This is a genomic window from Amorphus suaedae, assembly GCF_053629675.1.
This window is the reverse complement of record NZ_JBRJIT010000001.1, coordinates 2497693-2554896: the sequence shown is the minus strand read 5'-3', so window position 1 is coordinate 2554896 and position 57204 is coordinate 2497693. Positions and strand designations below refer to the sequence as shown.

The 57204-nt window shown below is 67.9% G+C and carries 51 protein-coding genes (2 of these 51 cut by a window edge); 26 read left to right on the top strand and 25 right to left on the bottom strand.

The annotated features are described in order from the left end of the window. The 3 genes in view from glgX to treY are tightly spaced (at most 17 nt apart) and all read left to right on the top strand, a layout consistent with a single transcriptional unit that may run on beyond the window. A protein-coding gene (gene glgX, locus AB7M35_RS11435; RefSeq protein WP_453959854.1) for a glycogen debranching protein GlgX crosses the window boundary here: on the top strand, window positions 1-73 show its 3' portion. It extends 2015 nt beyond the left edge of the window; the window shows 73 of its 2088 coding nt (coding positions 2016-2088); its start codon lies off the left edge, out of view; it ends in the stop codon at window positions 71-73. Window positions 74-90: 17 nt separating this feature from the next. Next, on the top strand, window positions 91-1911 hold the full coding sequence (treZ, locus tag AB7M35_RS11430) for a malto-oligosyltrehalose trehalohydrolase (RefSeq protein ID WP_453960709.1): 1821 nt from the start codon (window positions 91-93) through the stop codon (window positions 1909-1911). Window positions 1912-1919: 8 nt separating this feature from the next. Further along, window positions 1920-4592: a malto-oligosyltrehalose synthase gene (treY, locus tag AB7M35_RS11425; RefSeq protein ID WP_453959851.1), complete on the top strand. Its 2673-nt coding sequence runs from the start codon at window positions 1920-1922 to the stop codon at window positions 4590-4592. Window positions 4593-4599: 7 nt separating this feature from the next. Here the strand turns inward: treY and AB7M35_RS11420 are convergent, their stop codons facing one another. The 5 genes from AB7M35_RS11420 to AB7M35_RS11400 all read right to left on the bottom strand — a co-directional run bounded on the left by AB7M35_RS11420 (window position 4600) and on the right by AB7M35_RS11400 (window position 9160). Further along, entirely contained in the window at window positions 4600-5298 is a 699-nt protein-coding gene (locus AB7M35_RS11420; protein WP_453959849.1) for an ABC transporter ATP-binding protein, read from the bottom strand. Further along, window positions 5291-6037, bottom strand: a complete 747-nt coding sequence (locus AB7M35_RS11415) for an ABC transporter ATP-binding protein (RefSeq protein ID WP_453959846.1) — start codon at window positions 6035-6037, stop codon at window positions 5291-5293. The genes AB7M35_RS11420 and AB7M35_RS11415 overlap by 8 nt, the downstream gene beginning before the upstream one ends. Continuing rightward, complete coding sequence (locus tag AB7M35_RS11410; RefSeq protein WP_453959843.1) at window positions 6030-7031, bottom strand: branched-chain amino acid ABC transporter permease; 1002 nt, start codon at window positions 7029-7031, stop codon at window positions 6030-6032. Before AB7M35_RS11410 ends, AB7M35_RS11415 begins: the two co-directional genes overlap by 8 nt. 10 nt (window positions 7032-7041) lie before the next feature. Then, window positions 7042-7914: a branched-chain amino acid ABC transporter permease gene (locus AB7M35_RS11405; protein ID WP_453959840.1), complete on the bottom strand. Its 873-nt coding sequence runs from the start codon at window positions 7912-7914 to the stop codon at window positions 7042-7044. 85 nt (window positions 7915-7999) lie between these two features. After that, the gene (locus tag AB7M35_RS11400; protein ID WP_453959837.1) at window positions 8000-9160 is read right to left on the bottom strand and encodes an ABC transporter substrate-binding protein; all 1161 of its coding nucleotides are present in this window, start codon (window positions 9158-9160) and stop codon (window positions 8000-8002) included. A 411-nt stretch (window positions 9161-9571) separates the two neighbouring features. Between AB7M35_RS11400 and AB7M35_RS11395 the strand changes: the two genes are divergently transcribed. The 11 genes from AB7M35_RS11395 (at window position 9572) to AB7M35_RS11345 (ending at window position 21739) form a co-directional block, all read left to right on the top strand. Next, on the top strand, window positions 9572-10039 hold the full coding sequence (locus tag AB7M35_RS11395) for a 4-hydroxylaminobenzoate lyase (protein WP_453959835.1): 468 nt from the start codon (window positions 9572-9574) through the stop codon (window positions 10037-10039). Window positions 10040-10173: 134 nt separating this feature from the next. Then, a complete protein-coding gene (locus AB7M35_RS11390; RefSeq protein ID WP_453960707.1) occupies window positions 10174-11715 on the top strand; it encodes a benzoate-CoA ligase family protein in 1542 nt (513 codons plus the stop codon). A gap of 2 nt (window positions 11716-11717) precedes the next feature. Further along, the gene (locus tag AB7M35_RS11385; RefSeq protein WP_453959834.1) at window positions 11718-12536 is read left to right on the top strand and encodes an alpha/beta fold hydrolase; all 819 of its coding nucleotides are present in this window, start codon (window positions 11718-11720) and stop codon (window positions 12534-12536) included. Further along, window positions 12533-14101, top strand: coding sequence for a 3,4-dehydroadipyl-CoA semialdehyde dehydrogenase (locus tag AB7M35_RS11380; RefSeq protein ID WP_453959833.1), 1569 nt, complete (start codon window positions 12533-12535; stop codon window positions 14099-14101). The genes AB7M35_RS11385 and AB7M35_RS11380 overlap by 4 nt, the downstream gene beginning before the upstream one ends. Before the next feature lie 14 nt (window positions 14102-14115). Next, on the top strand, window positions 14116-14649 hold the full coding sequence (locus AB7M35_RS11375) for a DUF309 domain-containing protein (RefSeq protein ID WP_453959832.1): 534 nt from the start codon (window positions 14116-14118) through the stop codon (window positions 14647-14649). 139 nt (window positions 14650-14788) lie between these two features. Then, window positions 14789-16450 carry a 2,3-epoxybenzoyl-CoA dihydrolase gene (gene boxC, locus AB7M35_RS11370; RefSeq protein ID WP_453959831.1) on the top strand — a complete coding sequence of 554 codons (1662 nt, stop codon included), beginning with the start codon at window positions 14789-14791 and terminating at the stop codon, window positions 16448-16450. A gap of 129 nt (window positions 16451-16579) precedes the next feature. After that, window positions 16580-18031, top strand: a complete 1452-nt coding sequence (boxB, locus tag AB7M35_RS11365; RefSeq protein WP_453959829.1) for a benzoyl-CoA 2,3-epoxidase subunit BoxB — start codon at window positions 16580-16582, stop codon at window positions 18029-18031. Window positions 18032-18119: 88 nt separating this feature from the next. Continuing rightward, window positions 18120-19343: a benzoyl-CoA 2,3-epoxidase subunit BoxA gene (gene boxA, locus AB7M35_RS11360; protein WP_453959828.1), complete on the top strand. Its 1224-nt coding sequence runs from the start codon at window positions 18120-18122 to the stop codon at window positions 19341-19343. Next, window positions 19327-19800, top strand: a complete 474-nt coding sequence (locus AB7M35_RS11355; protein ID WP_453959827.1) for an acyl-CoA thioesterase — start codon at window positions 19327-19329, stop codon at window positions 19798-19800. Before boxA ends, AB7M35_RS11355 begins: the two co-directional genes overlap by 17 nt. Before the next feature lie 111 nt (window positions 19801-19911). Further along, window positions 19912-20895, top strand: coding sequence for a helix-turn-helix transcriptional regulator (locus AB7M35_RS11350; protein ID WP_453959826.1), 984 nt, complete (start codon window positions 19912-19914; stop codon window positions 20893-20895). Window positions 20896-21004: 109 nt separating this feature from the next. Beyond that, complete coding sequence (locus AB7M35_RS11345; protein WP_453959825.1) at window positions 21005-21739, top strand: pYEATS domain-containing protein; 735 nt, start codon at window positions 21005-21007, stop codon at window positions 21737-21739. 9 nt (window positions 21740-21748) lie between these two features. Here the strand turns inward: AB7M35_RS11345 and AB7M35_RS11340 are convergent, their stop codons facing one another. The 6 genes from AB7M35_RS11340 to AB7M35_RS11315 form a co-directional block, all read right to left on the bottom strand. After that, on the bottom strand, window positions 21749-22951 hold the full coding sequence (locus AB7M35_RS11340; protein WP_453959823.1) for a thiolase family protein: 1203 nt from the start codon (window positions 22949-22951) through the stop codon (window positions 21749-21751). Window positions 22952-22996: 45 nt separating this feature from the next. Beyond that, a complete protein-coding gene (locus AB7M35_RS11335) occupies window positions 22997-23710 on the bottom strand; it encodes an ABC transporter ATP-binding protein (protein ID WP_453959822.1) in 714 nt (237 codons plus the stop codon). Then, window positions 23707-25470, bottom strand: a complete 1764-nt coding sequence (locus tag AB7M35_RS11330; protein ID WP_453959820.1) for a branched-chain amino acid ABC transporter ATP-binding protein/permease — start codon at window positions 25468-25470, stop codon at window positions 23707-23709. The genes AB7M35_RS11335 and AB7M35_RS11330 overlap by 4 nt, the downstream gene beginning before the upstream one ends. Window positions 25471-25474: 4 nt before the next feature. Further along, complete coding sequence (locus tag AB7M35_RS11325; RefSeq protein WP_453959818.1) at window positions 25475-26515, bottom strand: branched-chain amino acid ABC transporter permease; 1041 nt, start codon at window positions 26513-26515, stop codon at window positions 25475-25477. A gap of 130 nt (window positions 26516-26645) precedes the next feature. After that, window positions 26646-28496, bottom strand: a complete 1851-nt coding sequence (locus AB7M35_RS11320) for a feruloyl-CoA synthase (RefSeq protein WP_453959817.1) — start codon at window positions 28494-28496, stop codon at window positions 26646-26648. Window positions 28497-28695: 199 nt separating this feature from the next. Further along, window positions 28696-29835: an ABC transporter substrate-binding protein gene (locus AB7M35_RS11315; protein WP_453959814.1), complete on the bottom strand. Its 1140-nt coding sequence runs from the start codon at window positions 29833-29835 to the stop codon at window positions 28696-28698. Between the two features lie 208 nt (window positions 29836-30043). Here AB7M35_RS11315 and AB7M35_RS11310 point away from each other — a divergent pair, with 208 nt between their 5' ends. Continuing rightward, window positions 30044-30649: a TetR/AcrR family transcriptional regulator gene (locus tag AB7M35_RS11310; protein ID WP_453959813.1), complete on the top strand. Its 606-nt coding sequence runs from the start codon at window positions 30044-30046 to the stop codon at window positions 30647-30649. Window positions 30650-30824: 175 nt separating this feature from the next. After that, window positions 30825-32069, top strand: coding sequence for an MFS transporter (locus AB7M35_RS11305; protein WP_453959811.1), 1245 nt, complete (start codon window positions 30825-30827; stop codon window positions 32067-32069). Between the two features lie 85 nt (window positions 32070-32154). On the opposite strand, the gene fghA is transcribed toward AB7M35_RS11305, so the two are convergent. From fghA to AB7M35_RS11280, 5 genes are all read right to left on the bottom strand, one after another. After that, complete coding sequence (gene fghA, locus AB7M35_RS11300; protein WP_453959809.1) at window positions 32155-33000, bottom strand: S-formylglutathione hydrolase; 846 nt, start codon at window positions 32998-33000, stop codon at window positions 32155-32157. A gap of 133 nt (window positions 33001-33133) precedes the next feature. Next, entirely contained in the window at window positions 33134-34288 is a 1155-nt protein-coding gene (locus AB7M35_RS11295) for an S-(hydroxymethyl)glutathione dehydrogenase/class III alcohol dehydrogenase (RefSeq protein ID WP_453959807.1), read from the bottom strand. Window positions 34289-34371: 83 nt separating this feature from the next. After that, window positions 34372-36078, bottom strand: a complete 1707-nt coding sequence (locus AB7M35_RS11290; RefSeq protein WP_453959805.1) for an acyl-CoA dehydrogenase family protein — start codon at window positions 36076-36078, stop codon at window positions 34372-34374. A 13-nt stretch (window positions 36079-36091) separates the two neighbouring features. Continuing rightward, the gene (locus AB7M35_RS11285) at window positions 36092-36853 is read right to left on the bottom strand and encodes an SDR family NAD(P)-dependent oxidoreductase (protein ID WP_453959802.1); all 762 of its coding nucleotides are present in this window, start codon (window positions 36851-36853) and stop codon (window positions 36092-36094) included. Next, window positions 36850-38709: a feruloyl-CoA synthase gene (locus AB7M35_RS11280; protein ID WP_453959800.1), complete on the bottom strand. Its 1860-nt coding sequence runs from the start codon at window positions 38707-38709 to the stop codon at window positions 36850-36852. The genes AB7M35_RS11285 and AB7M35_RS11280 overlap by 4 nt, the downstream gene beginning before the upstream one ends. Window positions 38710-38850: 141 nt before the next feature. Between AB7M35_RS11280 and AB7M35_RS11275 the strand changes: the two genes are divergently transcribed. The 7 genes from AB7M35_RS11275 (at window position 38851) to AB7M35_RS11245 (ending at window position 45276) form a co-directional block, all read left to right on the top strand. Then, window positions 38851-39654, top strand: coding sequence for a crotonase/enoyl-CoA hydratase family protein (locus AB7M35_RS11275; protein ID WP_453959797.1), 804 nt, complete (start codon window positions 38851-38853; stop codon window positions 39652-39654). Further along, window positions 39651-40139 carry a MarR family winged helix-turn-helix transcriptional regulator gene (locus AB7M35_RS11270; RefSeq protein WP_453959794.1) on the top strand — a complete coding sequence of 163 codons (489 nt, stop codon included), beginning with the start codon at window positions 39651-39653 and terminating at the stop codon, window positions 40137-40139. Before AB7M35_RS11275 ends, AB7M35_RS11270 begins: the two co-directional genes overlap by 4 nt. Then, entirely contained in the window at window positions 40139-41014 is an 876-nt protein-coding gene (locus AB7M35_RS11265; protein ID WP_453959792.1) for an amidohydrolase family protein, read from the top strand. Before AB7M35_RS11270 ends, AB7M35_RS11265 begins: the two co-directional genes overlap by 1 nt. Window positions 41015-41152: 138 nt before the next feature. Continuing rightward, on the top strand, window positions 41153-42274 hold the full coding sequence (locus tag AB7M35_RS11260) for a C4-dicarboxylate TRAP transporter substrate-binding protein (RefSeq protein ID WP_453959790.1): 1122 nt from the start codon (window positions 41153-41155) through the stop codon (window positions 42272-42274). 154 nt (window positions 42275-42428) lie between these two features. Then, window positions 42429-42950: a TRAP transporter small permease gene (locus AB7M35_RS11255; protein WP_453959787.1), complete on the top strand. Its 522-nt coding sequence runs from the start codon at window positions 42429-42431 to the stop codon at window positions 42948-42950. Beyond that, window positions 42947-44251, top strand: coding sequence for a TRAP transporter large permease (locus AB7M35_RS11250; protein WP_453959784.1), 1305 nt, complete (start codon window positions 42947-42949; stop codon window positions 44249-44251). Before AB7M35_RS11255 ends, AB7M35_RS11250 begins: the two co-directional genes overlap by 4 nt. A 440-nt stretch (window positions 44252-44691) precedes the next feature. Beyond that, window positions 44692-45276: an invasion associated locus B family protein gene (locus tag AB7M35_RS11245; RefSeq protein WP_453959781.1), complete on the top strand. Its 585-nt coding sequence runs from the start codon at window positions 44692-44694 to the stop codon at window positions 45274-45276. Between the two features lie 12 nt (window positions 45277-45288). Here the strand turns inward: AB7M35_RS11245 and ampH are convergent, their stop codons facing one another. The 5 genes from ampH to dctP form a co-directional block, all read right to left on the bottom strand. Then, entirely contained in the window at window positions 45289-46419 is a 1131-nt protein-coding gene (gene ampH, locus AB7M35_RS11240; protein WP_453959780.1) for a D-alanyl-D-alanine-carboxypeptidase/endopeptidase AmpH, read from the bottom strand. Window positions 46420-46562: 143 nt separating this feature from the next. Continuing rightward, window positions 46563-47303, bottom strand: coding sequence for an SDR family NAD(P)-dependent oxidoreductase (locus tag AB7M35_RS11235; RefSeq protein WP_453959777.1), 741 nt, complete (start codon window positions 47301-47303; stop codon window positions 46563-46565). Window positions 47304-47346: 43 nt separating this feature from the next. Further along, window positions 47347-48645, bottom strand: coding sequence for a TRAP transporter large permease (locus AB7M35_RS11230; protein ID WP_453960705.1), 1299 nt, complete (start codon window positions 48643-48645; stop codon window positions 47347-47349). Between the two features lie 12 nt (window positions 48646-48657). Next, a complete protein-coding gene (locus AB7M35_RS11225) occupies window positions 48658-49191 on the bottom strand; it encodes a TRAP transporter small permease (RefSeq protein WP_453959776.1) in 534 nt (177 codons plus the stop codon). Between the two features lie 20 nt (window positions 49192-49211). Next, window positions 49212-50198: a TRAP transporter substrate-binding protein DctP gene (dctP, locus tag AB7M35_RS11220; RefSeq protein WP_453959775.1), complete on the bottom strand. Its 987-nt coding sequence runs from the start codon at window positions 50196-50198 to the stop codon at window positions 49212-49214. Window positions 50199-50503: 305 nt separating this feature from the next. Here dctP and AB7M35_RS11215 point away from each other — a divergent pair, with 305 nt between their 5' ends. From AB7M35_RS11215 to AB7M35_RS11205, 3 genes are read left to right on the top strand one after another with little or no spacing between them, the layout of a single operon-like run. Next, window positions 50504-51010 carry a 4-hydroxylaminobenzoate lyase gene (locus AB7M35_RS11215; RefSeq protein WP_453959774.1) on the top strand — a complete coding sequence of 169 codons (507 nt, stop codon included), beginning with the start codon at window positions 50504-50506 and terminating at the stop codon, window positions 51008-51010. Beyond that, window positions 51000-51593 (top strand): NADPH-dependent FMN reductase, encoded by a 594-nt coding sequence (locus AB7M35_RS11210; protein ID WP_453959773.1) that lies wholly within the window; start codon window positions 51000-51002, stop codon window positions 51591-51593. The genes AB7M35_RS11215 and AB7M35_RS11210 overlap by 11 nt, the downstream gene beginning before the upstream one ends. Window positions 51594-51604: 11 nt before the next feature. Next, the gene (locus AB7M35_RS11205; protein WP_453959771.1) at window positions 51605-52252 is read left to right on the top strand and encodes a flavin reductase family protein; all 648 of its coding nucleotides are present in this window, start codon (window positions 51605-51607) and stop codon (window positions 52250-52252) included. Between the two features lie 38 nt (window positions 52253-52290). On the opposite strand, the gene AB7M35_RS11200 is transcribed toward AB7M35_RS11205, so the two are convergent. The 4 genes from AB7M35_RS11200 to AB7M35_RS11185 all read right to left on the bottom strand — a co-directional run. Beyond that, complete coding sequence (locus tag AB7M35_RS11200) at window positions 52291-53262, bottom strand: helix-turn-helix transcriptional regulator (protein WP_453959770.1); 972 nt, start codon at window positions 53260-53262, stop codon at window positions 52291-52293. A gap of 369 nt (window positions 53263-53631) precedes the next feature. Further along, entirely contained in the window at window positions 53632-55332 is a 1701-nt protein-coding gene (gene ilvD / locus AB7M35_RS11195; protein ID WP_453959769.1) for a dihydroxy-acid dehydratase, read from the bottom strand. A 308-nt stretch (window positions 55333-55640) separates the two neighbouring features. Continuing rightward, the gene (locus tag AB7M35_RS11190) at window positions 55641-56807 is read right to left on the bottom strand and encodes a PQQ-dependent sugar dehydrogenase (protein WP_453959767.1); all 1167 of its coding nucleotides are present in this window, start codon (window positions 56805-56807) and stop codon (window positions 55641-55643) included. Window positions 56808-57012: 205 nt separating this feature from the next. Beyond that, window positions 57013-57204 carry the 3' portion of a hypothetical protein gene (locus tag AB7M35_RS11185; RefSeq protein WP_453959766.1) on the bottom strand. 159 nt of this gene lie beyond the right edge of the window, so the window shows 192 of its 351 coding nt (coding positions 160-351); its start codon lies beyond the right edge, outside the window; the stop codon is at window positions 57013-57015.

The window sequence follows — 57204 nt, the reverse complement described above, 5'->3', positions numbered from 1 at the left end:
GAAGTCCGTGATTGAGGGAGGCGAAATCGACGCGCCGCCGCGCGCCCTCGTGTTGCTTGAGAGTAGATCGTGACGTCACACACGCCAAACCTGCATTCCAGACAGTTCAGCCGTACCTGGGGCGCCGAGTTCGTCGCCCCGGGTACGGTGCGTTTCCGGCTATGGGCACCGAACGAGCAATCGGTGAGCCTGCGTCTCGGCGAAGCCGACTACCCGATGGACCGGGGAGAGGATGGCTGGTTCGAGGTCACCCGCTCGGACGTCGCGGCCGGCGCGGAGTATATCTATGTTCTCGGTGACGGAAGCGTCGTTCCGGACCCCGCGTCGCGGGCCCAGGCCGACGATGTCCATGGACCTTCCGTCGTTTTCGATCCGACGGGCTACCGCTGGCGCCATCCCGATTGGGCCGGAAGGCCGTGGGAAGAGGCGGTAATCTCGGAAATCCACATCGGCACGTTCACCGAGGCGGGGACGTTCCTGGCCGCGATCGAGCGGCTGCCGCATCTCGCTGAGACGGGGATCACGGCGGTCGAGATCATGCCGGTGGCCCAGTTCGCCGGCAATCGGGGCTGGGGCTATGACGGCGTCCTCCTCTATGCCCCTCACAACGCCTATGGCTCGCCGGATGACCTGAAGGCGTTCGTCGATGCGGCCCATGGGCTCGGTCTGATGGTCTTCCTGGATGTCGTCTTCAATCACTTCGGCCCCGACGGGAACCACCTCCACGCCTACGCAGCGGACTTCTTCCATCCGGAGCGGCACACGCCGTGGGGTGCCGCGATCGCCTATGAGAAGCCGCCTGTGCGGCGGTTTTTCGTGGAAAACGCGCTCTACTGGCTGACCGAGTTCCATCTGGACGGCCTGCGGCTCGACGCCGTCGATCACGTGATCGACGAGGAGTCGGAAACCGAGATCCTGATCGAGATCGCTCAGGAAGTGCGCGCGCAGGTCACCGATCGGCCGGTCCATCTGGCGACCGAGGACAACCGGAACATCACCTCGCTGCACGAGCGGGACGAGCAGGGCCAGGTCGTGCTGCACACGGCCGAGTGGAACGACGATCTGCACAACGTGGCCCACGCCATCGCCACCGGCGAAAGCGAGGGTTACTACATCGACTTTGCCGAGGATCACTGGGGCAAGTACGCCCGCGCGCTGGCGGAAGGCTATGCCTACCAGGGCGAGGAATCGCGCTTCGCTGGAGGCGTGCCCCGCGGCGAGCCGAGTGCTCACCTGCCGCCCACCGCCTTCGTCGACTTCATCCAGAATCACGACCAGATCGGCAACCGCGCCTTCGGTGAGCGGCTGATCGACCTCGCCGAGCACGAAATCGTCCAGGCACAGACGGCGATCCTGCTGCTGTCGCCTCATGTGCCGCTGCTGTTCATGGGAGAGGAGTACGGCGAGACGCGGCCGTTCTGCTTCTTCACCGACTTCCACGGCGAACTGGCAGACGCGGTCCGCGAGGGCAGGCGCAGGGAATTCATCCATTTCGCCGCCTTCCACGGCTCTGCCAACGAACTCTGGCACATCCCGGACCCCAACGCCGAAAGCACCTTTGCCGCCTCCAAGCTCGATTGGGGGAAGCTCGAGACGGAGTCGGGGCAGACGTGGAACGCCTTCGTGCGCGACCTTCTCGCGGTCCGCCACAGCCGCGTCGTCCCGCTCCTGAAGGGCGCGGGCGGCAACGCCGGCCGGATCCTGCTCGCCGATGACGGCGCCATCGCCGTCGACTGGACGCTGGCCGGCGGCCGGCTGGAACTGCGCGCCAACCTGTCGCCGGAGGTGCGCACCCTGCCGCCGGTCACCGGCGAGGTGATCTACCGGTTCGCCCCGGAAGGCGAGGCGCCCGGGGAGCATGATCTTGCCTGCCACAGCGTCGTCGCGGCGGTCGCGCCCGAGCACGGATGAACCTTCCCATGTCGACCCGTCGTGTGCCCCTCGTCGCGACCTACCGGCTGCAGATGCGCGACGGCATGACCTTCGACGCGGCGCTGTCGATCGCGCCGTACCTGAAGCGGCTCGGCATCAGCCACCTCTATCTCTCGCCGGTGTTCACCGCCGTCGACGGATCCACCCACGGCTACGACGTCACCGATTTCAACGAGATCGATCCGGCGATCGGCGGACGCGCGGGCCTGGAGCGCCTGGGCACCGCACTCGGGGCCGAGGGCCTGGGCCTGATCCTCGACATCGTGCCCAACCACATGGCGGCCTCGCTGGAAAATCCCTGGTGGCGCGACGTGGTCGAGTGGGGCGTGGAAAGCCGCTATGCCGGCCACTTTGATATCGACTGGTCGGAGCGGCTGACGCTGCCGATCCTCGGCAAGGACTTCGCCGGCATCGTCGCCGACGGCGATCTCCGCCTCGTTGCGGATCGCGAGACCGGCCAGCTCGTGCTCGCCTACTTCGACAACCTTCTGCCGCTCGCTCCCGAGACCTACCGGCTTCTCGCCGACGCGTCGGACGATCATCTGATCCGGGACATCGCCGCCCTCGGATCCTCGGCGCGGGCGGACGCGCCCGACGCGTTCCATGCCGCCATGGCCGACATGCTGAACTCGGCCGGCGACCGCGATGCGCTCGAAACCGAGCTCGCACGCCTGTCGAACGACGGGCGCTTGCTCGCGGCGCTTCACGATGCGCAGCCCTGGCATCTGATCTTCTGGCAGGATGCGCGCCGCCATCTCTCCTACCGCCGCTTCTTCGAGGTGACCGGCCTCGTCGGTGTCCGGGTGGAGGATCCGGCTGTCTTCGAGGATGCCCATCGATTGATCCTCGAACTCGTCGCCGATGGCACCGTCGACGGCCTGCGCGTTGATCACGTCGACGGTCTCGCCGATCCCACGGCCTACCTCGCGCAGTTGCGCGAAGCGGTCGGGCCCGACGTGCCGATCCACGTCGAGAAGATCCTCGAGGGCCACGAATCCCTGCCACAGGCCTGGCCGATCGAGGGAACGACGGGCTACGAGTTCATCACCGCGATCGGTGGCCTGATGACCGATGAGACGCGGCTTGGCGAGCTTGACGAGGCCTACCGCCACTGCCTCGGCGAGCCGACCGACCTGGCGGCGGAGCGGCGCGATGCGAAACTCCGCATGGCGACCCATAATTTTGCCGGCGAACTTTCCGGCCTCGTCGCCTCACTCGTGAGCTTGGCCGCGACCCCATCCGGCGGAAAGACCGTGTCGGCGGAGGACCTGCAGGCGGCATTGACCGAGGTGATCGTCGCGTTCCCCGTCTACCGCACTTATGCGGACTCGGACGGTATTGCGGCCCGAGACCGGGAGCTGGTGGAGTCGGTGCTGGCCCAGGCCATCGCCGATGCGCCGGCGCTCAATCCGGCGGCGGTCGCGATCGTGCGGTCGGCACTTACCGGGGACGTCGATCCGGCGCTGGCGGAGCGCGCGGCGCGCTTCCGCATCCGGTTCCAGCAGCTGACCGGCCCGGTGATGGCGAAGGCCATCGAAGACACGCTGTTCTACCGCTTCAACCGCCTGATCGCGATCAACGAGGTCGGCGGCGATCCCGACGACATCGCGCTCGATCCGGCGGCGTTCCACGCCGCCATGGCACGCCGTGTCGCCGAGCAGCCGAGTGGCCTCCTGGCCACCGCGACGCACGATACCAAGCGCGGCGAGGACGCCCGCGCGCGGCTCTACGCCATCAGCGAGGCGCCGGAAACCTGGTCTGCCGCGGTCGCCTGGTGGCGGGAGCTGAACATGGGTCGCGTCGACATGCGCACCGGCCATCCCGTGCCGGGTCCGGCGACCCAATGGCTGCTGTTCCAGTCGCTTGCCGGCGTCTGGCCGGCCAATCTCGGACCCGACGATCCCGATGGCCTGGCCGAGCTTCGCGACCGCTTCCAGGGCTATGTGGAGAAGGCGCTGCGCGAGGCGAAGCGGCGCACCAGCTGGATCGACATCGACGCGGACTACGAAGCGGGTGTCCGGGCCTACGCCGAAGCGCTGTTCGAGGCAGAGAACGGCGAGTTCCTCGACGATTTCCTGCGGATGCTGGTCCCCTTCATCCGCGCGGGCAGCCTGACGAGCTGGGCCCAGACGGTGATCAAGATGGCTGCCCCCGGCGTGCCGGACATTTACCAGGGCTCGGAGGACATCGATCTGTCCCTGGTCGATCCCGACAACCGGCGACCAATCAATTTCGATCACCTCGCGCGCCAGCTCGAGGCGGCGTTGCCGGCCTGGCCGGGCGTGGGCTTCCCCGTGCTCGGTCTCGTCAAGCAACGGATCATCCAGGCAGGGCTGGCGCTGCGCGCACGTCAGCCGGATGCGGTGACGACCGGATCCTACGTGGCGCTGGACGCCGCCGGGCCCGCCGCCCGCCATGTGGTTGGCTTCGCGCGGGCAGAGGGCCGGGTCGTCGCCGTGGTGCCGCGGCTTGCCTATGCGCTGATCGAGGGTGGAGAAGACCCCCGGTCGGCCGAGGTCTGGGGCGACACGACGGTCAGCCTGCCCGCAACGGCCGCGGGCTACCGCGACGTGCTCACCGGCGCCGAAATCGCCGGCGGAACCGTCCGCATCGCCGACCTGTTCGCCGACTGGCCGTTCGCGCTGCTCGAGGCGCGATAGCGGCCGGTCAGACGCCCAGCCATTTCTGCTGGGTCTCCGCATCGTGACGGATGTCGCCCGACGATCCGCGCCAGACGGCCTTGCCGCGCCCGACGATGACGACTTCGTCGGCAAGGCTCGTGGCGAACCCGAAGTTCTGCTCCACCAGCATCATCGTCAGGCCCGCGTCCTTCAGGGCCGCGAGCTTGTCGTGGATCTGCCGGACGATGATGGGCGCGAGCCCCTCGGTGGGCTCGTCGAGGATCAGCAGGCGGGGGTTCATCAGCAGCGCCCGGCCGATCGCCAGCATCTGCTGCTCGCCGCCGGACAGCTGGTTGCCGCCATTGCCGAGCCGCTCGCCCAGCCGCGGGAAGAAGTCGATCACCCGGTCCAGTGTCCATTCCGCACCGTCGGGCGCGTTGCGGGCGGCGAGCATCAGGTTCTCGCGCACCGTGAGTGACGGGAAGATGTCACGCGTCTCGGGGACGTAGGCGACGCCCTGCCGGGCGATCTCATAGGACTTGGCGCGGGCGATCGAGGCGCCTTCGAAGCGGATATCGCCGCTGGTGACGGGCAACAGGCCCATCACCGCCTTGAGCGTCGTCGTCTTGCCGGCGCCGTTGCGCCCCAGGATGGCCAGCATGCGGCCGGCATGGGCTTCCAGGCTCAGCCCGTGGATGACGCGGGTCTCGCCGTAACCGGTTTCGAGGTTGGTGACCTCAAGCATGAGCGTCCCACTCCCCGAGATAGATTTCACGCACCATCGGGCTCGCGCGCGTTTCCTCCGGCGTTCCCTCGAAGACGACCTCGCCGTAGTTGAGGACGGTGATCCGGTCGGCGACGTCGAAGGCCAGGTCCATGTCGTGCTCGATGATGAGGACGGTGAGGTCGCGCGGCAGCGTGTGCAGAAGCCGGTGAAAGGCCTGGATCATGCCGGGGCCGACCCCGGACGTCGGCTCGTCCATCAAGAGCACGCTCGGCCGCGTCGACAGCGCGATCCCCACCTCGAGCTGCCGTCGCACGCCATAGGAGACGGCATCCACCGGCATGTCGAGGACCTCGGTCAGTCCAACGGAATCGGCGGCAGCGCGCACATCCTCGACGATCTCCGGATCCCGCAGCGTGTCGCGCATGATCCAGCCGGCAGCGCCGCGGGCGGTCGCCACGGCAAGCGCGAGGTTCTCGCGCACGGTCAGCGAGCCGAACAGGTTGTTCTTCTGGTAGCTGCGGGCGAGCCCCATCCGGGCGCGGGCGGCGATCGACAGGCCGGTGATGTCGCGACCGTTCATGACGATCTCGCCGGAACTTGGCTTCAGCTCGCCGGCCAGCAGGTTGAACAGCGTGGTCTTGCCGGCGCCGTTGGGCCCGAGGACGACCCGCCGTTCGCCCTTTTCCAGCTTGAACGAGACATCCTTGGTGACCACCAGGGATCCGAAGGACTTGTTGAGTGCGCGCGCCTCAAGCATGGGTCTCGCTCTCCTGTCCGATGGCCGGTGCGGCAGGCGGCGGTGTTTTCGTCCGCCGCCGCCGGACCATGTACTCGATCTGGCCGTACAGGCCGCGGCCGCCTGCGACGATGGTGAGGATCAGCACCGCACCGGCCACGATGTGCCAGTAGGGGGTGGCCGAGGATATCTCGTGCTTCAGGAAGACCCAGACGACGGCGCCGACGACGGGCCCGACCAGGGTGCCGATGCCGCCGAAGATCACCACCATCAGCACCGTGCCGGAGACCATCCAGGCCATCAGCTCCGGCGAGACGAACATGGTCTGCTGGGCAGCGATCGCGCCGCCCAGGCCGGCCAATGCGCCGGAGATGGCGAATGCCGTGGCCTTGTAGCGCCACACGGTCAGTCCGACGGCGCGCATCCGCGCCTCGTTGACGTGGATGCCGACGAGGGTGCGACCGAAGCCGGAGCGCAGCACGAGCGCGGCGATCACGTAGACGAGCGCCGCCGCCGCGATGGCGAACAGGGCGAACTGGAGCGAGTCGTTGAAATCCAGCCCGAGTGCCGAGGCGTCCATGCGCGGCACGCCGGACAGGCCGTCGTCGCCGCCCAGTGCCTTGTTCTCGAAGGCCAGCACGTAGGCCATCTGGCCGAAGGCGAGCGTCGCCATGATGAAGAAGATGCCGTGGGTGCGCGACGTCACCGCCCCGACCAGGAACGAGAAAACGCCGGAGACCACCACCGCTGCGCCAAGCGCGACGAACGGGTTCACCTCGAACAGCACCGTCAGCGCGGCGTAGGTGTAGGCGCCGACACCGAAGATGGCGCCGTGGCAGAGCGAGATCATGCCGCCGTAGCCGGCGACCATGTCCAGGCTGATGGCGAGGATGGCCAGGGTCGCCGCCTCGACCACGAGTTCCTTGCCGAAGTAGCCGGTGGTCAGCGTGTAGACGATGGCGGCGGCGAAGATGGCGACGATGACAAGGGTCTTCAGAAGGGTCTGTCGGAACATCTGCGCTGCCTCAGGCCCGTGCGGGGAACAGGCCGGTCGGTCGGAAGACCAGGACCACCGCAAGAAGGATATAGATGAGCAGCGACGCGATCCCGGGGATCAGCACGGTGCCGAACGTCTGCGCGAAGCCGACCAGGAACGAGCCGGCGACCGCGCCCCGCAGGCTGCCCATTCCGCCGACCACGACGACGATGAGCGTTGAGATGAGGATCTCGGTGCCCATGTCCGGATGGGCGGAAAAGACCGGTGCGGCCACCGCCCCCGCCAGCCCGGCCAGCGCGCAGCCCGCGCAGAAGACGAGGAAGAAGATCCGTTCGACGTTGACGCCGAGGCAGGCGGCCATCTGGTCGTTGTCGACGCCGGCGCGGATCATCGCGCCGAGCTGGGTGCGCGACAGCACGATGGCGAGCGCGCCCATGACGATGGCACCGAGCGCGATGATGAACAGCCGGTAGGTGGGATAGACCACGCCGAACAGCTCCGAGCGCCCGGTGAACAGGGTCGGCTCGGCCGTCCCCAGCGCGATGTCGCCCCAGGTCAGGCGGAAGATGTCGACGAACACGAAGATCAGGCCCAGCGTGACCAGAACCTGGTTCATCGGCCCGGCGCGCCGCATGCGCTTCATCAGGCCGAGATAGAGAAGGATGCCGGTCAGCGCGACGACGATGGGCGCGGCGGCGAAGCCGGCCCAGTACGATCCGGTCATCGTGGCGCCGGTGATGCCGATGTAGGCGCCGAGCGCATAGAGCGCGCCGTGGGCGAGGTTGATGAAGTGCAGCAGGCCGAAGATGACCGTCAGCCCGACCGACAACAGAAACAGGAGCATCGACAGCTGAAGTCCGTTCAGCGTCTGAACCGCCCAATACGACCAGTCGATGCTCATCAGCCCGTCCCGTCCAACAGGGGAAATGAAAAGGCCGGGCGGATCGGTTCTCGAAACGCCCGGCCCGGAAGGTTACGTCCGCAGCCTACAGCTTGCAGCCGTTCACCGGATCCTGAACGTTCGCGACGGTGTCGAGAAGCTTCTGGGTGAGCTTTCCGTCCGTGCCGTCGACGGTGTCGTAGACGTAGACGTTCTGGATGATGTTGTTGGTCTCCGGGTCGATCTTCACCGGGCCACGCGGGCTGGTGTAGCTGACGGTCGGCAGCGCCTTGGCGATGGCTTCCTTGTCGGTCGCGCCCGACTTGATGGCCTCGACCAGCGAGCGGCCGGCGTCGTAACCCTGCACGGTGTACTCCGACGGCAGGCGGCCGTACTTCTTCTCAACCGCTTCGACGAACTTCTTGTTCTCGGGCGTGTCCAGGGTCGGGATGTAGTGGAGCGAACCGATGACGCCGACGGCGGCCGGTCCCTCGGCATCAACGTACAGCGGCGAGGTCACGAAGCCCGAGCCGTGCAGCGTCGCGGTCTTGTTGAGGCCGAACGCGTCGTACTGCTTGACGAAGTTGATCGCCTCGCCACCGGCGTAGAACACGTAGACCGCGTCCGGGTTGGTCGCCTGGGCCGCGCTCAGGAACGGTCCGAAGTCCTGGGTGGTCCGGAACGGGGTGTATTCCTGGCCGACGATCTCGCCACCGGCCGCCTTGAAGGCGTCGGCGAAGGCGGTGATCTGCTGATGACCCGCGGCATAGTCCGGGGCGAGCGTGTAGACCTTGCGAACGCCCTGGTCGTACATCCACTGGCCCATCGGCCGGTTGACCTGGCTGTTGGAGAACGACACGCGGACGATGTAGGGGCTGCAGTCCTCGCCGGTGGCTTCGTCGTTGCCGGCGTTGGAGACGATCAGCGGGGTCTTGCTCTGGTCGACGAAGTCGCGGATCGCGCCGAGAACGCCGGAGGAGACCGGGCCCATCAGCACGTCGACCTTGTCCTCGAGCACCATCTTGCGGGTCTTCGACAGGCCCACCGGCGGCTTCACCTCGGTGTCCTCGCGGACGACGGTGATGTCGCCGTCCATACCGGCTTCCTCGATCGCCAGCATGAAGCCTTCGTCGATGTCCTTGCCGAGTGCGGCGTAGACGCCGCTGTAGGGCAGCAGGAAGCCGACCTTGACCTCTTTCGCCGACGCCGGAACGGCGGCGAAAGCGAAGGACGCGCACACGAGTGCGCCAGTCACTGTTTTGAACATTCTTGTCCCTCCCAAAACCGACACGCGGAATTGGCCCAGCCACGGTGGGCCGGTGTCGGTCGTTTCCTCGTACCCGAAAGCCAGGTCGTTCCCATCGGGACGCGCCTGCTCGAAAGCCGTACGGTGATCGCCCCTGTTGTTGGTTTTTGGGACGCTTCGACCGAACGGGACCACCCTATCCGAGCGACTTTTGCGGCGCAAGCAATATAATGCACATTCTGGAGTCCGTCTGACTGCCTGCGCTAACGGATTGGAGCCGTAAAGCAAATCCGCTTCTTGGCGGCGGGGCGGGATATAATGCTACCTCGCGGGTTGCAGTTCGTGGGAGGCGTATGCATAATAATGCAGAAACGCGAAACGCTCCAAAGGCCGCCCGGACGTGCGGCGGGGGCGGCAAACCGGGAGGACGCCATGAGCGAACAGGCATTTCGGGATCTCGTCTCGAAGATCGCAACCCGGATGGGCGACCGGCCGCTGGACGACGGCCTGGCCACCTTTCTCAACGCCACCTTTCCCAAGGACGGCGACGACTTCGCCCGGCTGCGCGCGCTGTGCGCGGAGGGTGAGGCCGACGGCTGGCTGCTGCAGCGCGAGCACGGCGGCATCAAGTTCTGCCGTCCGGTCAAGCCCGGCGGCGAGGCCGGCCGCTTCAGCGTGGACGTCGTGCGGATGAACGACATCCGCGGCCCGCATCACGTTCACACCACCGGCGAGATCGGTGCGATCATGCCGATCGAAGGCGATGCGAAGTTCGATGGGATGGCCGAGGGCTGGTACGTCTACCCGCCCGGCAGCGACCATCATCCGACCGTCTCCGACGGCGATGCCTACGTGCTGTATTTCCTGCCCGAGGGGCAGATCGAGTTCACCGGCCGCTGAGGCGCCAGACCCCCGGGGACGGCTCGAACCGCCCCCGATGGAGCCGCGATCTGCGGTTCCAGACCGGACCGCGCCGAGCCGAGCGGGGCCGCAGAACCGATAAGACCATCGTGGAGGATACGCCCGTGCAGGCAATGAGCGGCAACGCCGCGCCCTATTTCGTGGACCGCCACGTCGAGCGGGGGATCGGCGACAAGACCGCGTTCGTCGAGAGCGGCGGCAAGGGCCGGTCCATCACCTACTCCGGCCTCGCCGACGCGACGGACCGGATGGTTGGCCTCTATCGTCGTCATGGCATCCGGCGCGAGGACCGCGCGGTGATGATCGTGCTCGACACGGTCGAGTTCCCGGTCATCTTCTGGGGCAGCCTGAAGGCCGGCGTGATCCCGATCCCCGTCAATACGCTGCTCTCGGCCGACTTGTTCCTCGCGATCCTGCGCGATGCGCGCGCCAAGGCACTGTTCGTCTCCGCCGAACTCCTGGACACCGTCGCGCCCATCCTCGACCAGGCCCATGACCTCGCCTCGGTGTTCGTCATCGGCGGCGACGCCGGCCCGCACCTCGACTTCGCGGCCGAACTTGCGGAAAGCGAACCGGGTCCCACGGTCGACGCTTCGCCCGACGAGTGCGCCTTCTGGCTCTATTCCTCCGGCTCGACGGGCCTGCCCAAGGGCGTCCGCCACGTTCACTCGAGCCTCAAGGCGACGGCCGACACCTACGCCGCCCAGGTTCTGAAGATCGCCGAGAGCGATACGGTCTATTCCGCGGCGAAGCTGTTCTTCGCCTACGGGCTGGGCAACGGCATGACCTTCCCGATGTCGGTTGGCGCGACCGCCGCGCTGCTGGCCGGCCGTCCCACCCCCGACAGCGTGTTCGGCGTGCTCGAAGGGGTCCGCCCGACCGTGTTCTGCGGCGTGCCGACCCTTTACGCCGCGATGCTGGCGTCGATGTCCGACTCCCGGCCCGCCGGCTGCGAGAAGCTGCGCATCTGCGTGTCGGCCGGCGAGGCGCTGCCGGAGGAAGTCGGCAGCCGCTGGAAGGCGCGCACGGGCGTCGACATTCTCGACGGCGTCGGCTCCACCGAGATGCTGCACATCTTCCTGTCCAACGCCGAGGGCGACATCTGCTACGGCACCTCGGGCCGCGCGGTTCCGGGCTTCGAACTCCGCCTCGTCGACGAGGCCGGACGCGACGTCGAGGTCGGCGGGATCGGTGAGCTGCTCGTCCACGGGCCGTCCGCGGCGGAAGGCTACTGGAACCAGCGCGACAAGACCCGCTCGACATTCGAGGGCTACTGGACGCGCACCGGCGACAAGTACGAGCGCCGCGCCGACGGCCGCCTCGTCTACTGCGGCCGCACCGACGACATGTTCAAGGTGAGCGGCATCTGGGTGTCGCCGTTCGAGATCGAGCAGGCGCTGGTCTCGCACCCGGACGTCCTGGAGGCGGCCGTTGTGCCGGCCGACGACGAGACCGGGCTGGAGAAGCCGCGGGCCTTCGTGGTGCTGAAGCAGGGGGTTGTCGGCGACGACATGGCGACCGTGCTCCGCGAGCACGTCAAGGAGCGCGTCGGCAAGTGGAAGTATCCGCGCTGGATCGACTTCGTCGACGAGCTTCCGAAGACCGCGACCGGCAAGATCCAGCGCTTCAAGCTGCGCCAGCAAGTGGGAGGGTGACCATGATCTGGACCGTTGATCAGCCCATCCGCCTCGACATCGAGGGCGTCGGGCTCGAGGCCCGCTGTTTCGGGCCGTCGCCCGCCGAAAGTCCGACCATCGTGCTGCTGCACGAGGGGCTCGGCTGCGTCGCCCTGTTCCGCGACTTTCCCGAGAAGCTCGCCAAGGCGACTGGCCACGGAGTCTTCGTCTATTCGCGCCAGGGGTACGGCCAGTCCGATCCCGTCGCGCTGCCGCGGCCCCTCGACTACATGGCCCGCGAGGCCGTCGACGTGCTGCCGAAGGTGCTGGACGCGATCGGCTTCCGGTCCGGCGTCCTGCTCGGCCATTCCGACGGCGCCTCCATCGCCGCGCTCTATCCGGGCAACGTGCAGGATCACCGCATCCGTGGCCTGATCCTGATCGCGCCGCACTTCTTCACCGAGCCGGAGGGTCTCGCCTCGATCGCCAGGGCGAAGGAGGCCTTCGACAGCGGGGACCTGCGCGCCCGGCTCGCCAAGTACCATGCCGACGTTGACGGTGCGTTCCGCGGCTGGAACGACGCCTGGCTCGACCCGGCCTTCCAGACCTGGAACATCGCCTACGCCATCGACTACATCCGTGTTCCCGTGCTCGCCATCCAGGGCGCCGCCGACCAGTACGGCACGCTCGCCCAGATCGAGGCGCTGGAGGAGGGGCTCTATTCGCCGCTCGACCGGGTGATCGTGGAAGGGGCCGGCCACGCGCCGTTCCTGGAAAAGCCCGAACAGACGCTCGCCGAAATCACCGAATACATTGCCCGGCTCGATCGCATCGAGGCCGCGCGCGTGGAGGTCGTATGAAACTTGAAAGTTACGTCGCCGGCGGCTGGGTCGCGGGCACCGGCGAGGGCCGGCCCTTCATCGATCCGACCACCGGCGAGGAACTCGGTCTGGTCGATGCCACCGGCGTCGACGGCAAGGCGGCGCTCGCGTACGCCCGCGACACGGGCGGCCCGGCGCTTGCCGCCCTGTCGTTCGCCGAGCGTGGCGCGCTCCTGAAGGCGGTTGCCGACGTTCTGACCGCCAACCGTGAGGCCTATGGCGAGATCGCCCGCAGGAATTCCGGGAACACGGCGCGCGACGCGGCCATCGACATCGACGGCGGCATCGGAACCCTGAAATTCTATGCCCGGCTCGCCCAGTCGCTGGGCGATGCGAAGACGCTGATCGAGCCCGGCCAGGACATGCTTGCCCGGGGCGGCAACTTCGCGTCCCGCCACATCTGGACGACCCGGCCCGGCGCGGCGCTGCAGATCAACGCCTACAACTTCCCGTCCTGGGGCATGTGGGAAAAGGTGGCGGTTGCGCTTATGACGGGCGTGCCGAGCGTCGCCAAGCCGGCGTCCGCCACGGCCTGGCTCTCGTACCAGATGGTCGCCGACGTGATCGCCGCGAAGGTGCTGCCGGACGGCGCCCTGTCGCTGGTCTGCGGCGGCGGCAAGGACCTCGTCCAGGCGCTGACGCCGATGGATTCGCTGGCCTTCACGGGCTCGGCCGATACCGGTGCGATGCTGCGCGGCGATCCGGCGGTCCTGGCCGCCGCGCCGCGCGTCAACATCGAGGCCGACAGCATCAACGCCACCATTCTCGGCCCCGACGCCGCGCCCGGCACCGCAGTGTTCGATCTTGCGGTGCGCGAGGTGGTGTCAGCCCTCAGCGTGAAGGCCGGCCAGCTCTGCACCAACATCCGCCGCGTGCTGGTGCCGGCTGACCACGCCGACGCCTTCGCCGAGGCCGTCTCCGCCAAGGTCGCGGGCTTTGCCGTCGGCAACCCGGCCGACGAGACGGTCCGGGTGGGGCCGCTGGTTGATCTCGGCCAGCGCAAGACCGCGCTCGAAGGCATCGCGCGCCTCACGCAGGAAGCGACCGTCGTCTGCGGCGGCGGCATCCCGAAGGAGGTCGTCGGTGCCGATGCCGAGGCCGGCGCCTTCCTCGCGCCGACGCTGCTTGCCTGTGCCGATCCGGCCGGCGCGCGCGCTGTGCACGAGATCGAGGTCTTCGGCCCGTGTGCGACAGTCATGCCGTACGCCAGCCTCGACGACGCCATCGCGCTCGCGGCCCGGGGCGGAGGATCGCTGGCTCTCAGCCTGTTCTCCAACGATGCCGATGCCAAGCGCGCCGCGGTGCTCGGCGTGGCGCCGTTCCACGGCCGTGTGATGGTGGTCGACGAGGAGGTCGGGCGCGATCACACCGGCCACGCCATCGTCATGCCCATGTGCGTCCACGGTGGACCCGGGCGGGCCGGCGGGGGCGAGGAGCTCGGCGGGCTGCGCGGCCTGCGCATGCACATGCAGCGCACCGCCGTGCAGGGCGCGCCGGCCATGCTGGACGCGCTTGCCGGCGCCGCCGCCGAGGCCGCGCTGTGAGCGGGGCGGCGGCCATGCCCGACGTCGAGGCCTGGCCGCTGCCGGACGAACCCTACGTGCCGAGCCTGACGCCGCGGCCCGAGAGCGGCCCGGTCTTCGCCATCTCCGCGGCGGCACCTGAGACGACCGATCCCGATCTGTGGTTCCAGCACGAGGCATGGTTGTCCGGCTTTCGCCTCTATCGTCACGGCTACTTCTGGGAAACCCATGAGGTCTGGGAGCCGGTGTGGATCGGCGCCCGCCCCAACAGCGCGGAGCGCGCGATGGTGCAGGGCCTGATTCAGGTGGCGAACGCCTGCCTCAAGCTGCGGATGGGCCGGGATCGTGCCGCGATGCGGCTCGTGGTGATCGCTTCAAGCTGCCTCGACGAGGCGGCCATCGGCGGCGACTCCCACGTCATGGGCCTCGACCTCGACGCGGCGCGGAGTTCGACCGCGGAGTTCCTCGCAACGCTTGCTGCGGCGCCCGGCATCGGTTCGATCGAAGCGCGGCCACCGTACCAGCGCATGATCGACTATCACGGCGGTAATATGCAATATAATGCATGATTCCGTTGTGAATCTCGCTTGAGAGGGCAGGGTCAGGGCGAAATAGCCCGGATTTTTGCGTCTCCAAGCGCCACTTTAGAATTGAACCGATTCCGAGCGTGCACTATATTGCTCAAAACAGACCCTCAGGGAGGCCTGCGTGACCAAGCGCATCGATTTCCAGACCGACCCGTCCAAGTACCGCCACTGGCGGGTGTCCTGCGAAGGTGAGGTCGCCCATCTCACGATGGACGTCGATCCGTCCGGCGGCCTCTTCGACGGCTACGAGCTGAAGCTCAATTCCTACGACCTCGGCGTCGACATCGAACTGGCGGATGCCGTTCAGCGGCTGCGCTTCGAGCATCCCGAGGTGAAGGTCGTGGTGATGCAGTCCGGCAAGGACCGCGTCTTCTGCGCCGGCGCCAACATCCGCATGCTCGCCAGCGCCGCTCACGCCCACAAGGTGAACTTCTGCAAGTTCACCAACGAGACCCGCAACACCTTCGAGGCGGCGGGCGCGGAATCCGGCCAGTACTACATCTGCGCCATCAAGGGCGCCTGCGCCGGCGGCGGCTACGAGCTGGCGCTCGCCTGCGACCACATCATTCTCGCCGACGACGGCAACTCCAACGTCGCGCTGCCCGAGGTCCCGCTCCTGGCCGTGCTGCCGGGCACCGGCGGCCTCACCCGCGTCACCGACAAGCGCAAGGTCCGTCGCGATCTCGCCGACGTGTTCTGCGCGATGGAAGAGGGCGTTCGCGGCAAGAAGGCGCTCGACTGGCGCCTTGTCGACGACTCCGTGCCGAACTCCAAGTACGACGAGACCATCGCGACGCGCGTTTCGGAATACGCCGCGAAGTCGTCGCGTCCGTCCGACGCCAAGGGCATCGAGCTGACGCCGATCAGCCGCACCTTCAACGACGATGGCGGCGTCACCTATTCGACCGTGGAACTGGAAGTCGACTGCGAGAAGCGGATCGCCTACCTCACCGTCAACGGCCCGACCGATCCGGCGCCGTCCAGCGTCGAGCAGCTCCATGACGAGGGGGCGGCCACGTGGATGCTGCGCGCGGCGCGCGAGCTCGACGATGCCATTCTCCACATCCGCCTGAACGAGCTGGAACTCGGCGTGTTGGTGTTCCGCAGCCAGGGCGACCCGGAAAAGGTCGCCGCCCACGAGGGCTTCCTCTTCGAAAATCGCTCCGACTGGCTCGCGAACGAAATCCTGCTCTACTGGAAGCGCATCCTGAAGCGGGTCGACATGACCTCGCGGTCGCTGGTGGCGCTGGTCGAGCCGGGGTCCTGCTTCACCGGCGTGCTCGCGGAGCTGCTGTTCGCGGTGGACCGGTCCTACATGGCCGAGGGCGATTTCGAGGGCGACAACCGTCACGTCGCGTCGATCACGCTCACCAAGGCGAACTTCGGGCCGTTCCCGATGGCCAACGATCTGACCCGGCTGCAGACGCGCTTCCTCGGCGAACCCGAGCGGGTCGATGCCGCGCACGAGCGGGTCGGCGAGAGCCTGGAAGCGTTCGACGCCAACGAGCTCGGCCTGGTGACCTTCGCCTTCGACGACATCGACTGGGAGGACGAGGTCCGCATCTTCCTGGAAGAGCGCGCGAGCTTCTCGCCGGACGCGTTGACCGGGATGGAGGCGAACCTCCGCTTCCCGGGTCCGGAGACCATGGAAACCCGCATCTTCGGTCGCCTCACCGCCTGGCAGAACTGGATCTTCCAGCGCCCCAACGCGGTTGGCGAGGACGGCGCGCTGCGGCGCTACGGCACCGGCGTCCGCGGAAATTACGACCTGCGCCGCGTCTAGCGTTCCAGCGCCGGTGCGCCGGCGGGATCCAGTCACGGTGTTCGTGAAACGTTGGCCGGCGCGCGATCCGGCGGGGCGATCGATCGTCCCCGCGGCCCGCGCCGGCAAGACCATCTCAGGGAGAGAAACATGCTCGATCTCATCAACGTCGCCTACGACACCCAGATCCCGAACAATGTCGGCCTGTCCTCCGACAAGCGGGTGCTGAAGGCGCTCGAGCGCTGGCATCCGGGCTACATCAACTGGTGGAACGACCTGATCCCGCAGAACTTCCAGGAGTCGCTGGTCTATCTGCGCACGGCGATCAGCGTCGACCCGAAGGGCTGGGCGAAATTCGACTACGTGAAGATGCCGGAATACCGCTGGGGCATCCTGCTCGCGCCCGAGGTCGAGGACCGCACCATCCCCTGCGGTGAGCATGCCGGTCAGCCGGCCTGGCAGGAAGTGCCGGGCGAATACCGCAACATGCTGAAGCGCCTGATCGTCATTCAGGGCGACACCGAGCCGGCGTCCGTCGAGCAGCAGCGCTATCTCGGCATGACTGCTCCGTCGCTCTACGACATGCGCAACCTCTTCCAGGTCAACGTCGAGGAAGGCCGTCACCTGTGGGCGATGGTCTACCTGCTGCACAAGTATTTCGGCGCCGACGGTCGCGAGGAAGCCGACGACCTGCTGCGCCGTCAGTCAGGGTCGGAGGAAAGCCCGCGCATGCTGGGCGCGTTCAACGAGGCGACGCCGGACTGGCTCTCCTTCTTCATGTTCACCTACTTCACCGACCGTGACGGCAAGATGCAGCTGGAGAGCCTGGCCCAGTCCGGCTTCGACCCGCTGTCGCGCACCTGCCGCTTCATGCTGACCGAGGAAGCCCACCACATGTTCGTGGGCGAGACCGGCGTCGGCCGCACCATCCAGCGCACCTGCGAGGCAATGCGCGAGGCCGGCATCGAGGATCCGTACGACATCCAGGCGGTGCGCAATCTCGGCGTCATCGACCTGCCGACGATTCAGAAGAAGCTGAACCTGCACTACACCCTGTCGCTGGACCTGTTCGGCGCCGAGGAGTCCACCAACGCCGCCAATGCCTTCAACGCGGGCATCAAGGGGCGCTATCACGAGGTCAAGCTCGAGGACGACCACCGCCTCCACGACGACACCTACCCGGTCGTGCGCTTCGAGGAGGGCAAGGTCTTCACCGTCGACGTGCCGGCGCTGTCGGCGATCAACATGCGCCTGCGCGACGACTACGTGAAGGACGCCTCGGGTGGCGTCGGCCGCTGGAACACGATGATCTCGAAGACCGGCGTCAACTTCCAGATGACGCTCCCCCACCAGGGCTTCCACCGGCAGATCGGCGTGTTCGCCGGCCAGCCGATCACGCCCGAGGGCGAGACCATCTCGCGCGAGGAGTGGGATCGCCGGCGCGACGAGTGGCTGCCGACCACCGCCGATGGCGACTTCATCAAGTCGCTGATGGTGCCGGTCACCGAGCCCGGCAAGTATGCCGGCTGGATCGCCCCGCCGCGCGTCGGCATCGACAACAAGCCGGGCGACTTCGAGTACGTCCAGCTCCACATGGCCTGATCGCCGTCCGGGCACGTAAGGTGAGTGCGGGGGGAGCGTTTCCCCCCGCCGCCGTTCGTGCCGGAGACTGACCTGGAGGCCGAGACCCATGAACAAGCCGCTTGCCGACACCGCCTCGCTGCAGAAGCCGCTGAAGCAGCACGTCATCGATCCGGAGACGTGCATCCGCTGCTACACCTGCGAGGAGTGCTGCCCGATCGACGCGATCACCCACGACGACAACAACGTCGTGGTCGACGCCTCCATCTGCGACTACTGCATGGCCTGCATCTCGCCCTGCCCGACGGGGGCGATCGACAACTGGCGGGTGGTGCTCGAGCCCTACAGCCTCGACGACCAGTTTTCCTGGGACGAGCTGCCCGAGCAGCAGGAGCTCGAGGCCGGCGACACCGGTTCGACCGCGGTCGAGGCCCTCGACGACGAGATGGAGCGCCTGCTCAACGAGGCGCACGCGGGGGCGGGCGGCAAGTCCAAGCCGCCGGCATCGGCCTCCAAGCCCAGCGTCAACCTGTTCAATCTCGGTCATCCGACCACGGCCACCGTGCAGGGCAACTTCCGCCTCACCAGCGAGACCGCGGACAGCGACGTCCGCCACATCATCCTCGATTTCGGCGACGTGTCGTTTCCGGTGCTGGAAGGCCAGTCCATCGGCATCCTGCCACCCGGCACCGACGCCGACGGCAAGCCCTATCTGCCGCGCCTCTATTCCATCTCCAGCCCACGCGACGGCGAGCGGCCGCAGACAAACAACCTCTCGCTGACCGTCAAGCGCGAGGAGATGGGCGTCTGCTCCAACTACGTCTGCGACCTGAAGAAGGGCGACAAGGTCCAGGTCACCGGCCCGTTCGGCGCGACCTTCCTGATGCCGAACGATCCGCAGGCGAACGTCATCATGATCTGCACCGGCACGGGATCGGCCCCGTTCCGCGCCTTCACCATGCGCCGCCAGCGCACCTCGCCCGATGCGGATGGCCGCATGGTGCTGTTCTTCGGCGCGCGCACCGCCGACGCGCTGCCCTATTTCGGGCCGCTGAAGAAGGTGCCCGACAAGGTGCTGCAGAAGGAGCTCTGCTTCTCGCGCTCCCCTGACGGACCCAAGGAGTACGTGCAGGACCGGCTCCGCACCGAGCACGCCCGCGTTCTCCAGCTCCTCAAGTCCGACCGCACCCACATCTACGTGTGCGGCCTGAAGGGCATGGAAGAGGGCGTCGACGCGGCGCTCGGCGAGATCGCGAAGGAGGGGGCGTTCGACTGGCCGACCCTGCGCACCCAGATGCGCGAAGAGGGCCGCTACCATGTTGAGACCTACTGACCCGCAGGTCGCATCGGACGCTGCGTCCGGGTTCGTGCATCCGATCACCGTTCGCTGGGCCGACTGCGACCCGGCCTTCATCGCCTACACCGGCCGCATTCCGAACTTCGCGCTGGAGGCGATCGATGCGTGGTGGGCGGCGGTCGTCGGCTACGACTGGTTCCGCCTCAACGCCGACCGTGGCTATTCCACGCCGTTCGTCCACATGTCGATGGACTTTCTCGCTCCGGTCACGCCGCGGCACGTGCTGGAATGCGCGGTCCGACCCCTCCGGCTCGGCGACACCTCGATCCGGTTCGAGGTGGTGGGATTCCAGGACGGCACGCGCTGCTTCGCCGGCGAGTTCGTCTGCGTGTTCGTCACCACCGCGAGCTTTTCCAGGACCCCGCCGATTGCCGAAATCCGCGCGGTGATCGAGGCGCACCTGCCCGAGGGAGCGGCTTCCGACGCAACGTGATGCGCACCTCCGCGCCGCCTTGTAAAGCCGCGTGCTACCTGCAAAAATCGGTGTGTGGCGCTGCGACGCTGCTTGAGGCGATATGAAATATAATGCATAATCGTCGCCAAGATGAGCTCATCAAGCGCTAGCGAAATCGTCACCTTCAGCGGCCGGGTCTCGAGTGCGGAAAGCGCCGCGCTCGATGACGGAACCGCGTTCCTGGAAATGGTCGGCGAGCGCGTGCGCAACGGCCGCGCCCGGCGCGGCATGTCGCGCAAGGCGCTGTCGGAAGCGTCCGACGTCTCCCAGCGCTACCTGGCCCAGCTGGAAAGCGGCTCGGGCAACATCTCCATCGCGCTGCTGCGCCGCATCGCCGAGGCGCTCGACTTCCGCATCGAGTGGCTGGTCGGCGAGGACGATCCGTTCGTCTCCGACATCCCCGCCATGGCGGCGCTCTACCGCACCGCCACCCGCGAGCAGCGCCGGCGGGTGCTGGAGGTTCTCGATCCCGAACACCCGGACCTGCGCCGCGCCTCGCGCATCGCGCTGATCGGCCTGCGCGGCGCCGGCAAGTCGACCATCGGCCGCCTCACCGCCGGCGCCGTCGGCATGCCGTTCCTGGAGCTCAACGAGGAAATCGAGCAGGCGAGCGGGATGCCGGTCAACGACGTGATCGCGCTCTACGGGCAGGAGGGCTACCGCCGCCTGGAGCAGCAGTCGGTCGAGCGCGTCGCGGCCACCCACGACGCCATCGTGCTGGCGGTGGCCGGCGGCATCGTGTCGGAGCCCGACACCTTCACCTACCTGCTGCGCCACTTCCACACGATCTGGCTGAAGGCGCAGCCCGAGGAGCACATGACCCGCGTGCGCGCCCAGGGCGACGAGCGGCCGATGGCCGGCAGCCCGGCGGCGATGGACGAGCTGCGCAGCATCCTCACCAGCCGCGAGGCGCTCTATGCGCGCGCAGAGGCGGTGGTCGACACCTCCGGCAAGACCATCGAGGAAAGCCTCGCCGACGTTCTGGAGACCATCAAGACCCACGGCCTGCTCGATGGCGGCGGTGGCGACGGCACGCGCTACGTGTCCCTGTGGGACCGGGTCGAGGCGGACTGACGCGCGCTTACATGTTCATAAACTTAATGCCTCAGTCCCGTTTGAATGCTATCTAAAGTAGAGTTCGATTGGGATTTGACCACACGTTTCAGATCGCTTGAGGGCGTTCATGCGATCTCGTTCTGATAATTTATTTCTTCAGATCCGGCGTCGTCTGCACGTCGTCGCTGCTGCTGCGGTATTTTTGGGCATCGTATTAATTCTCTTTTCTTACAATTGGGGAGAGGAGGTTTTCATTCCGGATGTTGCAACTGTTTTGGTGAGCCTTGGTTTTGCAATTGCCGTCGTCGCAGAGCTCTCTCGCTACTTCAAATCTGTCAAAATCGCAGGTGTTGAGATCGAGATGATCTCGTTTTTGCAGGACCAGATTGCTGATTTGACTACAAAAACAGCGGAAGCGCGCTTCGCTGAGGTGCAGAAAAGCTCAGCCGTTCAACATGAGGGGGAGAGGCCGGCTCCTGCACTCGGAAAGCCGCCAGCGCTCTCTGTCAATATTAAGAACCCGGACGATCCGCACCAAGGCCGTTTTGGTGGGCGGTCGGAAGTGGATGGATTTAGCTTAGAAGCGCTTATAAATGTTGTTGGTGACGGGCTGGCTGAGATTAAAATAAAAGTAAAAGGACCGAAAGATAGGATTGGGGTTGGGGGTGTGGCTGAAATATATCTTCATCCGACTTTTCGTCGTGATAGAGTAGTTGTATTGTTTGAGGATAATAGAGCGGACTATTCGTTTTTTGCGTGGGGTGGATTTACAGTCGGAGTCTGGTTGCCCAGGCAAGAGATAGAGCTTGAGCTTGATCTGGCGAGAAATCCAGATGCGCCACATTTTATTCGGATGCTCTAAGACAGAGACTTACCGGTCGCCGACGCGGATCACCACGGCGGTGGAGCTGTCGCCCGCGGCGCAGCCTTGGAACAGGCCGTAGCCGCCGCCCTTGATCACCAGTTCCTCGATCAGTTCGATGATAGCGCGCAGCCCGGTCGGACCCTGGGGATGGCCCCAGATCAGCGACGAGCCGAAGTTGTTCATCGCCCGCCAGTCGATCCCGAAGGCGCGCGCGAAGGCGATGTCGTTCACCGCGAACGGGTTGTGCGACTTCATGGCCGTCATGTCGTCGATGGTGCGGCCGGCCCGCTCCAGCGCGAGCTTGGAGGCGGGAATGGGGGCCGCCGGCATGTGCGCCTTCTCCACCCGCGCCAGGCCGAAAGAAACGAGTTCGATCTCGATCGCCGGATCGCGCGACAGCTCCGCCGCCCGTCCGCTCGCGTCGACGACGATGGCGCCGGCGACGCCGTCGGCCGGATGGGTCTGACCGCCGTAGGTGACGGTCCCGCCCGGCATCACCGGCTTCAGCCGGGCCAGGCCCTCGGGCGTCGAGCGCACAATGCCGCTGTCGCCGGTCATCGTCGCCTGCACCTTGCGGAAGCGGGCGTCAGGCACCTCGAACGGCAGCGTCATGAACCGCTTCAGGAACGCCGCGTCGTCGGCCAGCGCGTCGTCGTACTGGGCGAGGCGGTGCAGCACGAGCTCGTGCTGTTCGTCGGTGGTGATGCCCTCGCGCGCGGCGACGTTGTCGGCCGTCGTCACCATGGCGCACTTCGCCCAGGGATCGTTGGAGAAGCTGTCCAGCACCCAATTCTCCGACTCGCCCGTCCCGCCCGGGGCATGGGGGGCGGGATAATAGAGATGGGCCCCGTTGGAACAACGGTCGCCGGAGACGACGAGGCAGGTCGAGGCCGCGCCGATTGCGATCTCGCCGGCCGCCGTCGCAAACAGCCGCGCGCCCGTCGCGCACGCTTGGTTGATGGTCGGGCCTGTCAACGAGTCGGCACCGATCATGCCGGCGAACCAGGGCACGCCGTAGAAGCTCGACTTCTGCGGCACGGTCAGCCCGTAGGCGGCGTAGTCGAACACGTCCGGGGCGATGTCGCGCTCGGCGAGCGCCGCCTTGGTCACGTGGGCCGCGAACTCGATCGCATGGAGATGGGCAAGCTCGCCGCCCCAGCGGGCGAACGGGGTTGCGAAATAGCCACCATAGGGGATGAAGGCCTGCATGGGGCGGGGTCCTCTCGGGATGTCACCCGGTGGCGCGGCGCGTGGTCAGCCGGCGCCGCCGAGATAGATTTCGGAGACTTTGGGGTTCGCGGCGATCTCGCGGGCCGGGCCGGAAAGCGTGATGGTGCCGAGCTCCATCACGTAGGCCGTGTCGGCGACGGCCAGCGCCGCGCGCGCGTTCTGCTCCACCAGCAGGATCGACACCCCGGTGTCGCGCAGCCGGCTGACCGTCTGCAGGATGTCGCGCACGATCAGCGGCGCCAGTCCGAGGCTCGGCTCGTCGAGCATCAGCAGGCGCGGGTGGGCCATCAGCGCGCGCCCCATGGCCAGCATCTGCCGCTCGCCGCCCGACAGCGTGCCCGCCTCCTGGCGGCGCCGCTCCTTCAGGCGGGGGAACAGGGTGAACACCTCCTCCAGCCGCGCCGGGATCTCCGCCCGGCCGCGCCGGAAGGCGCCGAGCTCGAGGTTTTCGCCGACGCTCATGGTGGAGAACAGGTCGCGCTGCTCGGGTACAAGGGTGATCCCCAGACCGACCCGCTCCTCCGCGGCGACGTAGCCGAGGTCGTCGCCGTCGAAGACGACGCGTCCAGTGGAGGGGAGCAGCCCCATGATTGCGGCGAGCAGCGTCGTCTTGCCGGCCCCGTTGGCACCGATCACCGTGGCGATGGTGCCCGGCTCGACCGACAGGGACACGCCCTGGACCGCCTCCACCTGGCCGTAGGCGACGCGTAGGTCGGTGACGTCGAGAAGCGCGCTCACAGGTCCGCTCCCAGATAGGCTTCGATGACGGCGGGGTTCTGGCGCACCTCGGCCGGCGGTCCCTCGGCGATCTTCGATCCGAAGTCGAGAACGACGATGTGGTTGGTCAGCCGCATCACGAAGTCCATGTCGTGCTCGACCAGCAGCACGCTCATGCCGTCGTCGCGCAGGTCCTCGATCAGCTTCGCCAGTGCCTGCTTCTCGTTGTGGCGCAGGCCGGCGGCCGGCTCGTCGAGCAGCAGCAACACCGGATCGAGGCAGAGCGCCCGGGCGATCTCCGCCAGCCGCTGTTCGCCCAGCGACAGGGCGCCGGCCTTGATGTGCATGCGGTCTTTGAGCCCGACGCGGGCGAGCTGCCGCGCGGCCTCGGCGAAGATCCGCCGTTCCTCCGAGCGGTCGAGAGCGAGCATCCCGGTGAAGAAGCCGGAGCGCGAGCGCAGGTGCGTGCCGATCGCCACGTTGTCGAGCACCGTCATCGTCTGCGACAGCTTCACGTGCTGGAAGGTGCGGGCGATGCGCCGCTTGGCGATGCGCGCGGGGGCAAGCCCGGTGATGGTCTTGGAGCGGAACACGATCTCGCCGGCGGTCAGCTTCGTCACTCCGGTGACGAGGTTGAACGTCGTGCTCTTGCCGGCGCCGTTGGGGCCGATCAGGCCGACGATCTCGCCCGGCCGGACGCGGAACGACACGTCGTTGACGGCGACCAGCCCGCCGAAGGTCTTGCGCGCGTCGCGCACCTCCAGCAGCGGGTCCTCCCTTTGGCTCTCGTCGCGGGGGAGGGGCGGCGCGTCGGCGATCGCGCGGGGACTGCCCTTCGGGAAAAGCCCGGCGATCAGCGGCCAGAAACCGGTGCGCGCGCCCTGCAGCAGGGCCACCAGCAGGATGCCGAAGACGATACCCTCGTAGTTGCCGCCCTGGCCGAAGATGAGCGGCAGCCAGTCCTGGAGCAGGTCCTTCAGGATGGTCACGATGCCGGCGCCCAGCACCGCGCCGTAGACGTAGCCGGCCCCGCCGACGACAGCCATCAGGAGATATTCGATGCCGACGTTCAGCCCGAACGCGCCGGGCGTCACGGCGCGCTGGAAGTGGGCGTAGAGCCACCCCGCCATGCCGGCCAGGACGGCGGCGTAGACGAACACGGCCAGCTTTGCCGTCCAGATGTTGATGCCGACCGATTCCGCGGCGGCGGCGCCGCTCCGCAGCGCGCGGATGGCGCGGCCGACGCGGGAATCGAGGAGGTTGAGCGTCAGGCCGATCGCCGCCAGCACCATCACCCAGACCACCGGATAGAAGGCGCGGCCGGAGAGCAGCTCGGTGCCGAAGAAATTCAGCGGCGGAACGCCCTGAACGCCGTCATAGGCGCCGATGATCTTCAGGTTGCCGAACAGGTAATAGAAGCTGATTCCCCAGGCGATGGTGCCCAGCGGCAGGAAATGGCCCGACAGCCGGACGGTGACCAGGCCGATGATCAGCGCGGCGAACGCCGTCACCGCGACCGAGGCGAACAGCGCCATCCAGGGCGACCAGCCGTAGCTGGTGGTGAGCAGCGCCGTGGCGTAGGCGCCGAAGCCGACGAACGCGGCCTGGCCGAAGGAGGTCATGCCGCCGACGCCGGTCAGAAGCACGAGGCCGAGCGACACCAGGCTCGCCACGCCGACGAAGTCGAGCAGCGTCACCCAGTAGTCGGGCACGCCCGGCACCAGCGGTATCGACAGCATCACGACGGCGAAGACGGCAAAGCCGATCCATTTGCGCGACATGGGCCTACTCCTCTTCCTCGTCGTGCGGCGGCATGAAGAAGGACCGCCACAGCAGGAAGGGAAGGATCGACATGAACACGATGACTTCCTTGAAGGCGCTCGCCCAGAAGGAGGAGAAGGATTCCACGATACCGAGCAGGAAGGCGGCGCCCACGGCGGGCACGTAGGCCGACAGCCCGCCGATGATCGCGGCGACGAAGCCCTTCAGGCCGATCAGGAAGCCGGAGTCGTAGTAGAGCGTCGTCAGCGGCGCGATCAGGATCGCCGACACGATGCCGATGGCCGCCGCCATGGCGAAGGCGATCTTTCCAGACATCTCGGTGGAAATGCCGACGATGCGGGCGCCGCGCTGGTTGATGGCGGAGGCCCTGAGCGCCTTGCCGATGAGCGTTCGGCCGAAGAAAACCGACAAGAGGGTCAGCAGCAGGAAGGTCGCGGCGAGCACGAGAAGGCTCTGGGCCGACACGAACAGCGGCCCGATCTGGAAGTTCGCATCGATCAGCGGCGCCGTGCGGTAGCCCTCGGCGCCGAAGAACACCAGGCCCATGCCGGTGAGGGCGAGATGCGCGCCCACCGAGGCGATCAGCAGCACCAGTACCGAGGCGCGGGCCAGCGGCTGAAAGGCGATCCGGTAGAGGAACGGCCCCATGGGCACGACGAGCAGGATGCTCAGGAGGATGCTGACCAGCGGCCCCAGCTTCAGCGGCGCGAGCACGACGACGGCTCCCGCGATGATGCCCGCCGGCACGATCGTGCGCAGCAGGATGCCTCCGATCCGGCTGAGCCGCAGGTCCCGCCGCGCGGCGAACAGGTCCATGACCATGGCGCCCACCGCCAGCGCCACCAGCATCGCGGCGGAGCCGGGCACCCGGCCCATCTCCAGCGCGGCGAGCGACAGCCCGCCGTAGGTGACGAAGTCGCCCTGGGGAACCAGGATGACCCGGGTGACGGCGAAGACGAGAACCATGGCGACCGCGAGCAGCGCGTAGATCGCGCCGTTGGTGAGGCCGTCCTGGATCAGGAAGAGGGCGATTGTACCGTCCAAGGGAGGATGCCGCTCGGTTTGCTGGAGAGGGGATCAGCCGTCGCGCGGGGCGCAGCGGCGATCGGTGGGCGTGGGTCGGTTCTGGGCCTGACGGTCGGTCATGGTCATGCGGGCCGGTGGAGGGGCGGGGCTACAGCGGAATGTAGCCCTCCGGGTCGTCGCCGTAGAGCGCGGCGACGTCGGAGGCGCGTCGGGCAAGCACGGCGCGCTGGTTGATATAGCCCTTGTCGGTGATTTCGCCGGCGTCCACCACCGGCGGATGATCGAGCATGCGGGCCCGTGTCGCGTAGCGCGAGCTGCCGCCTCCTTCGTCCTTCAGTTTCGCGAGGCCGGCGCGCACGTGGGCGCGCACGGCATCGTGGGCGAGAACCTCGGCCAGCGGCGCGCTCTCGTCGAGGCCGGCAAGGCGACGGCAGGCGGCGACGTTCGGGAAGATCAGCAGTCCGGCGGCGTTGCGGTCATGCCCGGCGACGACGACGTCCTGGGCGATGGGGTCCATCGCCGAGATCGCCCTGATGCGCAGGTCGCCGACGGAGACCCAGGTGCCGGACGACAGCTTGAAGTCCTCGGTGATGCGGCCGTCGAAGAACAGGCCGGCGCCGGCTTGCTCCGGGTCGGCGAACGTCACCGCGTCGCCGGTCAGGTAGAAGTCTTCTTCGTCGAACGCCTTGCGGGTGAGATCGGCCTGCTTCCAGTAGCCGGGGGTGATGTTCGGTCCCCGCACCCGGATCTCCAGCTTGCCGGCGTTGGGAACGAGCTTGATCTCGGTGCCGGGCACCGGAATGCCGATGTTGCCCGAGCGCGACGCCTGGAAATGGCAGTCGGTGGCCATCGGCGCCGTCTCGGTGGTCCCCCAGGATCCGACCATCGGGGTCACCGCGCCGGTGGTCTCCAGCGACAGGGCCTCCAGCGCCTGCCAGACGTTCTGCGGAAGGGCCGCGCCGGCATAGAAGATCAGCTTCACCGTCTCGAAGAACGTCGTGCGCAGGGTGTCGTCCGCGCGCATCGCCTCGGCCAGCATGTCGAAGCCGCGCGGCACGTTGAAGCACAGCGTCGGCCGGACGTCCTTGATGTTGGCGATGGTCACGTCGATGCCGCCGGGGGCCGGCTTGCCGCGATCGATGTAGAGCGAGCCGCCGTTGCGCAGCACCATGTTGAAGTTGTGGTTGGCGCCGAAGGTGTGGCTCCACGGCAGCCAGTCGACGATGACCGGCGGTTGCTGCTCCAGGAACGGCCAGGTCAGCGCCTTGGCCTCTTGGTTGCTGGTCAGCATGCGCTGGGTGGTGATCACCGCCTTGGGCGTTCCCGTCGAGCCGGAGGTGAACAGGAAGCGCGCGATGGTGTCGGGACCGACCGCCACGTTGGCGCGGCCGACGGCGTCCTCGTCGAGTTCTTCCAGCAGCGCGTCGAACGCGACGACGTCGCCGCCGTGACCGGCGCTGGCCGTGACCGTCGCGTCGGTCAGGCCCGACAGGGCCGCGAGGGCGGGGCCGTAGGCGGAGGCGTCGGAGACGTAGATGACGCCCGGCTGCAGCAGCGCCACCATGTCCTTCAGCTTCTGATGGTCCTGGGACATCAGCGAATAGGCGGTGGAGATGGTGGCGACCGGCACGCCGATCTCCATGGCGGCCAGCGCCATGACGGCATGGTCGATGCCGTTCTCGCTCAGGACCGCCACGGGGCGCTCCGGCGACAGGCCCTGGCGCAGCAGGAAGGTCGCGGCGCGCAGCGTGCGGGCGCGCATGTCGCCGTAGCTCACGGTGCGCCAGGGTTCGGCCGGAGTGGCGCGCTCGGCGAGGAAGATGCGGTCGGGATCGCGGGCGGCCCAGCTTTCCAGCCAGACGCCGACGGAGCGGGGCGGCTTGGTGAGCGCAACGGGCGAACGCAGGATCATCGTCCCGTCGGCGCGCCGTTCCACGTCGACGAGCGGCTCGGCGAACAGCGCCGGCTGCGCCTTGAGATCAGCCTGAAGTGCGGTCATGTCCGGGCCCCGGAAGTGATCCGGTTGCCGCGCGGGGGCTTGCTCGACCCCCACTCCGGCAACCGGTTCGTTCAACGCGTAGGTTCAGGGCAGCCCCGGTGCGGGTCGATGCGATCCGGCGAAAAGGTGGGGTTGCCGCGCTCTGGAACTCAGGCCAGGGGATGTCCGCCGGATGATCCCACCCGGCGGACAAGGCTCCCTACTGGGCGAGATACTTCCAGTTTCCGTCCTCGACGATGACCAGAACGCGGCTGCGCTCGTCATGGCCGTAGTGCTGGTCGTCGGTCGTGTTGAACACGCCGTGGACGCCGACCACCTCTTTCAGGTTGGCGAGCCCGTCGCGCAGCGCGGCGCGGAACTCGGGCGTGCCCGGCTTGGCGCCGGTGGCGAGCGCCTGCTCGACCGCGGCGGAGAGGACCTGGCCGGCGTCGAACATGTGGCCGCCGAAGGACGACAGCGAGCCTGCGCCGTTCGCCGCCTCGTATTCCTCGGTGTATGTCACGCCGAGCTTCTTGGAGGGGTGCGAGTCCGGCAGCTGCGCGGCCACGACCACCGGTCCGACCGGCAGGATGGTGCCCTCGGCCGACGGGCCGGCGACGCGCAGGTAGTCCTTACTGGCGGCGCCGTGGGTCTGGTAGATCTGGCCCTTGTAGCCGCGCTCGGCGAAGGTCAGGTTCGGCAGGGCCGCCGGCGTGCCCGACGCCACCACCAGGATCGCGTCCGGGTTGGCGGAAACGAGCTTCAGCACCTGGCCGGTCACGCTGGTGTCGGTGCGGGCGAAGCGCTCCACCGGGCCGAGCTTGATATCGGTGCCTTCCAGCTGGGCCTGCATGGCATTCAGGAACTGCTCGCCGAAGGCGTCGGAGTAGCCCAGGAAGCCGAGCGTTTTGACGCCCTTTTCCTTCATGTTCGCGACCAGGGCGCTTGCCATCTGGGCGTTCGGCTGCGGCATCGGGAAGGCCCAGTGGCCGCCGTCGCCTTCCAGCTTCACCGGCGAAAGCGGGATCACCGGGGTCTTGGTCTCGGCCGCGATGCCGGCGAGCGCCATGGAGGCGGGGGTGGCCGAGGAGCCGATGATCACGTCGGCATCTTCTTCCTCGATGCACTTGCGGACGTTCTTGACCGCGGCCGTCGGATCGGTGGCATCGTCGAAGACGACGTAGTTGACGCTTTCGCCCGACATTTCCTTCGGCAGCAGCGCGACCGTGTTGTTCTCGGGCACGCCGAGCGAAGCGGCCGGCCCGGTGGCGGACACGGTCACGCAGACGTTGATCTCGGCGGATGCCGGGACGGTGAACGCAAGGGCGGCGAGCCCTGCGACTGCAAAGCGAAGATGCATGGTTCTCTCCCAGTGACGGCGATCGGTCCGGCTCGGCCGCTGATCGCGCTTGTCGACGCCGCTCGTCCATCATCGGTGGCCACCGGACTGGTGGACACTTCGGAGAGCGTTTCTCTTCTTGAAGTTTGAACGTCTACAACATGCTGTCCTTTGTCAATACGGTAGCGTATGGTTATTCTCATGCTCGTCTATTGCTCAGGATCTGCCGATGGCGCCGACCCCTGCCAATGACCGCCTTCCCGCCGAAACCGACGGCGTCAACGCCCGGCTGGGCGCCGGCGACTGGGTTGCGACGGGGCTGCGGATCCTCGCCAACGGCAATGTCGACGATGTCCGCGTCGAGGTCATCGCCCGCGAGCTCAACGTGACCAAGGGCAGCTTCTACTGGCACTTCAAGAACCGCCAGGAGCTGCTGGAGCGCATTCTCGACCACTGGACCGAATGGGCGACGGTGCAGATCACCCGCTGGGCGCGCTCGGAGGGGCAGACCGCCCGCGACCGGCTGGTCTGGCTGCTGTCGCTGCCGGCGCGCTCCCGGCCCGACAAGCACGGCGCGGACATCGAACTCGCCATCCGCAACTGGGCGCGTCAGGACGAACTGGCCGCCGAGACGGTCCGGACCGTCGACGCCATGCGCGCCAGCTTCTTCCGCGAACTGCTCTCCGAACTCGATCTCGACGAGGACAAGCGCGCCGAACGGGTGGCCATCGCCCAGTCGTTCATGCTCGGCGAAGCCCTCCTCAAGACGGGCCAGGACCGCGAGGCCCGTCTCGCCAATGCCCGCGCCTGCGCGGATCTGCTGACATCCGCCTGATCGGGGGCGGGCGCGCCTTCCGGCGTCGGCGACGAGACCTGCCGCCGAGGGTTGCGCAAAACGGGTGGCTTGGACGAAATTGCCCATCTTATGTGCATGGCTCCCCCCTGATATGCTTTGAAAATGATCATACGGCGTCCGTTTGCGGACGCCGTCGTCGTTTTGAGGAGCATTCATGGCGACCATCGCGGCCGACCGACCCGCCGAGGAACTCGACTCTTCCTATGCGTGGACGCGGCTCCTCGTCTCTGCCCTGATCACCACGATCGGCGGTGTCGGCTTCTGGTCGGTGGTCGTCGTGTTGCCGACGGTGGAGACCGCGTTCGGCGCCAGCCGCGGCGGTGCCTCGCTTCCCTATCTGGCGCTGATGATCGGCTTTGCGGTCGGCGGAATCGTCATGGGCCGCGTCGCCGACCGCTACGGCGTGGTGTGGACGCTGGCGTTCGGGTCCGTCTCGCTGCTGATCGGCTACACACTGGGCGGTCTCTCCACGAGCCTGTGGCAGTTCACCGCCGTCCACGGCCTGTTCATTGGGGGGATGGGCAGCTCCGCGGTCTACGGGCCGATGATCGCCGACGTGTCGCGCTGGTTCATGCGCCGGCGCGGGATGGCGGTGTCCATCGCCGCGTGCGGGACCTATTTCGCCGGTGCCCTCTGGCCGCAGGTGATCCAGTACTGCGTCGACGGCTGGGGCTGGCGGGCGACCTACGTGGGGATCGGCGTGTTCTGCTTCGCAACGATCCTGCCGCTGTCCATGATGATGCGGCGACAGGCCCCGGAGGCGCCGGCCGTCGCGCCGCGCGCCATGCGCCGGCCCAATGCTTTGCCCACCGACGTCGACCTTCCGCCGCGGGTGCTCCAGGGCATGCTGGTGGTGGCGGGCTTGTCCTGCTGCATCGCCATGGCCATGCCCCAGGTGCACATCGTGGCGCTGTGCACGCAGCTCGGCTACGGCGCCCAGGCGGGCGTGCAGATGCTGTCGCTGATGCTGGCCACGGGCATCGTGAGCCGGCTTGCCTTCGGCGCCGTGGCCGACCGCATCGGGCCGTTGCCGACGCTGATGATCAGCTCGGTCGCCCAGGCGCTGTCGCTGTTCCTGTTCCTGCCGTTCGACGGGCTGGCACCACTCTATCTCGTGTCGGCCCTGTTCGGCCTGGCGCAGGGCGGGCTTGTTCCGACCTACGCCCTCATCATCCGGGCCTTCTTCCCGGCGAAGGAGGCGGCGGCGCGGATCGGCATCGTGCTGTCGGCGACGCTGGCCGGGATGGCGCTGGGCGGCTGGATGTCCGGCGAGATCTTCGACATGTTCCACTCCTACGGCCCCGCTTTCATGAACGGGATCGCCTGGAACCTCGTGAACATGTCGATCGCCGCCTTCCTGCTGGTGCGGCTGGGCAGCGGCAAGCTGGCGCCCGTCTGAGCAAGGACACCGATGTAGGGCCCGGCCGAGGCGGACGGAACCGCCGTCGGGTGGGCGACGTCGGCCTTCCGGCGCGGCGCCGGGCCTACAGTTCGAGCCGCGCCGCGTGCCAGTCGAGGTGATCCTCGATGAAGGTCGAGATGAAGTAGTAGGAGTGGTCGTAGCCCTCTTGCCGCCTGAGCGTCAGCGGAATGCCCGCCTTCGCGCACGCCGCCTCGAGGAGCTCGGGCTTCAGCTGGGTCTCCAGGAAGCCGTCGGCCAGGCCCTGGTCGACCAGGATGTCGCCGACACGGTGCCCGTCTTCGATCAGCGCGCAGGCGTCGTAGCGGCGCCAGAGGTCGCGGTCGTCGCCGAGATAGCCGGGCAGCGCCTTGTCGCCCCAGGGACAGTTCAGCGGCGAGACGATCGGCGCGAACGCCGAGACGGCCTTGAACCGGGCCGGATTGCGCAGCGCGATCGTCAGCGCGCCGTGGCCGCCCATGGAGTGGCCCATGATCCCCTGGCGCGACAGGTCGACGGGCAGCGCTTCGCCGATCGCCTTCGGCAGCTCGGTCTCGAGGTAGCTCGCCATCCGATAGTTCTTAGCGAACGGCTCCACGGTCGCGTCGACGTAGAAGCCCGCGCCGAGGCCGAAGTCGTAGGCCCCCTCCGGATCGTCGGGAACGCCTTCGCCGCGCGGGCTGGTGTCGGGCGCGACCAGGGCGATGCCGTACTTCGAGGCCACCCGCTGGGCGCCGGCCTTGGTGGTGAAGTTCTCCTCGGTGCAGGTGAGGCCGGCCAGGAACCACACCACCGGCACCGGTCCCACCTCTGCCGCCGGCGGCAGGTAGACGGCGAACCGCATGTCGGTGCCGGTTTCAGACGACGCGTGCTTGCAGACGAGCTGCGTGCCCCCGAAGGCGCGGGCGCTGGAAAGCGTCTCGATAGTCATGGCATCGTCCTCATGGTGTCCGGGCATCCGCGCGCGCCGTTGGCAGGCCGCCCGCGAAGCCGGCGCGCGACCGCGCGACGCCCGGTCAGGGCGCCCCCGCGGAGCGGTGAGCGAAGCGAACGCGCGCGAGCGACTAATACTGAATCACCGACCGGATCGACTTGCCCTCGTGCATCAGCTCGAAGGCGGTGTTGATCTGCTCGAGCGGCATGGTGTGGGTGATCAGGTCGTCGATGTTGATCTTCCCCTCCATGTACCAGTCGACGATCTTCGGAACGTCGGTCCGGCCGCGCGCGCCGCCGAAGGCGGTGCCCTTCCAGACACGTCCGGTGACCAGCTGGAACGGCCGGGTGGAGATTTCCTTGCCGGCTTCGGCAACGCCGATGATGATCGACTCACCCCAGCCGCGGTGGCAGCATTCCAGCGCCTGGCGCATGACATGCGTGTTGCCGGTCGCGTCGAAGGAGAAGTCGGCGCCGCCGCCGGTCAGGTCGACGATCGCCTGGACCACCTTGTCGCGGCCCACCTCGTCCGGATTGATGAAGTCGGTCATGCCGAACTTCTCGGCCATCTCGCGCTTGCCGGGGTTGATGTCGACGCCGATGATCTTGTCGGCACCCACCATCCGGGCGCCCTGGATCACGTTCAGGCCGATGCCGCCGAGGCCGAACACCACGACATTGGCGCCGGGCCAGACCTTGGCGGTGTAGATCACCGCGCCGATGCCGGTGGTCACGCCGCAGCCGATGTAGCAGATCTTGTCGAAGGGCGCGTCCTCGCGGACCTTCGCCACCGCGATCTCCGGCATCACCGTGAAGTTCGAGAACGTCGAGCAGCCCATGTAGTGGAACAGCTGCTTGCCGCCCATGGAGAACCGGCTGGTGCCGTCCGGCATCAGGCCCTGGCCCTGGGTCGAGCGGATTGAGGTGCACAGGTTGGAGCGCTGCGACAGGCAGGTTTTGCACTCCCGGCACTCGGGCGTGTAGAGCGGGATCACGTGGTCGCCCGGCTTCACGCTGGTCACGCCTTCGCCGACCTCGCGCACGATGCCAGCGCCCTCGTGGCCGAGGATGGACGGGAACAGGCCCTCCGAATCCGCGCCGGAGAGGGTGTAGGCGTCGGTGTGGCAGACGCCCGTGGCCATGATCTCGACCAGGACCTCGCCGGCCTTCGGGCCATCCAGCTCCACGGTCTCGATGGCGAGCGGCTCACCGGCCTTCCAAGCGATTGCTGCCTTCGTCTGCACGTGCGTCTCCCTCTCGTTCCGGTCGGATCCGCCCGAACGCATGGGTCCAGGGCGGATCGATTTGGCTGGCGACTTTGTCATGCGGGGGCCCCCGCATGTCAATCGACGGACCGGTCCGGGCGCCTTCAGGCCTCGTCGACGAGCGCCCGGGGCAACCTGGCCTCGTGGCTCGCGGCGGCGATCTCGGCCTCCAGCCCGTAGAGGCGGAAGCGGGCAAGCGGCGGCAGCGCGGCGAGCGCGGGATCGGTCGATCCGGCGACGATGAGGCGCGCCGCCATCCAGGCGGACACCGCGCACCAACCGGCCTTCAGGTAGGCCAGCGCGCCGGCCTCGGCCTGGCGGGCGTCGTCCTGCAGGCCCATCATGTCCGCCGACAGCCGCTCGAATCCCGCCACGACCCGTTCGACCGCGGTCGCAGCGTCCGCGTCGACGGCGCGGCAGGCCGCGATCTCGGCCTCGGCGCGCGCCAGGAACACGGCGAGCCCGCGACCCTTGTCCCGCCACAGCCGGCGCATCAGGAAGTCGATCGCCTGGATGCCCGAGGTCCCCTCGTAGATCGCCAGCACGCGAGTGTCGCGCAGCGCCTGCTCCACCGGCCATTCGGTCGTGTAGCCGGCGCCGCCCAGCACCTGGATGGCGGCGCTCGCAAGGTCGAACCCGCTCTCCGCGCCGAAGGTCTTGGCCATCGGCAGGGCCCACGCGACGAACGCCGCCGCATCGGCGCGCGCGCCCGCGTCGGTCTCCCGCCGGGCGAGATCCATGGACGCACCGAGCTCGAGGATCGCGGCGCGCAGGATCTCGGTGCGCGCGTCCATGGCGAGCAACTGGCGGCGGACATCGGCGTGCTCGACGATGGCGACTGGCTTGCCCTCCGCCGGCCCGCCCTGGCGGCGCTCCTTGGCATAGGCGAAGGCGACGTCGGTGACCCGGACCGCGACGCCCAGCCCCTGGCAGGCGGTCAGCAGCCGCATCTGCTCGATCATGGCGAACAGCTGCGGCAGCCCGCGCCCGGCCTCGCCGAGCAGGATGCCGCGGGCATCGTCGAAGCCGACGGCGCAGGTCGGCGAGCCATGCAGGCCCAGCTTCTCCTCGATGCGCGAGACGGTCACGCCGTTGGCGTCGCCGTCGTCGTCCACGTTCGGGACCAGGAACAGGCTCAGGCCGCGGGTGCCGGCGCCCTCGCCGGTGCGGGCCAGGAGGCAGTGGCCGATCCGGTCGGTCACGTCGTGGTCGCCGAACGAGATCCAGATCTTCTGCCCGGTGATCCGCCAGACGCCGTCGGTCTCCTGGGCGCGGGTACGGATGCGGCCCACATCGGAGCCCGCGTCGGGTTCGGAAATGCAGATCGTGGCACCCCATTCGCCGCTGACGAGGCGGGGGATCCAGGTCTCGGCGACGTCCGCGTCGGCGACCGCCCCGAGCAGGTGCGCGGCGGCACGGCTTGCGCCGGCCAGCATCATGAACGCGGGGCAGGCGCCTTCGAAGAACGGGCCGCAGGCGGCCTGCAGGGCGATCGGCAGCCCCTGTCCGCCATGCGCCTCGTCGATCTCCAGGCCGAGCATGCCGGCCTCGCCGATGGCCCGGTAGGCAGCGCGGTAGCCCTCCGGCGTGGTCACCCGGCCGGCTTCGATCCGGCAGCCGGTCCGGTCGGCCGGGCGGTTCAGCGGCGCGACCACGCTGTCGGCGATCTTGGCGGCTTCCGCCACGAGCGCCGCGACCGTCTCGGCATCCGGAATGTCGGCGATTGCGCCGAGGCGCTGCCAGCCCGGCGTCGCGGCGAGCAGCCCGGCAACCCGGGCGGGATGGTCGCGGGGATCGGTGTAGACGCTCATGTCGTTAGCCGGCTCACTTTGGCGGGAGGCGGATCGCGCCGTCGAGGCGGATAACCTCGGCGTTGAGGTAGGCGTTCTCGACCGCGAAAAGCACCGCGTCGGCGAACTCCGATGGCTCGCCCAGCCGGTTCGGGAACGGGATGCCCTCGGCCAGTCGGCCGCGCGCCTCCTCGGGGATGTTGTAGAGGAGCGGCGTGAAGAAGATGCCCGGCGCGATGGTGTTGACCCGCACGCCGATGCGCGCGAACTCGCGGGCGGCCGGCAGCGCCAGCGAGACGATGCCGCCCTTGGACGCCGCATAGGCCGACTGGCCGATCTGGCCGTCGGTGGCGGCAACCGACGCGGTGTTGACGATGGCGCCGCGGCTGCCGTCCTCGAGCGGCTCCAGCTCGGCCATCCGGGCGGCCGCCAGCCGCATCATGTTGAAGGTGCCGATCAGGTTGATCTGGATGACCTGGGCGAAGTCCTCCAGCGGCATCGGCCCGTCGCGTCCGAGGATGCGACCGGCGACGCCGACGCCGGCGCAGTTGACGAGAATGCGCGCACCGCCGTGCGCGGCCGCCGCCTCGTCGAGCGCCTCGCCCGCGCGCACCGGGTCGGTGACGTCGCACGTGACCGCGATGCCGCCGATGTCGTCGGCCACGCGCTGCGCACCGTCGCGCGCGCGGTCGAGCACCGCCACGCGCGCACCGCGCGCGGCCAGCGCGCGCGCCGTCGCCTCGCCGAGACCCGACCCGCCACCCGTCACGATTGCCGCGTTTCCTGCGATCTTCACGCCGTCGGTTCCTTTTTCTGCGCGCGGATCACGCGCGGATCGCTGTCGGAATAAAGCGCGGCCACAAGGTCGCCGCGATGACGCAGGACCGCGCGCTGGTTGATGGACCCCTTGTCGGTGATCTCGCCGCGATCGAGGGAGGGCTCCTCGGTCATCAGGAGCGCGCGCATCACCCGGGTCGCCGATCCGGTCGCCTGAGCCGCATGGGCGCCGAGCCGCTCGGCGATGCGGGCGCGGACGGTGTCGTGGGCGAGGACCTCGGCATCGGAAAGGTCGTCGCCGCCGGCGACGAGGCCGCGCAGCTTCGGCATGAACGGCAGCAGCAGGGCTCCGAGCTCGCGCTGGTCCTCGCCGGCGATCACGGCGTCGCGGACCAGTCCGTCGAGGTCGTTGACGAGTTTTGCCCGTAGCGCGCCGACGGCCACCCAGGTGCCGGTCTCCAGCTTGAAGTTCTCCGCCAGCCGGCCGTCGAAGAAGAAGCCCTTCTCCGGATTGTCGGGCTCGGCGAACCGCAGCGCGTCGCCGAGCTTGTAGAAGCCTTCCTCGTCGAACGCCTCCGCCGTGTGTTCGGGATCGCGCCAGTAGCCGGGGGTGATGTTCGGGCCCTTCAGCCGCGCCTCCAGCTTGTCCTGGTCGGGGACGAGCTTGAGGATCACGCCCTGGGCCGGGATGCCGACGTTGCCGGCGCGCTCCTGCTCCTCGGAGCACTTCAGCGCGAACGGGCCGGTCTCCGTCGCCCCGAGGCCGGTGGCCAGCAGCACCCGGTGGCCGATGGTCTCCACCGCGAGCTGCTGCAGCCGGTCCCAGGTGTGCTGGGCCATGCCGGCGCCGGCGTACATCATCAGCTTGAGGTTGGCGAAGAAGTTGGTCCTGAGCGCGTCGTCGCGCTCCATGGCGTCGACCAGCATCTCGTAGCCGGCCGGCACGTTGAAGTACCAGGTGGGCGAGATCTCGCGCAGGTTGCGGATGGTCTCGCCGATCATCTTCGGGCTCGGCTTGCCCCCGTCGATGTAGTAGGTGCCGCCGTTGTAGATGGTCAGGTTGAAGACCTTGTTGCCGGCGGCCGTATGGTTCCACGGCGCCCAGTCGACCACCACGGGGGGCTCGTCGCGCATGTAGGCGTAGCAGTCGGCGACCATCTCCTGGTTGGAGGTTAGCATCCGCTGGGTCTGGATGACCGCCTTCGGCGATCCGGTGGTGCCGGAGGTGAACAGGAACTTGGCGATGGTGTCGGGTCCGACCGCGTCGAAGGCCCGGTCCACGTCCGCCGTCGGTTCGGTGGCGAGGATGTCGTCAAGCAGCAGGCAGGTCCGGCCGGCAATCGGATTGCGGGACACCGCCACCGGCACCGACGGATCGACGGTCGCCGCGATGGCGCGCTCGAACCGCAGCCCATCCGCGACGAAGATCAGCCCCGGCGTCATCCGCTCGACGATCTCGCGCAGCTTGCCGTGGTCGGTGGAGACCAGCGAGTAGGCGCTGGAGATCGCCGCCGACGCGATGCCGACGTGCTGGGCACCGAGCGCCATCAGCGCGTGGTCGATGCTGTTTTCCGACAGGATCAGCACCGGCCGCTCCACCGACAGCCCGAGGTCGAGGAGTTTCTGGCCAATGGCGCGGACGCGGGCCAGGCACTCGGCGTAGGACACCCGTATCCAGGCGCCGTCCTCGCCGCGCTCCGCCATCCAGGTGCGGTCCGGATCGGTCTCGGCCCAGTGGACCAGCCGCTCGTTCATCTTCTCCGGATGCGGCCCCAGGGAATCGGTGCGCCAGACGAGGATCGATCCATCGTCGCGCTTCGTCCATTCGATCTGTGGGGACCACAGCTTGACGTCCCGCAGCCCGGGATTCGCCATCGTCTCCTCCATCATTTTTCGGCGTCGTGTTTTGCGGCGATACTTGACTGGAACGCCATAGATTGTCTACTAGGAAACAAAAATTTTGCAGATTATCCATGCACCCTAGATGGCGCGGGATATCGGGAGGAACACGTCGCAATGCAGGACCCACACGCGGCACGCCCGGCCGACGCAGATCTCGTGACCTATGAGGTCCGGGGCGACGTGGCTCTTCTCGGGCTCAACCGGCCGGACAAGCGCAACGCGATCAGCGACCGCTTCATCGAGGCGATCGCGGTGGCCATCACCCGTGCGGAAGCCGATGCCAAGGCCGCGGTCATCTATGGCCATGGCGACCATTTCTGCGCCGGCCTGGATCTGGCGGAGCACGTCAAGAAAACTCCCATCGAGGGCGTGCGCGGATCGCGCCGCTGGCACGCCGTGTTCGCGCAGATGGAGCATGGCGCCATTCCGTGGATCTCCGCGCTGCACGGTGCCGTCGTCGGCGGCGGTCTCGAGCTGGCGGCCTCGACGCACATCCGGGTTGCCGACCAGAGCGCCTTCTTCGCCCTGCCGGAAGGCCAGCGTGGCATATTCGTCGGCGGCGGCGGTTCGGTCCGTGTCGCCCGGCTGACGGGTGCGGCCCGCATGGCCGACATGATGCTGACCGGTCGCGTCGTGTCCGCCGCCGAGGCGGAGCGCTGGAATCTGGCGAGCTACGTCGTGGAGAAGGGCGGGGCGCTGGACAAGGCGATCGAGCTGGCGACCAAGGCCGCCTCCAACGCCGAGCTGTCCAACTACGCCGTCATCCACGCGCTGCCGCGCATCCAGGACATGGCGAAGGAGGATGGCCTGTTCGTCGAATCCTTCATCTCCGCCTTCACCGCCACCAGCCCGGAGGCGGAAGAGCGCCTGCAGGCCTTCCTCGAGAAGCGGGCCAAGCGGCTCGACGTGCCCAAATGAGCGAGGCGATGGACGCCACGATGGAGCGGGCGAGCGGGGGGGATGACGTCCAGCTCGGCGATCTCCGCTCGTCCCTCGGCTTCCTCGTGCGCCTGGCCCAGCTGAAGAGCTACGAGCGGTTCTTCGCCGAGCTGTCCGAACACGGAATGCGGCCGGGCGAATTCTCGGTGCTCGCGGTCATCGGCCTCAATCCGGGCATCCGCCAGGGCGTGCTGGCCTCGAAGCTGATGATCAAGCGGGCGCACATCACCAAGCTGGTGCGCGGCTTCGAGGATCGCGGCCTCGTCTCGCGGCGGACCCCCGACGAGGACCGGCGGGGGATGGAGCTGACGCTGACACCGGAGGGGCAGGCCTTCGTCGCGGCGCGCGCGCCGCTGTTCCACGACTTCGAAGCGCGCGTGCCGGAAGGCCTGACGGCCGGCGAGCGCGACGAACTGGTCGTCCTTCTGCAGAAATTCCTCGGACTGGCGGAGCGCGCGGCATGATGAACGTCGACGATCTGATCGCCATCGACATCCACACGCACGCGGAGGAACCCTGCTGCGGGCCGCGCGACGACGGCTACGACGAGTTTCAGGCCGGCATGGCCAAGTACTTCAAGAACCCGGCGGGCGTCGACGGCATGTTGCCGACCGTTCAGCAGACCGCCGCCCACTACCGGGAGCGCAACATCGGCTGCGTGATCTTTCCGGTCGACAGCGAGCGCGAGACCGGCTTCCGGCGCTACTCCAACGAGGAGGTGGCGACGATCGCGGCCGAGAACGCCGACATCATGATCCCGTTCGCCTCCATCGATCCGGCGAAGGGCCGGGCGGGTGCCCGCGAGGCCCGGCGGCTGGTGCGCGAGTTCGGCGTGCGTGGCTTCAAGTTCCACCCGACCCAGCAGGGCTTCTTCCCCAACGACCGGGCGGCCTATCCGCTCTACGAGGCGATGGAGGAGGAGGGCGCGATCACGCTGTTCCACACCGGACAGACCGGGGTGGGCGCGGGGATGCGCGGCGGAATGGGGATGCGGCTGAAATACTCCAACCCCATGCATCTGGACGACGTCGCGGTCGACTTCCCGGACCTGAAGATCATCCTGGCCCACCCGTCCTTCCCCTGGCAGGAAGAGGCGCTGTCGGTGGCGACCCACAAGCCCAACGTCTACATCGACCTGTCGGGATGGTCGCCGAAGTACTTCCCGCCGATCCTGGTGCAGTACGCAAACTCGCTGCTCAAGCACAAGATGCTGTTCGGCTCCGACTGGCCGGCGATCACGCCGGACCGGTGGCTCGCCGACTTCGAAAAGATCGCCATCAAGGACGAGGTGCGCCCGCTGATCCTCAAGGAGAACGCGCGGAAGCTCCTGTCGATCTGACGTTCAACAAGAAGAGCGGCGCTTCGGCAGCAATGCCCTGGACAGCCGCCCGGTTCTGATTTCAGGCGACCACCCCTTGCGTACGGGACGGAGATCCCGGTGGGGGCGGTCAGTGACGAAGCCCAGGGAGGACTATCCATGAAGACGTTCGTTGTCGCGGCTGCGGCCGCAGCCTGCCTCATCGCGGCCAGCACGGCCGGCGAGGCGCGCGAACTGCGCATCGCGCCCGGCGCACCGCCGGCGCATCCGTCCAACAGCCACCTTTACCAGAAGCTCCAGCAGTACCTGCCCGAGGAGTCAAACGGCGCGCTGACCGCCGTCGTCCTCGGTCCGGAAGTGGCCAACCTCGGCCAGATGAAGGACGCGCTGCAGAGCCAGCTCGTGGAGGTCGGCAACCTGCTGCCGCTCTACTTCCCGGCCGACCTGCCGAACATGTCGCTGGCCGGCGAGCTGGCGCTTTCCGGCCGCTCGCCCCAGGCGATGGCCGCGGCGATGACCGAGTACATGGTCACCTGCGACACCTGCCAGGACGAGCTCAAGTCGTTCGGCATGGTCTATCTCGGCTCGGGGTCGTCCGACGTCTACACGATCCTCACCAAGAAGCCGGTGAAGACCGCCGACGACCTGAAGGGCCTGCGGCTTCGCAGCGGCGGCGCGCCGTTCTCGCGCTGGGCGGAGAATTTCGGCGCGGTTCCGGTCAGCGTGCCGGTCACCGACACGTTCGAGTCGCTCTCCCAGGGCACGATCGACGGCACGATCGCCTCGGTGGCCGACCTGCTGTCGTTCCGGCTGATCGACCTGGTCAGCAACGTCGCCGTCATGCAGATCGGCACCTACCACGCCACCTCCGACTTCACCGTCGGCGAAGCGGCGTGGCAGAGCCTGAGCGTGGAAGAGCGCCAGGCGCTCGCCCGCGCGGCCAACCGCGCCAACGTCGACTTCACCCAGCGCTGGGGCGCGGAGATGCCGAAGGAGGCGATCGACGCGGCGAAGAAGGCGAACATCGCGTTCGTCGAGCCGGACCAGGCGCTCATCGACGCATCCAATGCCTTCGGCGAGGCGGACGTGCAGAACGCCATCGACCGCTCGCGCGACCAGTTCGGCCTGAAGGACGCCGATGCGCGGGTGCACCGCTTCCTCGAGCTGGTCGACAAGTGGACCAAGATCGTCGACGAGGCCGGCAACGATCCGGCCAAGATCGCCGAGGCGACCCAGACGGAGATCTGGGACAAGGTCGACTTCTCCAAGTACGGCAGCTGACGCTGACGGCCGGCGCGGCAGGGTCCGCGCCGGCCACGTTGCCCGATGGATGGATGCCGGACCAAGGCGGGTCGCTCAGCCTCCTTCTGCTGATCGCTCGACGCTCCAGACCCGCCCGCCTCACGCCCCCGACGCAGGCCCAAGGATTGCCGTCATGAAGGCGCTTGCCGACCTGACCAACCGCGCGATGAACGTCACCGCCGTGCTCGCGTCGCTCGGTGCGCTGGTGATGATGGTGCACATCTGCGCCGAGGTCGTTTCCCGCAACCTGTTCGGCACCCCGATCCCGGCGACCGTCGAGATCGTGTCCCAGTACTACATGGTGCTGCTGGCCTTCCTGCCGATCGCCTGGCTGGAGCGTCGCGGCGGCATGGTCAGCGTCGAGGCGATCGACTTCCTGCTGTCGCCGGCCGCGCGGCGGTGGTCGGACGTCTCCGTCTCGCTGGTCTCCGCCGCGGTCTATGCGGGCCTTGCCTACACCACCTGGCTGGTGGCGCTGAAGAACTACGCGACCGGCACGTTCGTGACCGCGCTGGAGGTCGCGCTGCCCACCTGGCCGACCTATTTCCTGCCGCCGCTCGGGTTCGCGCTGGCGGTTCTGGTGACACTGTTCCGCGCCGTCGCGCTGGCCACCGGCGTGGACGACGCGCGGATGCAGGAGACCGTCCGGACATGAGCATCGAGATCGGGTTCTACGGCATCGGCGCGCTGATCCTGCTTCTCCTGCTCCGGCTGCCGGTCGCGCTGGCGCTGATCCTCGTCTCGTTCGGCGGCATGGCGGCGATGCTGGGCTGGAGCCCGGCGTTCGGCATCCTCTCCTCCACGCCCTATTCGTTCGTCGCCAGCTGGACGCTCTCCGCGGTGCCGATGTTCCTGCTGATGGGGTTCGTCGCCTTCCATGCCGGCCTGACGACGGGCCTGTTCGAGGCGGCGAAGGCGGTGCTCAGGAAGATCCCCGGCGCGCTGGCGATCTCGTCGATCTTCGCCTGCTCCGGCTTCGCGGCGGTGTGCGGCTCCAGCCTCGCCTGCGCCGCCGCCATGGGCCGCATCGCGATCCCGGAAATGGTGCGGGCCGGCTACAAGCCGAGCTTCGCCTGCGGCTCGATCGCCGCCGGCGGCACCATCGGCGCGCTGATCCCGCCGTCGATCCTGATGATCGTCTACGGCGTGTTCGCCGAGACCTCGATCACCAAGGTGTTCGTGGGCGGCATCACCATGGGACTGATGACGGCGGTGGCCTACTCCATCGTGGTGCTGCTTTTGTGCTGGCTGCGCCCCGACATCGTGCCGCGCCGCCCGGTCGATCCGGACGGGCTCCGGGCGAGGGACGCGCTGTTGCGGATCTGGCCGGTGCTGGTGCTGATCGCGCTGGTCTTCGGCGGCATGTTCTCCGGCATCTTCACCGCCACCGAGGCGGGCGCCGTTGGCGCGTTCGGCGCGATCGTCATCTCGGCCGCCACCGGAAAGCTCGGCTGGGGCGCCCTGAAGGCGGCGCTGATCGAGACGCTGACCACCGCGGCGTCGCTGTTCGTCATCGCCTTCGGGGCGGCGATGTTCACCCGCTTCCTCGGCGTCAGCGGGCTGTCGGGCTTCATCTCCCAGGCCGTCGGCAGCGCCGACATCGGCTACGTGCAGCTGATGATCATCGTGGTGCTGATCTACCTCGCGCTCGGCATGTTCATGGAGCCGTTCGGCGCGCTGCTGGTGACGCTGCCGGTGCTGCTGCCGGTGTTCGAGGCGCAGCACATCGACCTGATCTGGTTCGGCGTGCTGGTGGTGAAGCTGCTGGAGATCGGCATGATCACGCCGCCGGTCGGGCTCAACGTGTTCGTCATCCGCAACGTCGCCTCCGAGTACGCCAGCGTGGTGGAGATCTTCCGCGGCGTCGTTCCATTCCTGGTGGTGGACGTGGTGGTCGTGGCGATCGTCATCGCCTGGCCGGGGCTGGTGCTGTTCTTCCCGAGCCTGATGCAATAGGCGGGCCGGGGCGCCGCTGACCCGGCGCTCGCGCACGGGGCTGTGGAGAGAGGCCGTCGGTCGACAACATCCGCTATGACGCAGGCGAGAATCACTTTAAGGTTGTGATCACGGTCTCCCCAATCGGTCTGCGGCGCTTTCCCTCACCTGCGCCGGTGACCGACCTTGGCGGGATGCTCCTCCTCCCGCCACGCCCGCCCGGACCATCCCCCTTGCGCCCGGGCGGGCGACATTTTCCCGACTCCTTCGTGCGCGCCGAGTTGCCGTTTGCACGGCCGCCGGTCGGGTGCCCGTCGGCGGCGCGACCGATCGGCGCGCGCCAAGCTGATCGATCCGGTCGGGATTTTCCCGCGGCCGGAAAATGGTCTAGAGCATCGTCTGACAGATCGGGTCGATCGGAACGGCAACGCGAGGGGAACGGCATGGCAAGGAACGCCGGGTTGAACGAAGCACGGAACGCGACGGGTACGGAGCGCGCTGCACGGCTGCGCATGGCCGTGCTGGCGCTGGTGTCGGTGCTGAGCCTCGGGCTTGCCGCCCTGCCGGCCGCCGCCCAGGAGCAGCCGGCCGAGCCGGCGCCGGATGCGGCCGTCACCGCGTCGCCGACCAACTCGGGCCCGCCGCCGTGGTCGGCGCGGTGTTCGTCGGCCAGCCGCGATGCCAAGCTGGACTGCCAGATCGAGCAGCGCGCCGTCGTCACCGAGACCGGCCAGTTGCTGCTGCTGGTGACCATCGGCGTGCCGGGCGAATCGCGCCAGCCGATGCTTTCCATCCGCACGCCGCTGCAGATGTTCCTGCCGGCGGGCGTCCGCGTCGACGTCGACGGCCGCAACGCCCAGAAGCTCGACTATCAGACCTGCGACCAGCAGGGCTGCTACACCCGGGCGCCGATCTCCAACGCCCTGCTGGAGGCGATGTTCAAGGGCCTGAAGCTGAACATCATCATCGAGTCCATCAACCGCCAGCAGCTGACCGTGCCGATGTCGCTGGAGGGCTTCACCCAGGTCTACAACAGGGTGCGCTGACCCTGCTGGCGTTCAGGGCTGGGCGAGCTGGCCGATGAGCGCGTTGACGCCCTCGGCCATGGCGCCGGCGGCGTCCAGGTTGAATTCGTTGATGGTGACGAAGGCGCCGACGCCCGTCCCCGGCGCGAACGCCAGGTAGGAGAAGTTGCCCTGCCGCCCGCCGGCCTTCTGCAGGATGGTCGGCCGGTCGGCGGTGCGCTCCATCACGATCCAGCCGAGGCCGAGCGCGTCCATGTGGCCGGACTCGTCGAGGCCGTAGACCATGTCGAGCACGTTGCGCGGGATGTACGCCACCTGGTCGAGAAGCCGCAGCTCGGCCTCCACCGGGGAGAAGCGGTCGAGCTGCCACGCCGCCCAGCGCAGGATGTCGTTCGGCGTCGACAGCAGCCCGCCGGTGCCTTCGATCCGACCGGAGGTCGGGGCATCCGCCATCGGGGCCCCGTCGAAGCCATGTCCCTGCATGACGTTGGAGAGGTCATCGGGAAGCTCGTAGGTGGTGGACGTCAGCCCGATCGGGTCGAGCACGCGCTGCTTGAGGAGTTGGCGATAGGGCGTGCCGCTCTTGGCTTCCAGGGCGAGCGCCAGAAGGTTGAAGCCGAAATTGGAGTAGGAAGCGCTCGTCCCCGGCGCGAACAGCAGCGGATCGGTCGCCAGGTCCGCTTTCATCGCCTCTTCGGTCATGGTGGAGAACGGGTCGTCCTCGGACCCGGGCGGTACGGCCGCCTCGCGCGGCAGGCCGCTGGTGTGGGTGGCGAGCTCGATCAGGCGGATCTGATGCCCGTCCCGGCTCGGGATCTGGATGTTCCAGTCGATGGTGGACTGCAGCGTGTCGGTGAAGCCGACCGTGCCGTCTGCCACGAGGCCGGCCAGCGTGGCGCCCGTGAAGGTCTTGGTGATCGAGCCGATCCGCAGCAGCGTGTCGCCGTTCGGCGCCTCACCGGTGCCGTCGCGGCGCTCGCCGAAGCCGCGCACGACGATCTCGCCATCGCGCACCACGCCGAGCACGAGGGCCGGCACGCCGTACTGCAGGTGCATGAACGCGCCGGTGTTTTCCACCACGGTCACCAGGAACGGATCCTCGGCGCGCGCCGGCGCGGTCGCGGTCAGCGCCACCGCCACTGCAAGTCCAAGCACAGGTCTCATGCGATTTCCCCCCTTTTCCCGTCGCGGGCTGCCCTGGACTCTATAGGGCGTGGACCTCCCGAACGCGAGGCGGGCGTCCGGAATCGGCCGCTGAGGCCGGACGGGGCTTCCGGTTCTGCGCTGTCGTCGGGCGGGAGGAGGGGTCAGTCGAAGCCGCCGTCGATGGGCAGGAAGGCGCCGTTGATCGACCGTGCCGCGTCGGAGGCGAGGAACACGATGGTGCGTGCCACTTCCTCGGGCTCGACGAAGGCCTTGGTGGCCTGGCGGCCGAGATAGACCGCCTCGGCGTCGGCGACGGGCAGGCCGTTCTTCTCGGCGAACGCCTCGATGACCGACTGGATACGCGGACCGCGCACCGAGGCGGGCATGATCGCGTTGACGCGGATGCCGGCGGTCGCGACCTCGCGAGCGAGCGAGGCGGTGAAGCCCAGCACCGCCCACTTGGAGGCCGCGTAGGGCGAACGGTTCGGGTAGCCGATCTTGCCGGCCACCGAGGACAGGTTGACGATGGTGCCGCCGCCGTCGGCCGTCATCTGCGGCACCACCAGCCGGCAGGCGAGGAACATGGCGGTGACGTTGACCGCGAAGGTCAGGTTCCACTCGTCGGGGGTGATGTCGGGCACCGGCGCCGTCGGTCCGGAGACGCCGCCGTTGTTGACCAGCACCGAGACGGGCCCGGCCGCCGCCACCAGCGACTCGATGTCGTCGGCGCGCGCCAGATCGCAGCGTACGAAGCGGCCGCCGATCTCGGCGGCGACGGCCTCACCGGCCGCAACGTCGATGTCGGAGACCACCACCTCGTAGCCTTCCCCTGCCAGCGCCCGTGCGGTGGCGGCGCCGATGCCGGAGGCCGAGGCGGTGATCAGGGCGCGCTTGGCGAGCATCGGGAGGGTCCTTTCAACGACGGCACTTCAAATGCCTCGTCCGCTACATCAGATTCGGCAGCAGCGTGACAAGGATCGGAAAGACCGCCATCAGCGCGATTCCCACGATGTACAAGGCGACGAAGGGCCATGACGACCGGTAAATGTCGGTCAGGCTCAGATGCGGCGCGGTCGATTTCAGGACGAACATCGCATAGCCGAATGGTGGGGTGAGCGCGCCCAGACTGATCACCACCAGGAACAGCATCCAGAACCAGATGGGATCGAAGCCGAACGCCGACACCGCCGGGGCGTAGATCGGGATCATCACCAGCATGACGGCGATCTGGTCGACGAACATGCACAGCAAGAACGGCACCGCCAGCATCGCGATCAGCATCAGCGGTCCGCTGAGATCGGCGGAGACGATGGCCTTCGTCGCCGTCGACATGGATCCGGTGAACCCGAGCAGCTGACTGAACAGGGTCGCCGACGCCATGATCACCATGATCATGGCCGTGATCTTGGCCGTCGAGAGCAGCGATTCTCCCAGCATGCGAACACCGAGATTGCGGTAACAGGCGGCGGTCAAGATCGAACCGACGACCCCGGTGGCGCCGGCCTCGGTGGGCGTGGCGATGCCGAGCAGGATCAGCCCCATGACCATGAAGATCGTCGCGGCGAACGGCAGGAGAACGACCAGGGCGCGGACCTTCTCCCGGAGCGGCACGCGCCCCGCGTTCTCCACCTCGTCGGGGGCGAGGCCGGGCCGGATCTTCGCCATGACGATGCAGTAGGTGAAGAAGATGATTGAGAGCAGGATCCCCGGCAGGATGCCGGCGATCAGGAGCTTGGCGATGGAGATGTTGGCAAGCGTCGCCGCCAGCACCGCGAGGATGCTCGGAGGGATGATGGGCGCCAGTCCGGCGCCCGCCAGGATGGTGCCGGATGCCATCCGCCGGTCGTAGCCAAGGCGTTCCATTTCGGGCAGCAACGTGCGGCCCAGCATGGCTGTTACCGCCATGGCCGAGCCGGACAGCGCGCCGAGGATGCCGCCGAGCACGATGGTGATGACGAACTGGCGGCCGGGCACGCGGCCGATCAGCTTCGCGACCGAGGTGAACAGCACGTTGCCCGCCCCGGAGCGGAACAGAATCTCGCCCATGAGGATAAACGCGGGAATCGTTGCCAGCGAGGCGGACGTCGTGGTGTCGTAGATGCTGTTGGCAAACAGACCGAAGGCGGCGGTGCCGAATTTCAGGACCACCCCGACGACCGAGATCAGGGCGAACGCGACGAAGACGGGCAGTCCCAGAAGCATCAAGGCCAGCAGGCCGCCGACTGCCAGAAACAGGATGGCCACCGAATCCAAGGGCTACACCTCGAAGCCGGGCCGGGCCGGAGCGCCGGTTCTGGGGAGCAGGACGAGGCTCTTCAGGTACTGACAGCCGGCGAGGGCGAAACCCAACGCGATGACGACGGTCAGGATAGCCTTCGGCACGGGGTGATTGCCCATGGTCATGGTGCCGGAAAGAACCTGGCGGTGGGCCACCATCGCGCAGATGACCGCCACCGCGACGCAGGTCAGGCAGGCGACCGTCAGGAGCACGACATTCAACGCCCGTGCCGGACGCTCAGGCAGGCGCTCCTGGAGCAGCGTGACAGCCACGTGTCCCCCTTCGGCGGCGACCTTCGGCATGGCGAGGAAGATCGACAGGGAGAGGACGATCGACACAAGGTCGTTGGCCCAGGTGGTGGGCGCGGAGAAGACGTAGCGGGCGACGATCTCGTAGAGGTAGGCGGCGATGAGTACGGCCGTTCCGGTCGCGGCCGCATAGATCATCGCATCGCAGGCGAGATCCAGCCCAGACCCGATACGGCCACCGCGCATCGCCGGAGATCCCCTCATCGCCGCCCGCTCCCATCTACCTAGTCGGTCATGCCATTCTTCTTCAGCATCGCACGGAGATTTTCGGCGTCCGCCCCGGAGATGCTGCTCGCGAGGCCCCAGACGCCGTCCCGCCAGATCTGGTCGAGGTTCGCCTTCTGGCTTGCGCCGAGATCGGTGTACTTCGCGCCGGCCTTCTCCATCGCGTCGAGTTCGGCCGAGGCCCGTTCGGTGAACTCCTGATAGGCCGCCTTCTCCAGATCGGCGCCGGCCTTGAGCATGATGGCCTGGTCCTCGGCGGACAAAGCATCCCACTTGTCCTTGTTCATGAAGATCTGGTGGGTGACGACCCCGAAGGTCGGTCGCATCATGTACGGAGCCACCTCGTACCATTTGAACTGCAGCGGGCCGAAGATCGGCCAGACGGCGCCATCGACGACCCCGCGATCGAGGGCGGAGTAGATCTCGGCCGGCGGCAGCACGACGGCCGATCCGCCCAGCGCCTCGATCAGCGGCTGATAGATAGGCGCGGCGCGGATTTTGCGACCTTTCAGGCCCCCGTCCTCGCCGATTGGCTCCTTCAGAAGGATCATGAACCCCTCCTTGCCGGAGACCGGAAGCGAGATGAGCTTCAGGCCGAGCTTGTTGTACTGGGCATCCACCGCGTCCCAGGCGCCAACGTCGCGGCGCTTCTGCGGATCGCCGTCGGTCGCCTCCAGCCCAAGCGCGATCCCGGTCGTGCCGGTGTGGTAGGCCGGGTGGGTGAAGACGAGGTCGAATACGCCGGCCGCAACCGGCTCCAGCTGCTCGAACGGCGGCACCGTCTCGGGCCCCCGGAGCTCGATCGTCATCTCGCCGTTGGAGGCCTTCTTGACCGTGTCGGCGAAATCCTGCGCGACTTCGATGACCGGATAGGTCGACGACCAGCTCGTCAGCATCTGCATATCGGCCGCATCGACATGCTTCGGCAGCGCGATGGCCGCCAACGCGGCCAGGCTCAGCGCCGGGATCACCTTGTTCATCTTCATGCGCTCGGTCCTCGTTCCGATCGGGATGACAGACAGCCGATGGGGCCGCGCGGTCTCGATGAGAAACGGAGTCCCCAAGCCAAAACACCAGGCCCGGCGTTCCGCATCGACCTCGACCGGCCCCGACATCACCGCCATCAGGCATCCCGGTTTCCCGGCCCGCAAGGCCCGAGCAGGCCTTCAAGCCGGGGGGCGTCGATTCTCCGTCAATTTGGCGACGAACAGGTCAATCTCGCGCAAACCGGCACCTGCGCGGGCAATAGCATTGCGGACAATCCGGCCTGATCGAAACGGAGAGCCCCCAGATGATCAGCGACACCGACCTGCCGACCGGCGCGCACAAGCCAGCCCTCATCTCCCTGCTCGACGAACTCATTGCCTACATCGGCTCCAGCCCGCTCGATCAGGATCTCGAAGCGCGGCTGAACACCGAGTACGGGCCCGGCACCCCCACCTTCCAGGAGATGAAGCGCCTTTTGCGCGTCGGCATCGAAGAGGATTGGGCCTGCTACCAGGTGATCGACGGTGACAATTATCGCCGTGGGCGGCTGGGCGCGTCGGCCGATGGCGTGCATGACTTCGTCATCGAAAGCGCCCGCCTGAACGACGTGAAGGGCAACTACCACACCCATCCGCTGGGGGAGATCAACATGATCCAGCCGGTGGACCCGACCAGCCAGTTTTGCGGTTCGGGCGAGGGCTGGAAGGTGTTCGCTCCGGGAACCAGCCACTACCCGACGGTGACGGGTGGGCTCTGCACGTTCATCTTCCTGCTGCCCAAGGGCGAGATCGAATACCACCATGAAAAATGAGCCCCAGAGCAGAGACGTCGGCGCAAGACGCGTGCTGGCCTTCTCCGGAAGCGAGCGCCATGGATCCTGGAACGCGCGCCTCCTGAAGCTGGTCGTCGGCGAACTTGAAACGCATCAGGTCGCCGTCACGGAGGTGTCGCTGCGCGCGCTCGCGCTGCCGATCTATGACGGTGATCTGGAGGCCGAGGAGGGCGTGCCCACGGCCGCCGCCGACCTGCGCCGCCTGATCGGCGACCACGACGGGCTGCTGATCGCCTGCCCCGAGCATAACGGCTCGGTGACAGCGTTGCTGAAGAACGCTCTCGACTGGTGCTCGCGTCCGGTGGGCGACGAGGTCGCGCTCGCCCCCTTCCAGATGAAGCCCGTGCTGATCGTCGGCACCTCCGTCAGTCCATTCGGCGCGGTTCGCGCGCTTGGACATCTGCGGGCCATCCTCGGCAAGATGGGCGCCATGGTGGTGCCGGAGGATCTGGCGGTTCCGCATGCGCCAGCCGCCTTCGCCGGTGACGGCTTTGCCGCGGAAGCGACCAGTGCGGCGGCGGCGCGCGCCGTCAGGGCCTTCGCCGGCCTCCTTGACGACTGAGAAGAGCACTCATGGCCCATATTTCCCTGGAAGACCTCACCGATCGCCAGCGCTACTGGCTGATCACCGGCAGCGTCGGACCACGACCCATCGGCCTCGTCACAACCCTGAACGCCGCCGGCATGTGCAATGCGGCGCCGTTCAGCGCCTTTAACTACATGAGCGAGGTGCCGGCACTGATGATCATCGGCGTGGACCGCTACGGCGACGAGAGCCATCGCCTTGGTGAGCGCAAGGACACCCTCGCCAACATCGAGCTTCACAAGGAGTTCGTCGTGAACATGGTCGACGAGCCGATCCTGGAGAAGGCTGTCCTGTGCGGTTCGGACCTTCCAGCGCATCTCTCCGAGCCGGAAAGCGTCGGCTTCACCCTGGAGCCGTCCACCCAGGTCGCGGCACCGCGGATCGGCGAAGCGCCGATCGCATGGGAGTGCCGCCTCTTCGACGTGATCGAACTGACGGGCACCCGCTCGCTGGTGCTCGGCGAGATCGCGGCGATGTATTTCCGCGACGACCTCATCGACCTCGACCGGATGCGCGTCCATGTGGATCGCTTTCATCCGATCGGGCGGCTTGGCGGACCGACCTATTGCCGGTCCGACGATCGCATGGTGGTTCCGGTGCCGGCATTCGACAAGACCGGCACACCGCGCGTCTGACCCCACGCCCGCCACCCGGCCGGGCGGCAACGTCCGGGTCAGTGGGACCGGCTCGGGAGCCGCGGTGCGGCGGAGCCGGGAGCAAGCAGGCCCGGTAGACCCTCAGGCGCCGAGGCGCTTTCCTTCGCCAGGCTGCGATAGCGACCGGGAGACACGCCGAGCAGCTTGCGGAACACGGCGCCGAAGGCGCTCTGGCCGGCGTAGCCGACCTGCTGCGCGATACTCGTGAGCGACGCGTCGGTGGCGACGAGCAGCCCGCAGGCGACCTCCATCCGCTTCTGCGCCTGCCATCTGAGCGGTGGCACGCCGGTGGCACGACGGAACGCCCGGCACGTATGCTCCACCGAGCGATCGATCAGCTCCGACAACTCCTCCAGGCTGACGGTGCGATCGAGATTCTGCTCCAGATGGGTACAGATGCGCCGCACCTGCCAGGGCGCCATCTCCCCGCCCTGGCCTCGAGGCGCCTGCTTGCCAGACCAGTGGCGTTGCAGCAGGCGGAGCGCGATCAGGTTGGCCCGGCTTTCCATTTCGAACCGGGTCGGCCGGTCGCCACCCTCGAAGGCACGCGCGACGTAGGCCTTCACCGCCTCGGTGATTTCGTCGTCCTCGTACATCACCCGGTCGATCTGGATCACCGTGCCGAAGTCTGCCGTGGGCGCGCCCAGACCGGCGGCAACGCGGCGGAAGAACGGCTCCGTCACGTAGAGATGCGCGAAGCGGATCGGCGAGGTCGCCACGAAGCGCAGGTCGCGGTGCGCGGGATGAACCGAAAAGCCGTTCGGCCGAAGCCGCTCTGCCTGGTGGGCATGTTCGTCGATACGCTGGACGAGCGCACCTTCCAGGCGCAGCGCGATCACATGGCAGGGCTGGTGATCAGGATGGCCGCGCGTGTCGAAGCCCTTCGGGGCGTTCCAGAGCGCGACCGGCATGGGCCAGGCCGCTTCCACGCCCGCCACGTCCAGCAGTTCGACCCCGTCTCTTCTGGGAAGTTGGTCCACCGAGATCACCTTGAACCTCACCGTCTGTGGCGCCGCCGGCGCCGGACCCCGCGAAACCTCTACCAACCTCCTGCAAGCGCCGGACCAGAATAGTTCTAGTTCCGGCTTTGAGAATACTGCCCATCGGACGCGTCTCCATTAGAGACGCAAACGACGTTCCGGAAACACCGTTTCCGCGTCGACAGCTGGTTCAGCGGCTCGCACGTCAGATCGTCGACTCAGGCAGGCCTTGGGTGGCAATCCGAAACAGCTCGAAGCACTGCCCCCGATGCAGGACTTGCCGACGCCGCCCTCTTTCGTGCCGGTCTGGCCTGGGCTTCAAACGCGACCGGCCTCGATGCGCGCCGACAACGGCCGTGGGAGGTGGGGGGCTCCCCCTCACTCCGCCGTCAGGTCGGGCCAGGCGGCGGGGCCGTCGTGGGTGACGGCGCCGTGGTTGGCCTGGCCGACGAGCTTGGCGTACTTGCCCAGCGCGCCGGCGCTGTGGAACGGGGTGCGGGGCGTCCAGGCGGCGCGGCGGCGCTCCATCTCGGCGTCGTCGATGAGCAGGTCCAGCTTGTGGCGGGTCGCGTCGATGAGGATGCGGTCGCCGTTCTCCACGAGCCCCAGCGGCCCGCCGGTGGCGGCCTCCGGGCAGACGTAGCCGATGCACATGCCGCGGGTGGCGCCGGAGAAGCGGCCGTCGGTGATCAGCGCGACCTTCTCGCCCATCTGCTGGCCGTAGATCAGTGCGGTCACGCCGAGCATCTCGCGCATGCCGGGCCCGCCCACCGGGCCCTCGTTGCGGATGATGAGGACGTCGCCCTCCTCGTACTGGCGCGCGTTGACGGCCTTCGCGCAGTCGTCCTCGCTCTCGAACACCCGGGCGGTGCCCTCGAACGTAAGCTTGGTCATGCCGGCAACCTTGAGGACGGCGCCGTCGGGGGCGAGCGAGCCCTTCAGCACGGCGAGGCCGCCGTCGGGGCTGATGGGCGTGGCGGGCGAGCGGACCACCTGTCCATCCGGCGCCGGGGCCCGCCCGTAGGTCTCGGCGAGCGACTTGCCGGTGACGGTGAGGGGCGAGCCGTCGATGTGGCCGCTCTCGATGAGCGCGCGGATGATCACCGCGGTGCCGCCGATCTCGTAGACGTCCTTGGCGTGGAAGCGGCCACCCGGGCGCAGGTCGCCGATCAGCGGCGTGCGGGCGAACACCCGGTCGACGTCGTCCAGGTCGAAGGCGATGCCGGCCTCGTTGGCGATCGCCGGCAGATGCAGCGCGGCGTTGGTGGAGCCACCGGTCGCGGCCACGATCGCCGCGGCGTTTTCCAGCGAAGTGCGGGAAATGATGTCGCGCGGCAGCGGGCCGCCGCGTTCGAGCATCTCCATCACGAGCCGGCCGGCCTGGCGCGCGAGCTGGGCGCGCTCGGAATAGACGCCGGGCACCATCGACACGTTGGGGAAGGAAAGGCCGAGCGCCTCGGAGACCATCGCCATGGTGTTGGCGGTGAACTGGCCCGCGCAGGCGCCGATGGTGGGCTTGCAGGCGCGCTCCAGCCGCGCGAGGTCGGCTTCGGACATGTGGCCGGTCTGCACCGCGCCGACGGCCTCGTAGGCGTCGAGCACGCTCACGTCCTTGCCGTCGAAGCGGCCCGGAAGGGCGGCGCCGCCGAAGATGAAGATGCCCGGCACGTTGCAGCGGACGATGCCCATCATCACGCCGGGCAGTGTCTTGTCGCAGCCGCCGAAGCCGATCAGCGCGTCATAGGCGTGGCCCTGGACCACCGCCTCGATGGAATCGGCGATGATCTCGCGCGAGACGAGGGAGAACTTCATGCCCTCGTGGTTCATTCCGACTCCGTCGGAGACGGTGATGGTGGAGAACTCGCGCGGCGTGCCGCCGGCTTCCTCGACGCCGGCGCTGGCGGCCTCGACCTGGAAGGCATGGGTCATGTTGCAGGGCGTCTGCTCGCCCTTCATGGAAACGATGCCGACCATCGGCCGGGCGATCGCGTCGTCGTCGAGGCCCATGGCCCGCATGAAGGCCCGGTGGGGCGTCCGATCGATCCCCTGCTTCGTGACGTCCGACCGCATGCGCTTCATCCGTGTGTTCCCCCTGCATCACGCCGGTTTCAGCTCGAATCGCCTGAAAACCCGGACCGTGATCGACTCCGCTACCGTGCCGCGGTCTGCGCCGGAAAACGAGATCTCCGTTTCCCGGTCGTCCGAGGCAACATATTGATTCAAAGGCCCTTTCCGGACGGCGTGATGAGGCCGGCGGCTCGGGCAGGGCCCAGACGGGCGGAAACATAGAGCAATTGCAGGAAGCGTGGCGACCGGTTTTCGCAATGGCCGGCCGTGTGCGCCGGTGCGACGGCGGTGCGTTCGACAATCCGGCCGCGCGCGTCGCCTCAGCCCTTGGGCGGTGGCACCATGCGGAACACGCCGCCGCTCGGATGGTCGGTAAGCAGGTAGATCGCGCCTTCCGGCCCGACGGAGACGTCGCGGATGCTGCCGAGCTCGCCCTGCAGCAGGCGCTCTTCGCGGACGACCTCTCCGTTGCTCAGCTCGAGGCGCACGAGGGCCTGGGCGGTGAGTGAGCCGACGAACAGGTTGCCGCGCCAGTTGGGGAACAGCGCGCCGTCGTAGAACACCAGGCCCGTCGGCGAGATCGACGGGTTCCAGCCGTAGACGGCCGGCTCCAGGCCCGGCGTCGCGGCGCTCGGGTCCGCACCCTTGCCCGAAGGGCTGACGCCGTAGGAGACGCGCGGCCAGCCGTAGTTGCGGCCGGCCAGGTTGTGGTTGACCTCGTCGCCGCCGGCGCTGTCGTGCTCGATGGTCCACAGGGCGCCGCTGGCCGGATCCACATCGGCGCCCTGGACGTCGCTATGCCCGTAGGACCAGATCTCCGGCCGGGCACCGGACCGGCCGAAGAACGGGTTGTCCCTGGGGGCCTTGCCGTCGGGCGCGACGCGCACGACCGAGCCCAGGTGGTTGGAGATGTCCTGGGCGGATTCGGGATGGCTGCGCTCGCCGAGGGTGACGAACAGGTTGCCGTCGTCGCCCATCACGATGCGCGAGCCGAAGCTTTCGCCGCCGGTGACCTTCGGCTCCTGGCGGAAGATCACCTCGACGTCCTCGAGGCGGGGCGCGCCGGCGTCCAGCACCAGGCGGGCCTTGGCGGCGGCGGTTCCGGCGGTTCCGCCGTCACCCGGCTCGACGAAGGTGAAGTAGATGCGGTTGTTGGTGTCGAAGCCGGGGTCGACGATGACGTCGAGCAGGCCGCCCTGGCCCTCGGCGTAGACCTCCGGCACGCCGGAGACGCGCTCCACCGTTCCGGTGCCGGGGTCGACGAGATTGAGGCGGCCCGGCCGCTCGGTGACGAGGAAGGAGCCGTTCGGCAGGAAGGCCATGCCCCAGGGAAAGGCGAGGCCGGTGGCGACCGGCTCGATGACGAACGGTTCAGCCCACGAATCGAAGACCTGCTGCGCGGAGGCGGGAGCGGGCGCGGCCGTGACCGCCAGCGCCAGCATGGCGCAGAGCATGGTCCCGACGACGGTCCGTCGCGCCTTCTGCATGCATGTCTCCCCTGCGGTCCCGCCGGTGCTTCCGGCGCCGTTCGCGATCGGGTGGTGCACCTGATCGACGGGAAATGGACCCGGATTCAATCGGTTGAGCATCCCCTCGCCGATCGGAGCGGGCCGCTCCGGACGGGGACTGCTATAGACCGGAACGCGCAGGAAGGGGAGGCGGTTTCCTGTCGCGCCGCGGGAGCCCGGACGATCAGGCTTCGTCCTTGCGGCGCTCCTGGTCGGATTCCACCGTCTCGCGGAACGACCGCCAGGACACCACCACAACCGAGATCATCGTGCCGAACAGCAGCGTGGTCACGCCGCCGGCCACGATCCGGTGCAGGGTCGGGTCGGCAGCCACCTCGGTCGGGGCGGTGCCCGTCACGGACCGCGCGGCGATCGC

Coding starts and splice junctions, on each gene's coding strand:
- AB7M35_RS11410 (WP_453959843.1), bottom strand. CDS start 7,031: ATGTTCCGACAGACCCTTCTGAAGACCCTTGTCATCGTCGCCATCTTC.
- AB7M35_RS11400 (WP_453959837.1), bottom strand. CDS start 9,160: ATGTTCAAAACAGTGACTGGCGCACTCGTGTGCGCGTCCTTCGCTTTC.
- AB7M35_RS11225 (WP_453959776.1), bottom strand. CDS start 49,191: ATGAGGGGATCTCCGGCGATGCGCGGTGGCCGTATCGGGTCTGGGCTG.
- AB7M35_RS11380 (WP_453959833.1), top strand. CDS start 12,533: ATGAAACTTGAAAGTTACGTCGCCGGCGGCTGGGTCGCGGGCACCGGC.
- boxB (WP_453959829.1), top strand. CDS start 16,580: ATGCTCGATCTCATCAACGTCGCCTACGACACCCAGATCCCGAACAAT.
- AB7M35_RS11395 (WP_453959835.1), top strand. CDS start 9,572: ATGAGCGAACAGGCATTTCGGGATCTCGTCTCGAAGATCGCAACCCGG.
- AB7M35_RS11390 (WP_453960707.1), top strand. CDS start 10,174: ATGAGCGGCAACGCCGCGCCCTATTTCGTGGACCGCCACGTCGAGCGG.
- AB7M35_RS11210 (WP_453959773.1), top strand. CDS start 51,000: ATGAAAAATGAGCCCCAGAGCAGAGACGTCGGCGCAAGACGCGTGCTG.
- AB7M35_RS11385 (WP_453959834.1), top strand. CDS start 11,718: ATGATCTGGACCGTTGATCAGCCCATCCGCCTCGACATCGAGGGCGTC.
- AB7M35_RS11190 (WP_453959767.1), bottom strand. CDS start 56,807: ATGCAGAAGGCGCGACGGACCGTCGTCGGGACCATGCTCTGCGCCATG.
- AB7M35_RS11295 (WP_453959807.1), bottom strand. CDS start 34,288: ATGCGTTCGGGCGGATCCGACCGGAACGAGAGGGAGACGCACGTGCAG.
- AB7M35_RS11205 (WP_453959771.1), top strand. CDS start 51,605: ATGGCCCATATTTCCCTGGAAGACCTCACCGATCGCCAGCGCTACTGG.
- AB7M35_RS11235 (WP_453959777.1), bottom strand. CDS start 47,303: ATGCTCGCCAAGCGCGCCCTGATCACCGCCTCGGCCTCCGGCATCGGC.
- AB7M35_RS11330 (WP_453959820.1), bottom strand. CDS start 25,470: ATGTCGCGCAAATGGATCGGCTTTGCCGTCTTCGCCGTCGTGATGCTG.
- AB7M35_RS11280 (WP_453959800.1), bottom strand. CDS start 38,709: ATGGCGAATCCCGGGCTGCGGGACGTCAAGCTGTGGTCCCCACAGATC.
- AB7M35_RS11340 (WP_453959823.1), bottom strand. CDS start 22,951: ATGCAGGCCTTCATCCCCTATGGTGGCTATTTCGCAACCCCGTTCGCC.
- AB7M35_RS11250 (WP_453959784.1), top strand. CDS start 42,947: ATGAGCATCGAGATCGGGTTCTACGGCATCGGCGCGCTGATCCTGCTT.
- boxA (WP_453959828.1), top strand. CDS start 18,120: ATGAACAAGCCGCTTGCCGACACCGCCTCGCTGCAGAAGCCGCTGAAG.
- AB7M35_RS11265 (WP_453959792.1), top strand. CDS start 40,139: ATGAACGTCGACGATCTGATCGCCATCGACATCCACACGCACGCGGAG.
- ilvD (WP_453959769.1), bottom strand. CDS start 55,332: ATGAAGCGCATGCGGTCGGACGTCACGAAGCAGGGGATCGATCGGACG.
- dctP (WP_453959775.1), bottom strand. CDS start 50,198: ATGAAGATGAACAAGGTGATCCCGGCGCTGAGCCTGGCCGCGTTGGCG.
- AB7M35_RS11315 (WP_453959814.1), bottom strand. CDS start 29,835: ATGCATCTTCGCTTTGCAGTCGCAGGGCTCGCCGCCCTTGCGTTCACC.
- AB7M35_RS11420 (WP_453959849.1), bottom strand. CDS start 5,298: ATGCTTGAGGTCACCAACCTCGAAACCGGTTACGGCGAGACCCGCGTC.
- AB7M35_RS11305 (WP_453959811.1), top strand. CDS start 30,825: ATGGCGACCATCGCGGCCGACCGACCCGCCGAGGAACTCGACTCTTCC.
- AB7M35_RS11345 (WP_453959825.1), top strand. CDS start 21,005: ATGCGATCTCGTTCTGATAATTTATTTCTTCAGATCCGGCGTCGTCTG.
- AB7M35_RS11350 (WP_453959826.1), top strand. CDS start 19,912: ATGAGCTCATCAAGCGCTAGCGAAATCGTCACCTTCAGCGGCCGGGTC.
- AB7M35_RS11215 (WP_453959774.1), top strand. CDS start 50,504: ATGATCAGCGACACCGACCTGCCGACCGGCGCGCACAAGCCAGCCCTC.
- AB7M35_RS11290 (WP_453959805.1), bottom strand. CDS start 36,078: ATGAGCGTCTACACCGATCCCCGCGACCATCCCGCCCGGGTTGCCGGG.
- AB7M35_RS11275 (WP_453959797.1), top strand. CDS start 38,851: ATGCAGGACCCACACGCGGCACGCCCGGCCGACGCAGATCTCGTGACC.
- AB7M35_RS11260 (WP_453959790.1), top strand. CDS start 41,153: ATGAAGACGTTCGTTGTCGCGGCTGCGGCCGCAGCCTGCCTCATCGCG.
- AB7M35_RS11375 (WP_453959832.1), top strand. CDS start 14,116: ATGCCCGACGTCGAGGCCTGGCCGCTGCCGGACGAACCCTACGTGCCG.
- treY (WP_453959851.1), top strand. CDS start 1,920: ATGTCGACCCGTCGTGTGCCCCTCGTCGCGACCTACCGGCTGCAGATG.
- AB7M35_RS11255 (WP_453959787.1), top strand. CDS start 42,429: ATGAAGGCGCTTGCCGACCTGACCAACCGCGCGATGAACGTCACCGCC.
- AB7M35_RS11320 (WP_453959817.1), bottom strand. CDS start 28,496: ATGACCGCACTTCAGGCTGATCTCAAGGCGCAGCCGGCGCTGTTCGCC.
- AB7M35_RS11355 (WP_453959827.1), top strand. CDS start 19,327: ATGTTGAGACCTACTGACCCGCAGGTCGCATCGGACGCTGCGTCCGGG.
- fghA (WP_453959809.1), bottom strand. CDS start 33,000: ATGACTATCGAGACGCTTTCCAGCGCCCGCGCCTTCGGGGGCACGCAG.
- AB7M35_RS11415 (WP_453959846.1), bottom strand. CDS start 6,037: ATGCTTGAGGCGCGCGCACTCAACAAGTCCTTCGGATCCCTGGTGGTC.
- AB7M35_RS11310 (WP_453959813.1), top strand. CDS start 30,044: ATGGCGCCGACCCCTGCCAATGACCGCCTTCCCGCCGAAACCGACGGC.
- AB7M35_RS11270 (WP_453959794.1), top strand. CDS start 39,651: ATGAGCGAGGCGATGGACGCCACGATGGAGCGGGCGAGCGGGGGGGAT.
- ampH (WP_453959780.1), bottom strand. CDS start 46,419: ATGAGACCTGTGCTTGGACTTGCAGTGGCGGTGGCGCTGACCGCGACC.
- AB7M35_RS11405 (WP_453959840.1), bottom strand. CDS start 7,914: ATGAGCATCGACTGGTCGTATTGGGCGGTTCAGACGCTGAACGGACTT.